Annotated in this window: 61 protein-coding genes (2 of these 61 cut by a window edge); 9 read left to right on the forward strand and 52 right to left on the reverse strand. The window is 62.9% G+C overall.

Annotated features, from left to right (window positions below; all coding sequences use genetic code 11):
• The 33 genes from WS92_RS29975 to WS92_RS30130 form a co-directional block, all read right to left on the reverse strand.
• A protein-coding gene (locus tag WS92_RS29975) for a conjugal transfer protein TraH (protein ID WP_059928664.1) crosses the window boundary here: on the reverse strand, window positions 1-180 show its beginning. The gene continues 1290 nt to the left of window position 1, outside the view; only the first 180 of its 1470 coding nucleotides appear in the window; its start codon is at window positions 178-180; its stop codon lies off the left edge, out of view.
• Complete coding sequence (locus WS92_RS29980) at window positions 173-1273, reverse strand: phage Gp37/Gp68 family protein (protein WP_082743482.1); 1101 nt, start codon at window positions 1271-1273, stop codon at window positions 173-175. The genes WS92_RS29975 and WS92_RS29980 overlap by 8 nt, the downstream gene beginning before the upstream one ends.
• Window positions 1270-1623, reverse strand: coding sequence for a hypothetical protein (locus tag WS92_RS29985; protein ID WP_059928669.1), 354 nt, complete (start codon window positions 1621-1623; stop codon window positions 1270-1272). Before WS92_RS29985 ends, WS92_RS29980 begins: the two co-directional genes overlap by 4 nt.
• A 2-nt stretch (window positions 1624-1625) precedes the next feature.
• Entirely contained in the window at window positions 1626-2084 is a 459-nt protein-coding gene (locus WS92_RS29990) for a Lar family restriction alleviation protein (RefSeq protein WP_059928672.1), read from the reverse strand.
• Window positions 2085-2169: 85 nt separating this feature from the next.
• Window positions 2170-3213, reverse strand: coding sequence for a hypothetical protein (locus WS92_RS36915; protein WP_231755856.1), 1044 nt, complete (start codon window positions 3211-3213; stop codon window positions 2170-2172).
• A complete protein-coding gene (locus WS92_RS37045) occupies window positions 3210-4004 on the reverse strand; it encodes a DNA methyltransferase (protein ID WP_059928675.1) in 795 nt (264 codons plus the stop codon). Before WS92_RS37045 ends, WS92_RS36915 begins: the two co-directional genes overlap by 4 nt.
• 11 nt (window positions 4005-4015) lie before the next feature.
• Window positions 4016-4867 (reverse strand): conjugal transfer protein TraF, encoded by an 852-nt coding sequence (locus WS92_RS30000; protein WP_059928678.1) that lies wholly within the window; start codon window positions 4865-4867, stop codon window positions 4016-4018.
• Between the two features lie 3 nt (window positions 4868-4870).
• The gene (locus tag WS92_RS30005) at window positions 4871-5260 is read right to left on the reverse strand and encodes a hypothetical protein (protein ID WP_231755857.1); all 390 of its coding nucleotides are present in this window, start codon (window positions 5258-5260) and stop codon (window positions 4871-4873) included.
• The gene (locus WS92_RS30010; RefSeq protein ID WP_231755858.1) at window positions 5257-5565 is read right to left on the reverse strand and encodes a hypothetical protein; all 309 of its coding nucleotides are present in this window, start codon (window positions 5563-5565) and stop codon (window positions 5257-5259) included. Before WS92_RS30010 ends, WS92_RS30005 begins: the two co-directional genes overlap by 4 nt.
• Complete coding sequence (locus tag WS92_RS36180) at window positions 5562-5954, reverse strand: hypothetical protein (protein WP_197420740.1); 393 nt, start codon at window positions 5952-5954, stop codon at window positions 5562-5564. The genes WS92_RS30010 and WS92_RS36180 overlap by 4 nt, the downstream gene beginning before the upstream one ends.
• A complete protein-coding gene (locus WS92_RS30015) occupies window positions 5944-6369 on the reverse strand; it encodes a hypothetical protein (protein WP_059928684.1) in 426 nt (141 codons plus the stop codon). The genes WS92_RS36180 and WS92_RS30015 overlap by 11 nt, the downstream gene beginning before the upstream one ends.
• A 2-nt stretch (window positions 6370-6371) precedes the next feature.
• Window positions 6372-7649, reverse strand: a complete 1278-nt coding sequence (locus WS92_RS30020; protein ID WP_231755859.1) for a conjugal transfer protein TraN — start codon at window positions 7647-7649, stop codon at window positions 6372-6374.
• Window positions 7650-7656: 7 nt separating this feature from the next.
• Entirely contained in the window at window positions 7657-8763 is a 1107-nt protein-coding gene (locus tag WS92_RS30025; RefSeq protein ID WP_231755860.1) for a hypothetical protein, read from the reverse strand.
• A 2-nt stretch (window positions 8764-8765) separates the two neighbouring features.
• Window positions 8766-9482: a type-F conjugative transfer system pilin assembly protein TrbC gene (trbC, locus tag WS92_RS30030; RefSeq protein ID WP_059928694.1), complete on the reverse strand. Its 717-nt coding sequence runs from the start codon at window positions 9480-9482 to the stop codon at window positions 8766-8768.
• Window positions 9479-10447, reverse strand: coding sequence for a conjugal transfer pilus assembly protein TraU (traU, locus tag WS92_RS30035; RefSeq protein ID WP_085954777.1), 969 nt, complete (start codon window positions 10445-10447; stop codon window positions 9479-9481). Before traU ends, trbC begins: the two co-directional genes overlap by 4 nt.
• Window positions 10448-10512: 65 nt before the next feature.
• A complete protein-coding gene (gene traW / locus WS92_RS30040; protein WP_059928697.1) occupies window positions 10513-11169 on the reverse strand; it encodes a type-F conjugative transfer system protein TraW in 657 nt (218 codons plus the stop codon).
• The gene (locus tag WS92_RS30045; protein ID WP_231755861.1) at window positions 11156-11689 is read right to left on the reverse strand and encodes a S26 family signal peptidase; all 534 of its coding nucleotides are present in this window, start codon (window positions 11687-11689) and stop codon (window positions 11156-11158) included. Before WS92_RS30045 ends, traW begins: the two co-directional genes overlap by 14 nt.
• Before the next feature lie 2 nt (window positions 11690-11691).
• Window positions 11692-11895 (reverse strand): hypothetical protein, encoded by a 204-nt coding sequence (locus tag WS92_RS30050; RefSeq protein WP_059928703.1) that lies wholly within the window; start codon window positions 11893-11895, stop codon window positions 11692-11694.
• Window positions 11888-12646, reverse strand: a complete 759-nt coding sequence (locus tag WS92_RS30055; protein ID WP_099975899.1) for a FadR/GntR family transcriptional regulator — start codon at window positions 12644-12646, stop codon at window positions 11888-11890. Before WS92_RS30055 ends, WS92_RS30050 begins: the two co-directional genes overlap by 8 nt.
• A 9-nt stretch (window positions 12647-12655) precedes the next feature.
• Window positions 12656-13210: a phospholipase D family nuclease gene (locus WS92_RS30060; RefSeq protein WP_059928707.1), complete on the reverse strand. Its 555-nt coding sequence runs from the start codon at window positions 13208-13210 to the stop codon at window positions 12656-12658.
• Window positions 13211-13251: 41 nt separating this feature from the next.
• Window positions 13252-13995, reverse strand: coding sequence for a hypothetical protein (locus tag WS92_RS30065; RefSeq protein ID WP_059928710.1), 744 nt, complete (start codon window positions 13993-13995; stop codon window positions 13252-13254).
• On the reverse strand, window positions 13992-14513 hold the full coding sequence (locus WS92_RS30070; RefSeq protein WP_059928713.1) for a hypothetical protein: 522 nt from the start codon (window positions 14511-14513) through the stop codon (window positions 13992-13994). Before WS92_RS30070 ends, WS92_RS30065 begins: the two co-directional genes overlap by 4 nt.
• The gene (traC, locus tag WS92_RS30075) at window positions 14510-17113 is read right to left on the reverse strand and encodes a type IV secretion system protein TraC (protein WP_082743483.1); all 2604 of its coding nucleotides are present in this window, start codon (window positions 17111-17113) and stop codon (window positions 14510-14512) included. Before traC ends, WS92_RS30070 begins: the two co-directional genes overlap by 4 nt.
• Window positions 17114-17126: 13 nt before the next feature.
• On the reverse strand, window positions 17127-17774 hold the full coding sequence (gene traV, locus WS92_RS30080) for a type IV conjugative transfer system lipoprotein TraV (protein ID WP_059928716.1): 648 nt from the start codon (window positions 17772-17774) through the stop codon (window positions 17127-17129).
• Entirely contained in the window at window positions 17771-18568 is a 798-nt protein-coding gene (locus tag WS92_RS30085) for a DsbC family protein (protein WP_231755862.1), read from the reverse strand. The genes traV and WS92_RS30085 overlap by 4 nt, the downstream gene beginning before the upstream one ends.
• Window positions 18561-19961 (reverse strand): TraB/VirB10 family protein, encoded by a 1401-nt coding sequence (locus WS92_RS30090; protein ID WP_059928722.1) that lies wholly within the window; start codon window positions 19959-19961, stop codon window positions 18561-18563. The genes WS92_RS30085 and WS92_RS30090 overlap by 8 nt, the downstream gene beginning before the upstream one ends.
• Window positions 19954-20682: a TraK domain-containing protein gene (locus WS92_RS30095; protein ID WP_082743484.1), complete on the reverse strand. Its 729-nt coding sequence runs from the start codon at window positions 20680-20682 to the stop codon at window positions 19954-19956. Before WS92_RS30095 ends, WS92_RS30090 begins: the two co-directional genes overlap by 8 nt.
• The gene (locus WS92_RS30100) at window positions 20621-21211 is read right to left on the reverse strand and encodes a TraE/TraK family type IV conjugative transfer system protein (RefSeq protein ID WP_059928725.1); all 591 of its coding nucleotides are present in this window, start codon (window positions 21209-21211) and stop codon (window positions 20621-20623) included. Before WS92_RS30100 ends, WS92_RS30095 begins: the two co-directional genes overlap by 62 nt.
• A gap of 3 nt (window positions 21212-21214) precedes the next feature.
• Complete coding sequence (gene traL, locus WS92_RS30105) at window positions 21215-21508, reverse strand: type IV conjugative transfer system protein TraL (RefSeq protein ID WP_043283253.1); 294 nt, start codon at window positions 21506-21508, stop codon at window positions 21215-21217.
• 10 nt (window positions 21509-21518) lie between these two features.
• Entirely contained in the window at window positions 21519-21878 is a 360-nt protein-coding gene (locus WS92_RS30110) for a hypothetical protein (RefSeq protein WP_059928728.1), read from the reverse strand.
• Window positions 21879-22240: 362 nt separating this feature from the next.
• Complete coding sequence (locus WS92_RS30115; RefSeq protein WP_059928826.1) at window positions 22241-22723, reverse strand: lytic transglycosylase domain-containing protein; 483 nt, start codon at window positions 22721-22723, stop codon at window positions 22241-22243.
• Window positions 22724-23845: 1122 nt separating this feature from the next.
• Window positions 23846-24871 carry an extracellular solute-binding protein gene (locus WS92_RS30125; protein ID WP_059928734.1) on the reverse strand — a complete coding sequence of 342 codons (1026 nt, stop codon included), beginning with the start codon at window positions 24869-24871 and terminating at the stop codon, window positions 23846-23848.
• Window positions 24868-26634 carry an ABC transporter permease subunit gene (locus tag WS92_RS30130; protein WP_231755863.1) on the reverse strand — a complete coding sequence of 589 codons (1767 nt, stop codon included), beginning with the start codon at window positions 26632-26634 and terminating at the stop codon, window positions 24868-24870. Before WS92_RS30130 ends, WS92_RS30125 begins: the two co-directional genes overlap by 4 nt.
• Window positions 26635-26889: 255 nt before the next feature.
• Between WS92_RS30130 and WS92_RS30135 the strand changes: the two genes are divergently transcribed.
• The 3 genes from WS92_RS30135 (at window position 26890) to WS92_RS30140 (ending at window position 29544) form a co-directional block, all read left to right on the forward strand.
• Window positions 26890-27318: a GNAT family N-acetyltransferase gene (locus WS92_RS30135; protein WP_059928741.1), complete on the forward strand. Its 429-nt coding sequence runs from the start codon at window positions 26890-26892 to the stop codon at window positions 27316-27318.
• A gap of 2 nt (window positions 27319-27320) precedes the next feature.
• Window positions 27321-28328: an AraC family transcriptional regulator gene (locus WS92_RS33965; protein WP_082743485.1), complete on the forward strand. Its 1008-nt coding sequence runs from the start codon at window positions 27321-27323 to the stop codon at window positions 28326-28328.
• A 379-nt stretch (window positions 28329-28707) separates the two neighbouring features.
• Window positions 28708-29544, forward strand: a complete 837-nt coding sequence (locus WS92_RS30140) for a hypothetical protein (protein WP_059928744.1) — start codon at window positions 28708-28710, stop codon at window positions 29542-29544.
• 545 nt (window positions 29545-30089) lie between these two features.
• Here the strand turns inward: WS92_RS30140 and mobF are convergent.
• Genes mobF through WS92_RS30160 form a run of 4 tightly spaced genes read right to left on the reverse strand, consistent with a single transcriptional unit; the run spans window position 30090 to window position 35724 of the window.
• Complete coding sequence (gene mobF / locus WS92_RS30145; protein ID WP_059928747.1) at window positions 30090-32915, reverse strand: MobF family relaxase; 2826 nt, start codon at window positions 32913-32915, stop codon at window positions 30090-30092.
• Between the two features lie 11 nt (window positions 32916-32926).
• Entirely contained in the window at window positions 32927-33388 is a 462-nt protein-coding gene (locus tag WS92_RS30150; protein WP_082743486.1) for a protein-disulfide reductase DsbD N-terminal domain-containing protein, read from the reverse strand.
• 18 nt (window positions 33389-33406) lie between these two features.
• Window positions 33407-35314, reverse strand: coding sequence for a type IV secretion system DNA-binding domain-containing protein (locus WS92_RS30155; RefSeq protein ID WP_059928751.1), 1908 nt, complete (start codon window positions 35312-35314; stop codon window positions 33407-33409).
• The gene (locus tag WS92_RS30160) at window positions 35311-35724 is read right to left on the reverse strand and encodes a hypothetical protein (RefSeq protein WP_059928754.1); all 414 of its coding nucleotides are present in this window, start codon (window positions 35722-35724) and stop codon (window positions 35311-35313) included. Before WS92_RS30160 ends, WS92_RS30155 begins: the two co-directional genes overlap by 4 nt.
• 1580 nt (window positions 35725-37304) lie before the next feature.
• Between WS92_RS30160 and WS92_RS30165 the strand changes: the two genes are divergently transcribed.
• Window positions 37305-37607, forward strand: coding sequence for a hypothetical protein (locus tag WS92_RS30165; protein ID WP_059928758.1), 303 nt, complete (start codon window positions 37305-37307; stop codon window positions 37605-37607).
• Between the two features lie 349 nt (window positions 37608-37956).
• Here the strand turns inward: WS92_RS30165 and WS92_RS37050 are convergent, their stop codons facing one another.
• From WS92_RS37050 to WS92_RS30220, 14 genes are all read right to left on the reverse strand, one after another.
• The gene (locus WS92_RS37050) at window positions 37957-38091 is read right to left on the reverse strand and encodes a hypothetical protein (RefSeq protein WP_269435016.1); all 135 of its coding nucleotides are present in this window, start codon (window positions 38089-38091) and stop codon (window positions 37957-37959) included.
• A gap of 10 nt (window positions 38092-38101) precedes the next feature.
• The gene (locus WS92_RS36030) at window positions 38102-38281 is read right to left on the reverse strand and encodes a hypothetical protein (protein WP_059928762.1); all 180 of its coding nucleotides are present in this window, start codon (window positions 38279-38281) and stop codon (window positions 38102-38104) included.
• A gap of 10 nt (window positions 38282-38291) precedes the next feature.
• On the reverse strand, window positions 38292-38531 hold the full coding sequence (locus WS92_RS30175; protein ID WP_059928765.1) for a DUF3717 domain-containing protein: 240 nt from the start codon (window positions 38529-38531) through the stop codon (window positions 38292-38294).
• A 57-nt stretch (window positions 38532-38588) separates the two neighbouring features.
• Window positions 38589-39428: a hypothetical protein gene (locus WS92_RS30180; protein ID WP_059928767.1), complete on the reverse strand. Its 840-nt coding sequence runs from the start codon at window positions 39426-39428 to the stop codon at window positions 38589-38591.
• A gap of 62 nt (window positions 39429-39490) precedes the next feature.
• Window positions 39491-39838, reverse strand: coding sequence for a hypothetical protein (locus tag WS92_RS30185; protein WP_059928770.1), 348 nt, complete (start codon window positions 39836-39838; stop codon window positions 39491-39493).
• 11 nt (window positions 39839-39849) lie between these two features.
• The gene (locus WS92_RS36925; protein ID WP_231755864.1) at window positions 39850-40143 is read right to left on the reverse strand and encodes a hypothetical protein; all 294 of its coding nucleotides are present in this window, start codon (window positions 40141-40143) and stop codon (window positions 39850-39852) included.
• A 698-nt stretch (window positions 40144-40841) separates the two neighbouring features.
• Window positions 40842-42956 carry a ParB/RepB/Spo0J family partition protein gene (locus tag WS92_RS30190; protein WP_231755865.1) on the reverse strand — a complete coding sequence of 705 codons (2115 nt, stop codon included), beginning with the start codon at window positions 42954-42956 and terminating at the stop codon, window positions 40842-40844.
• 630 nt (window positions 42957-43586) lie between these two features.
• Complete coding sequence (locus WS92_RS30195; protein WP_059928777.1) at window positions 43587-43781, reverse strand: DUF6900 domain-containing protein; 195 nt, start codon at window positions 43779-43781, stop codon at window positions 43587-43589.
• 54 nt (window positions 43782-43835) lie between these two features.
• Window positions 43836-44003 (reverse strand): hypothetical protein, encoded by a 168-nt coding sequence (locus tag WS92_RS36035; protein ID WP_171845264.1) that lies wholly within the window; start codon window positions 44001-44003, stop codon window positions 43836-43838.
• A 52-nt stretch (window positions 44004-44055) separates the two neighbouring features.
• A complete protein-coding gene (locus WS92_RS30200; RefSeq protein ID WP_059928780.1) occupies window positions 44056-44565 on the reverse strand; it encodes a hypothetical protein in 510 nt (169 codons plus the stop codon).
• 32 nt (window positions 44566-44597) lie between these two features.
• Window positions 44598-45239, reverse strand: coding sequence for a DNA methyltransferase (locus tag WS92_RS30205; RefSeq protein ID WP_059928783.1), 642 nt, complete (start codon window positions 45237-45239; stop codon window positions 44598-44600).
• A 463-nt stretch (window positions 45240-45702) separates the two neighbouring features.
• Entirely contained in the window at window positions 45703-46164 is a 462-nt protein-coding gene (locus WS92_RS30210; protein WP_242425368.1) for a hypothetical protein, read from the reverse strand.
• A 96-nt stretch (window positions 46165-46260) separates the two neighbouring features.
• A complete protein-coding gene (locus WS92_RS30215; protein WP_059928788.1) occupies window positions 46261-46926 on the reverse strand; it encodes an LPD29 domain-containing protein in 666 nt (221 codons plus the stop codon).
• Window positions 46927-46999: 73 nt separating this feature from the next.
• A complete protein-coding gene (locus WS92_RS30220) occupies window positions 47000-47827 on the reverse strand; it encodes a DUF932 domain-containing protein (RefSeq protein ID WP_059928791.1) in 828 nt (275 codons plus the stop codon).
• A gap of 755 nt (window positions 47828-48582) precedes the next feature.
• On the opposite strand from WS92_RS30220, the gene WS92_RS30225 reads away from it, so the two are divergent.
• On the forward strand, window positions 48583-48957 hold the full coding sequence (locus tag WS92_RS30225) for a hypothetical protein (protein ID WP_059928830.1): 375 nt from the start codon (window positions 48583-48585) through the stop codon (window positions 48955-48957).
• Between the two features lie 534 nt (window positions 48958-49491).
• Here the strand turns inward: WS92_RS30225 and WS92_RS36040 are convergent.
• A complete protein-coding gene (locus tag WS92_RS36040; RefSeq protein WP_171845265.1) occupies window positions 49492-49662 on the reverse strand; it encodes a hypothetical protein in 171 nt (56 codons plus the stop codon).
• Here WS92_RS36040 and WS92_RS35425 point away from each other — a divergent pair.
• From WS92_RS35425 to WS92_RS35430, 4 genes are all read left to right on the forward strand, one after another.
• Window positions 49651-49929 carry a hypothetical protein gene (locus WS92_RS35425; protein ID WP_141668132.1) on the forward strand — a complete coding sequence of 93 codons (279 nt, stop codon included), beginning with the start codon at window positions 49651-49653 and terminating at the stop codon, window positions 49927-49929. The two genes, WS92_RS36040 and WS92_RS35425, sit on opposite strands and share 12 nt — an antisense overlap.
• A 516-nt stretch (window positions 49930-50445) precedes the next feature.
• Window positions 50446-53232 carry a type VI secretion system Vgr family protein gene (gene tssI / locus WS92_RS30235; RefSeq protein ID WP_059928796.1) on the forward strand — a complete coding sequence of 929 codons (2787 nt, stop codon included), beginning with the start codon at window positions 50446-50448 and terminating at the stop codon, window positions 53230-53232.
• 34 nt (window positions 53233-53266) lie between these two features.
• On the forward strand, window positions 53267-55201 hold the full coding sequence (locus tag WS92_RS36045) for an esterase/lipase family protein (protein ID WP_059928799.1): 1935 nt from the start codon (window positions 53267-53269) through the stop codon (window positions 55199-55201).
• On the forward strand, window positions 55195-55712 hold the 5' end (the start) of the coding sequence (locus tag WS92_RS35430) for a T6SS immunity protein Tli4 family protein (protein WP_309294831.1). 523 nt of this gene lie beyond the right edge of the window; the window shows 518 of its 1041 coding nt (coding positions 1-518); it begins with the start codon at window positions 55195-55197; its stop codon lies beyond the right edge, outside the window. Before WS92_RS36045 ends, WS92_RS35430 begins: the two co-directional genes overlap by 7 nt.

Genomic DNA, 55712 nt, shown 5'->3' on the forward strand with positions numbered 1-55712 from the left:
CCCCGGGCCCGTGACGTTGCCCATCGCATTGACGCTGTTGAACAGGTCCTGCATCGACATGGCGGCCGACGGCTGCGTATAGACGAGGCAGGCGAGGGAGAGCGCGGCGATGACGGCCTGCAGGCAGCGCTGCGCGCCACGGGAGAGGCGATACGCCTTGACCGGGAGCACCTTAGACATGGCGGTCTCCAACGATAGGAATGACGCGTCGCGCCGGGAGATCCCGGGGAGCCGCAACGCTGTCGACGGTGCTCAAGCGCGGCGCCGAGTCCGGGAACGCGTGGTGGACGACGCCGTCGAGCGTGCGTCCGGCGAGCTTCTTGCCGACACTCAGCATGTGAGCGTCGCCGTTGGCAAACGCTGCGGGGTCGTTCCCGTCGTGGACACGGCCGGACAGTTGAATCCACGCGCCGGACCGAGCGACCTCGATCTGCTCGTTGGTGGCGTCGGTCCCCGGCATCCACTGTCCCCATTGCTTGAAGAGGAACGGCACATCGGCCCCATGACATTGATCGCGAAGGCGACGGACCCAAACGGGGTGTGTGATGCGGGCACTGCGCCCGCTTTCGCCGCCGGCGATCACCCAGTCGATCGTGCTCGGGAAGTCCGAATGATTCGTGAACCCGCCTTTCGGGGCATCGAGCGCGGCCGATCGCGCGCCGATGACGTACGGCGCCTCGTTCCAGTAGCCGCCGCGCAGCACGTCGACGCGATGCCCGTCGAGCCCGGGCCACCGCACCGATTCGAGGTCGACCGGGCCGAGCATCGGTTCGATCGACAGGAACCGGATACGAGCCGGCGTGGTGAGCAGCTTCGGGATATCGCGGTCCGCCTCGTCCTGGTTGACCACCGTCGCGCCAAGCCACACGTTGCCGGGCGTGCCGCCCGGAAACATTTCCGCCAGCATCGTGCCGGCGTTGCCGATGCGCTTGGTCAGCAGCAGCCACGTCAGTGCGGGCGTGGCGAGGATCAACTGGCCGAACGCCGGGCGCGCGCCAGCCGGCGCCGCGTTGTCGAACGGATCGCACACACTCGGGAAGACCTTGACGGGTCGGCCGGAGGCGCGCGCCCGCTCGTTCCACCGTAGCGGCTTGTCCCAATGCCGAGGGCAATACGGGCGTCGCGGCGCGCCGGGTCCCCAGTTCTTCCCCCGGCGCAACCACCGGTTCATCGACTCGGCGTAGCAGTGGTCACACCCCGGGCCGACCTTCTGGCAACCTTCCCAGGGCGACCAGGTATGGTCGGTCCACTCGATCTCGCTGTTCTCGCTCATCGCCGCACCATCATGCAGAGGTGCGCGCGACGCCGGATCTCGGCGACGTAATCGTTCAAGTCACCGCTCATCACGAAGTACGTGCGCCGTGCGGCCGGCACGCCGACATACTTCTCGTCGGAAGCGGCGGGGCGCGGCTCGGTACCGGCGATACACACGTTGCACGATCTCGAGTTCGACACGTGAATCGGTGAAAGCTGACCGGCCGCGAGCATCTCGTCGAGCAGCGGTCGAATGCGGTCCGCCTTCAGGTTGAACTGGCTGGCAAGCACATACGGTGCATAGGCAACGCCCGGGTGCATCACCGCGAGCAGTTCGTTGGCCGTGGGGACGGGTCTGAAGCGCGCCATGATCAGATCTCCTTGAACGTGATGGGCTCCATATAGACATGGAGTGCCGCTGGTAAAACGCCGTTATCCGCGCCGCGCTGGTGAAGCATCATTGCGAAGTTGGCGACGTCGACCGGATCCCCCTTGCCGACGTGCTCGACGAGGTATCGCGCGAGCGTGCTGATGTCGCAGCTCGCCGGGTCATTCCATCCGGCTCGGCCCTCGCTCCGCTTCTTGGCTAGCTTCCGTTTCATCCGGGCGGCAAAGATATCGACGGCGACATCGTCCGGATGCAGCGACCCGGCGCGTCGGTTCCAGGCGGCCGCCGCAGTGGTGAGATCGTTGAAGGTGAGTGCCATCCGATAGCCGGGACACGCGAGATCGACGCAGCTTCCGCCGAATTTACCCTCGGACACCCGCATCACGGCATCACGGTCGCAAAACGGGCAGGGGATCAGCTGATATTGGTTAGGCGAGTTCATTGGACGGCTCCTGAAAGGACCGCGTCTGCAGCGACGCGCTCGAAATGGAAGACGACCGGTGCACCGGTTTCTCGAACGAGTCCGCTCATGAGCCCTCCTCGTTGCGTGAGCGCAGTGCCTGCTCAATGAGCCGATGGGCGACCGCTTGCAAGGTCTCACCGGTGCGATCACATTCATTGGCAAGCTGATCTGCCACGGCGGGAGCCAGGTGCAGATCAATCCTTGCGCCCCCTGCGCTCGACAGCCGGTCGCGAAAGCGACGAGTGCGTTCGGTGGGAGTCAGTGCCGGCGCCCGTTTCCGAGAACGAGACTCAGGTATGCTTTTCTCGTCGAGAGTCGTCTTATTCATTGGATTTATCTCCTGGAGCCACCGATGAGCAGCCGGTATCTTTGCCAGAATCCGAATTGCAGCCGCCCACTTGATCCGAGCATCAAGAACCCATGCCCAGGCTGCGGACGCGAAGATCCGCTCGGTAACAAAAGACGTGCTGGTCGAAAGAAATTCGTGATGACGTTTATCGTCTTCTTGGCAATGATCTGGTTCATCACGCACGGGGGCATCGCTACCATGGCCGATTTGACTCGCGACATGCTGAGTCAGCCACGCTAGGTCACGTGCGAGCCTTCCGCGCAGATAGAAACGGCTATCGAGCGACAGGTAAATGCACTGGCCCAGTTCCGGATGCGTTTGCCCCCCGACTCGCCAACGGTAAATGAGCCTTTCTCGCGAGTAGGCACAGTCGATGTGTTCTGAAAGGGCAAGCGCAAATGTGGCCGGTCCCTCGAAATACACGTAGGGGTTGCCGTTGTAAGTCAATACACCGGGTCCACGGTGACCGTGACACGACGCAATCGTGCGGACGCCATCGACTTGATTGAGTGCCTGTACCAGCGGCCAGATACCGCGCTCCACAACGTCAAGCGAGAGCGCGCTGGGCGACACGCAGCCGGTCTCGCGGCGCGGTCCCCATGGCCGAAGAAGGCGATCAAAGATATGTCGACTCACGTGACGGCTCCCACTTGAATGGACGGAGTGCCAGTGATCGGATAGCGCCGTTCGGCAGTACGCGCACCGCCCACCGAACATCTGACGGACCTGTTCGCGCTGCGCTTTGGTCAGGCGGCTCATCGACTCGCTCCTGCGCCGCCGGCATCGGCCGCGACGCGCTCGAAGTAGAAGATGATCGGCGCCGGCGTCTCAGTAAGAAGGCCGAATCGACGCGCATGGCGGTAGGTGGGATAGCTGCGATTCAAGACGTCAAGCGTGCGACTCAGCTTTGCGCGCCATGCCTCAAGCGGCATGGCGTGCTTGTCGATGTTGCAGGGCGCGCAGGCCGGCATGAAGTTCTCGAGCACGTCGTGTTCGGGTCGCGTTGGCGGTCCAGACTTGAACCGGTAGGCCCACGCCCCGCCAGATAGACACCAGACGATGTCCTGCCTGAGATACCAGCCGGCGTCCTGCAGCGCGAAGGCGAGGCGCCACGGCTGGCCGACGAGATCCTTCGGCTTCAGCACTTCGACACGGACGTCGGAGCGCGGGACGGGCGCGTCGTCGCGACGGCGTCCAGCTGTGATCCCCCGCAGCTTCGGGCCACCTCCAACGTGCCCGTTGCCGGCGAGCGTGGAGGTCACCGACGGCGCACCACCGCCGCGCGAGCCTGCATAGCTGTCGCCCATGTTCACCCATGCCGTGCCGTCGTCCGCGAGCAGTTGGCGGGCGAGGTCGAACACCTCGACGAGCGTGTCAATGAACTCGCACAATGTCGATTCCCGTCCGATTTGCCCGTCGACACCGTAATCGCGCAGCCCCCAGTAAGGTGGACTCGTCACGATCGTCTGCACCTTCACGCCGTCGGCGATCATGACGCGCATCAGTTCGCGACAGTTGCCGAAATGGCAGTGATCGATCCAGTCTCTCATCGCGTCCCCCGTCAGAAGTTATCGCCGGCCTTCGTGCCGGTCAGCACGAAGATCCGGTTCACGATCTCGGACAGCGACATCGCGCCGAACCCGATCGGCGCGTGATCGCCCGTCTGCTTCGAGCCAATGAAGAGCGCCGGCACCCGCTCGACGCCCCAGGCGGCGGCTTTCGATCGGCCGTCAGCGGGATGTGGAAACTCGTCGATGCCGCGCCCGTCGACAGTGACGCCCAGCACGTCGATGCCGTACTTGTCCGCGAGCATGCGCATCACCGGCGCCATCGCGTGGCAATACGGGCAGTCCGACCGGAAGAAAAAGATCAAGCCATGGTCCTTGGCCAGCGCCCGCAGCTGCGATTCCTCATCGGCGTCGCGCTTCGCGTCGTAGACCTTGATCGCCGAGTTGTTGGCCGGCCGCGTCAGCGTGTAGTCGAGCGCGGGATCCTGCCAAACCACCCGTCGCCAGTTGTCCGCGAACACAGCGCCTTTCTCCTGCGTCATCTGCCAGAGCTGCAGGTAATCGCGGATGTGATCGGGCGTCGGCTCCATCGTCGCGACGTCGAGCCGGCGCGAGAGCTCCTTGCGCATCTGCTCGGCCGTCTTGATGTCGGGGATCTCGATGCGCTCGCTCGGCGCGGGCTGCGGTTCCGACGCAGGCGGCGCCTCGGCCTGCTCGGGCGCCGGCTTCCTGAGGTCGCAATACCAATTGAAGCGCGGAGCGTACGCGTTGTTGTCCGCACCGTCGCCGGCGTCGCACTGCCAGATCGACGGGTAGTCGAGCGGATTGGTTTGCGCCGGCGCCGCCAGCGCGATGAGCGGCGCAACAACAAGCGGCGCGACAGCGGCACGAGGTTGGATGCGCATCGCTCACTCCGAGTCGCCGGGCGGGCTGCCGTCGGCGCAAATGTTCATCTCGGTGGTCAGCACCGCCGTATCCGGCCCGTTCGGCGTGCGCGCCCCCGCCTGAGACCAGACGAGCTTGAGCCGCTTGCACTCGGGATTGCGGAGCGCGCGCACGGTGCTGACATCGACGGTTAGCAATCCAGACGCATTGAACTGGCGCCGGAACTGCTCGGCGATCGGTCCTGCTACGATGCCGTGCGCATGGCCGGTGTGGATCGCATCCGCTATGAGCAGCAGTGGCGTGTCGACGACCTGTCCGTCGACCTGCGCGCGCGTCGGCGCGGCGGCCACGCAAGCAAGCAGGGCAAGCGCGGGGAGCACGTGAGCGGCAGCACAGTGGCGGGGCATGCTCATGCAGGTTCTCCAGCCGCCACCGCTGACGGTTCAGCATCGCACCACGCCGGGTTCAGGCGTGCTGCCTCCCGATCCGTGACCGCCGCAATCGCATCGGCGATATCGGCGGCGCCGAAGTAGTGTGCGGTGACCGCCAGCGACGTGCCGTGCCGGATCACTGCAGCACACGCCTGCGCTGCCGTCGCGTCCCCGGACGCAACGCGAGCGGCCTGCGAGGCAGCAACCCGGTGCACATGCCGGATCAACATCATCAGCGCGAGCTGGGCGTCAGGGTGCGGGGCGAATGAAGCAGAGAAGTGGTTCACGATGAACTCCCGTTATGGAAACGTCCGGCACGGTCGTCAGTGGCGGCCGCGTCGGACACGGATGCCTCGATGCGCCGAGCGGCGTCCAGGCCTCCCGGTTGTCGCGTCGTCGAAGACGAGCTCGTGCCGGGAACGAAATCCAGATGGCTGTCGGGATCAGACTGGTCGAGCCCCCCGGAGGGCACGCGCCCAGTGCGATCACTGGCGTCCCAGGCGCTGGCGCGCTCCGGGCAGGCGCTGCACACGCCAAGACCTGCGCCGCAGTCCACCCGCTCCCAGAAACACGGGCTTTCGTGCGCGTCGTCCCAGCACGCATGGAAATCGTCACAACCGCAGCTGATGCAGACGGCGATGTCGCGTGGGAGGGTGATCCGAGTTTTAGTGGTCATCGCGCACCTCCGTGGCAGGGCCAGGCGTCGCCGAGACCGCCCGTTCCAGGCGGGCCTTGAGGTGGGTCAGCGTGCGCACGACAGGCGCCTTGTCGACGCGTTTGCCCGGCGCGCGCGCCGCGATCAGGTCCAGTTGCAGGTCGATCGTCCGGATCGCGGCCCGCACCGTATCCGGCAGGGTGTCGCGCTCAAGCGGCGACTTGAGCTGTTGCGCCGCCACGCAGCGCGCCTGCTCGGCGGCGCACGCTTCGAGCGCCACCGTCAGCGGATCGAGCGTCGCGCGCGCGACCGCGGCGAGCGCGAATCTCGCGCCGTTGGTCCACGCCTCGATATCCCCGCCGGGGGCCGCGGGGGCGGCCGGCGCGGTGAACTCGTGGAGCTGCTCGAATGCGAACGAATGGGTGCTGTCGTCCATCTTCAGTCTCCGTTTCCGTAGTAGCCGCTCACCTTGCCGTTCACGGTCTTCTGAACGTTTCCGGTGATGGCGCCTTGATCGGGGTTCTTCGGCGCGATGGAAGCAATGAATTCCGAAAAATCGATCGTGGAGAAATCAAGCTGCGAGATCTGGCTCTGGTTGAATCCGCCGCACTGGTCCATCGGCATGCCGAGTTGCGCCCGGCCCTGACGGTTGATCAGCTTGGCGAGGATCGAGTTGAAGCAGCAGTGGTCCTGTTTTCGCTCGAGGCACACGCCGAGCACTTTCTTGCTGCAGTAAGTGGCGACGTGCACGCACAGGTTCTGGCCGCGCTTGAGCGACAGGGTCTGCTCGGCCGTGTCGCAACGCAGCCACATCTGCACGAGCTGGATGGCGATCGACAGCGCAAACGACGAGGGATCGAACCCGACGAACGTGAACCCGGACGAAAACGAGAAACTGAAGGTGAAGCCGTACGCACCGAACGTGGGCGTGAAGCCGCTGCCGGTAAAGATCGACGTGACGCTGTTCGCCGCGCCGACGCCCTTGCTCATCAGCGTGCTATCGACGGTCTGGTAGAGGCCGTCGTACAAATACTTGGAGCCGGTTGCGATCGCCTTGCCGGCGCCGACCGCCAGCATTGCGTAGTTGATGAAGGCCTGGCCGCCGTCATTCGACTGACAGCAGTTCGACAGCGTGGCGCCGCCGACGCCCTTGATGCTGCAGGATTCCTTGTAGCCCTTGAAGATCTCGACCGAGTTCGGGTTGACACCGTAGACGCCGGCTTCGCGGACCGCTTCGAGGTACGCGACGGATTTGCCGAAATCCTTGTCCTGCGGCGAGCTCGTATCGAAGCAGCCCACCCCGTTCTGGCAGAACGTGCCTTTGTCGCAGACCGTCTGGTTGACGACCTGGTCCGGCGACGTCTTGCATAGGAATGTGTTCTCCTGCGTCAGGCACGTCCCATCATCGGCGCGGGCGATGCACTGGGTGCCAATCTGGCCGCAGCCCCGATCCCGCAGCGGCTGGCAGTCGCTTGCGGCGCTAACCGAGCGGCATTGGTACGTCGCGGTGTAGCGCCAGCACGCGCGCGTGACGTCGACGCCCGAGACGTTCTTCGTCGACGGGCCGTCGACGCAAACCTCGCTGAGCTTCTGGCACGACGGATCGGCTATTGCGGCTGGCGTGTGCATGAACAGCCCCAGCACCGCCGCGACGGCCCACGCGGCGCGTGCGACGCCATGTCGGGCGCGGAGAAGGAGAGGGTTCGGTGTGGTCATGACGGGCCTAGTGCGCACGGGACTCGAGATACAGGCACTGGTCATCCCAGTGGTCCGTGATTGACGTGACGCCGATCACGCCAGTCGCGATTCCTTCGTTTGACGACAAAACGTCGTTACGGAACGCGCAGTTGCCATCCGTGTCGCAGTCGTACTGGCGCTCGGCCCATTCCCAGTAGATGTGATACGAGCAGGACGTGGATCCCGGCTGACATCCGAGAGAATCCCTCAGGATGTACACGGGCACGTCACGGATGCGGTACTCCCAGTCTGGGTGCGTCATCACGAGCAGGTAGCCGGTCCGGTTCCCTGCGGTCGTAACCCACTGGTCCGCCGGGATCGTGGCGACGTCCTTCGGGATCTTCACCAAGGCATTTCGGACCTGGCCGCCGCGGATACCGAATGCGTCGGCTGTCATCTCGATATACGATCTGGATTGGGCCGCCATATCGCATTTCGCGAAGATCTTCACGTGGTCCACCGCGTTGCGCGGAAGGTCCAGCGCCTGCATCAGCTCGTTCTGCTGGCAGCTCATCTGGACGTCGACGGACAGCACCTTCGAGCACGACTGGTTGTCGACGGTCATGCTGTCGGTGCACGTCTCGGTGACGGTCTTGCCGGGAATCGTGGTCTGCTCGACGTGGCATTGCTGCGCGGAACTCCCGGCCGCCGCGCCCGGATTCTTGATCAGGTCGCGCGAGCCGGTCATGATCGGGTCCTTGTTCTTGTCGATCTTGAATTTCGTCCGCTCGGTGGGATTGCGCGTCATGAAGTTGACCGCGTCGCAATCCTGCTGATCGAACGCTGAGCCGGCGCGATACCCCTGACAGTTGATCTGCTTTTGCGATCCGGCGGCGCCGACCGCACCCCGACCGTTTCCGAACTGGCTGGATTCGGGCGCGTTGGTGTTGTAGTACGGCAGGTTCTGCTGACCGGTCGTCGTGCTCACGGCGCCGGCGGCGGCGTCCTTGCCCCCACGGGCGAAGTCCTTGCCGGCCTGGAACGCCGCGTCCGGCGTCGACTGCGCGAACGCCGCCGACACCGCGAGACCCACGAGGAAAGCTGCAGCGCGCGACAACCGTGTTCGATATCCGACGAATGGCGAGCGGCGCATGATCAGTGCTCCCCCAGGCTCACGAGCATCCGGGTCGCGAGCGATTGATAGGCCGGCGATCGCCGGGCAATCTCGCGAAGGGAGTACGGCAACGTCACATCCCCCGAGATGCCGGCAAAGTTCTCCGGCAGCGCACAACCTTCGGCGTCGAGATCGAGCACGTGGTCGGCCTTGACGAGCACGACCGTCGGCACCGTACTGACGCGGTACTGCTTGAAGGCGTTCGGATTGATCTGCACGGCCGACGTGTCGACGCCCAACGCCTGAATGGCGGCGGCCGTCGCCTTGAACGAGCGATCCTTGAACCCGCGCAGCACCACGACCCCGCCGACGCGTGCCGTGTCGCGGATCAACCGCTTGAGCGACTCGGCCGGCATCGACAGACTGGCGAACGCGAGCAGCTCCTCCTGCTTGCGTTGCCCGGCGCGCGCCTCGTAACGCCGTGCAATGGTCAATGGATCGACGTGCGAAGGCGCCGGGGTCGCGATATTCGGGAATGCGTTCGGCGCCGGTTGCACGTCGCCGAACATCTGCTTGCGTTCGCGCTCGATGCGCGCTTGCTCGGCGCGGATACGCTCGTCCGCCGGCATCCGATCTTTCGCGCTCACGGTCGGGAACGGTGAATCGGCGATGATGCCGCGCTGCGTCCCGGTTTGCGCCAGCGCGGACGACGACATCGCCGCCAATACCGCCCACACTGCGATCGAATTCCTGATCATGGGAGCACCCCCAGGCAGCAGTTCTTCTTGCGGAAGACCATGTACGAGAAGTCCTCGCCCTTGTACGGGTAGCTTTTGCCGGCGCCCCAGATCGCCGTGGTGCGGCCGTAGGGCTGGCAGCAGCGGCCGTTGATCTTGGTCGTCTCCGGGATCGGATAGAGCATCTGGTACTTGTATTGGGACTTGTCCATGACCGGCTGGATCGTCGGCCCGCACAACGCGTCGCCGCCGCTGGTGCCCCACATCAGCCCTTCGCGATGCAACTTGGCGGTCATGCGCTGAACCAGCAGCGAGCTCGCCTGAACGTGAGAGATGTGGGCCTGCACGTGGCCGTTGAACGGGTAGATGGACCCATTGCAGCCGGCGCACCAGAACAGCGCGTTGCTGCCGAACCCGGCGCTCGAGAGCACGCAGTCGCCCGCGCATGCGGCCTGCGCGATCGGGTTGCCGAACAGGAAGGTCTCCGGGTTCAGCAGCATCGTGAGCTCGTCGTCGTTCCAGGTCGGATCGATCTCGGTGAGATAGGCGACGTCGAAGCTGCCGGTTTCGAGGCACGAGAAATCGAGCAGCACCTCGAGCCAGAAGAGGATCGGGTCGAGATACCAGTGGACCTGGTAGCGGGATTGCTTCGTCAGATCCTGCTGCTGGCGGATCTCGCCCTCGGGTGCGCGAATGCCGGGGTCGATCTTCACGCCACCGAGCGACACGAAGCAGTACGGCACGCGCGTGACGTCGACGCGCCGCACCGGCTCCCAGAAACCGATCTTCAGGCCAACCACCGGGCCGCAGGTGCACAGCAATCCGCTCGGGTTCGACGTGTCCTCCTGGCCCGCCGTGATGATCGGCGTGCCGCCGAGCGAGATCGGGAACACGCAGCTCCAGCAGATGTCGGTGATCGGGTTCGCAAACTTGCCGTTGCAGTTCAGGCTCTGCGCGTGCGTGGCGAGCGAGCAAGACCCGAGCATCAGCAACAGCGCGACGCGGCGCAGCACGGCGAGCAGGGTGGTGCACGATGGCGTGGCGTGTCGCATCAGTTCAGCTCCCGTGCCGGCACAACGGAAAGCGACAGCGCCTTGCCTTGCTGCCGGACGAGCGCCGGCACCTCGGAGATACCGAAGCGGTGCGACAGCGTGCCGTTCTGATCGAAGTAGACCTGTGTCTTGAATTGCTTGGTCAGGTCGAGCCAGGACCCCGCAATCAGCACCGGTTTGACCCGCGCGTTCGAGCGCGCGAGCAGCCGGACCACCGCCGCCGCTTGCTCCGGATCGCGACCGTCGAAGAACACGAGCGTCTCGGTGAAGGGAATGATGTCAAGCGGATTCACGCTGGTCCCCGCCGGAATCACGATGCGGCCGTCGTCCGTGCGTACCGGTTCGGCATACGTGACGCTGGGATCGATCAGTTGCTCGCTGCGAGCGGTCGCCGTTCGGATGCCATCGACGGGCGCGGGATTGCGCACGCTGTTCAGTGATCGGCGCACGGCTTCCTGTTGGAGCCGGGCGAACTCGCCCGTCTGGGCCTTCTTGCGCAGCTGCGCAAGGATCTGATCGACCGCGCTCGGCTCAGCGATCGGGTAGGTCGGACCGACCGTCCCGAGCATGCCGGCGCATGCGCTGTCGGCCGTAGCGGCGGCCAGCACGAGCGCGAGCGCACATTGCAAGGCAGTGAGCCGTTCAGAAGATTTCATAGGCCCTCCCCTGAATGGCCGAGCGCGGGACATTACCGGTCAGCGCGTAGCGGGAATCGAGGCTGTCCGGGTGCGGGGTTGAGACGAAGTACGAATCAGGCTGGATCACGCCGGGCCGAGCGGGCGCGAGCGGGACGCCCGCGCGAGTGCGCGGCTTGGCGACGCCGATCCGGGTGTCGTTCACGTAATAGACGCCGTTATGCACGGTCACGACGTCGCCGGCGACGCCCATCACGCGCTTGATGAACACGACGCCCTGCGGGTAGGTCGCGCCCCCATGCCAATAGAACGCCACCAGGTCGCCGCGATTGACCGGTGCGCCGATGTGCGTCACGTAGAGCGTGCCCGGCAAGCTCTGCGTGAGGTTGATCGAGAAATCGAACCACGGCGTCAGCGCCCAGCAGACGAATGCACCGAGCGCGAGCCATTGGCACGAACCGATGATCACGAAGCGCACGATCCGGTATCGCAGCGTCCGGCGTGCGATGCGTGCGTCGAGAGAGGGGGCAGATAGCGACATGATCACTCCCAGAGCCGGGATCTGTGACCGGCCCAGATAGCGCCCGCACCGAAGACCAGGCACCCGAGCGCGCCGGTCAGCCCGATCTTCACGAGCGCGCACGCCGCGATGCCGATGGCGAGCACGCCGACGATCGTCCAGCCGATCGACAGGAGATTTCGTCCGCGGACCGGCGGTGCCTTTGGGGTATCGAGTCCGTCAGGCATGCCGATTCGCTCCGTTGCAATAGTCGACGGCCACCAGCTCGCGCATGGCGTCGTGCGCGGCCGACGCGTCGCGATCGCGCCACGCGGCTTCCAGAACGGCCAGGCGCGTCAGTTCGATGGTGGACACATCGAACGCCAGATCCGGGTCAGTTCCGCCGTGCGCCCACCATTCGACCGCGAGGGCGCCCAACTGACAGAACAGGGAGTTTTTGCAGGCCGAGAAGACCGCGAGGTACAGGTTCGAGCACGCCGCGCGAAACGTCCGGCCGTCGCGCGCGGCGCACCGGGTGGCGCACGTGGCGAGGATGCGCTCCATCGCGGCATCGTCCGCGTGGACCGCGACGTCGGCCGCGGCCGACGGGCCGATCAGGGTGGCGATCGCCGCGAGTTCGTCGAGGAGCGCGGCGCGATCCGGCTTCGATTGGGCGCGCCAGTGCAGAACGTTCGGGTTCACGACGCGCCATTTGCGACGTTCGGTGATGTACGTGCCGCGCCGCGGCGAGGCGGTGAGCATGCCATGGGCGATCAGCTGTACGACCGCCTCGCGGACCACGACCCGGCTGACGTCGAGGCGCTGCGCCAACACATCCTGGGGCGGCAGCGGCGCGGCATGTTCTCCGGACGTGATGATGAAGTCGAGCAGCTGATTCAAGGCCGCCTCGGACGGTGTGACCGCACCCGCACCTGCCGGATGCAATCCGTCCGCATGACGATCGTTGTGCATTGGCAAAGCGTCGATGGCCGTTTCCATGGATGGACCTCAATAGGGGAGGACGTAGTCGCTACCCTGCGACCAGCGCGATTGCCAGTGCTGGAGGTAGCTGCGCGCGACGGCGGGGCACTGCGAGATCAGGACCGCGTTCTCGCTATTGCGCCGCGCCGCGCTGCTGTAGTTGAATGAGCCGGTCTCGATCTGCGCACCGTCGATCACGATGTATTTGTCGTGGTGGATGGGGTAGATAGAAACCGTGCGCGATGGAATGCCCGCCTGCGTCAGGAGATTCAACGCAGCGACGCTCGCTTTGCCCCGGTTCGCTTTCTCGTCGACGACGACCGCGACATTGACGCCGCGCTGTTTCGCGGCCATCAACGCACGAACGACCGACGGTGACGTGAACGAATACGCGGCAAGGCGAATCGACTGGCGTGCTCCGCTGATTGCGGAAACGACCAGTTCCTCCGCGGATCCGTCCGGCGAGTACGCGACCTGGACCGGGCAGGTTTCTGCTGCCTTGACGGGGTGTGCGAGCAGCGCGGCGCTCGACAACACAGCGCAGGCGAACAGGCGGGCGGGCGAGCCCACTGTTGCGCGCATTGCGCGAGCTCGAGCGAACATCAGTCGGAGCGCAAGTCTCATCATTGCGGGTCCTTTTTCGGTTCTTGGTGTTCGTCGCGACCGGCATCGACAGGCGACTCGTTCCGGCTGGCTGCGGCCGGCGCAGCGACGACCGGCGTGACCGTGAGGTCGATCGTGTACATCCCGTCATCGGTCGGCATGAGCGCACGCAACGCCCCGAGATCTCGCTTCGGTCGACTCGACTCGAACGTGAATTTGAGCATCGGGATATCACCGACCGATTCGTCGCTGGTCGAATCGATCAAGGGCTGCGCGATCGGGTTGGCATGCGCAGCGCTCTCCGGTGCGACCGCGCTACGTGTTCCGGCATTGAGTGGGGGATGGGTTGGTGTGAGCGCGGCCGCAAAGCCAAAGCCGACCGCGAACATGACGATTCCGACGGCAATCGACAGGGTCCACGCGTGTGTCGGTTCGCCGCGCTCAGCGAGCTCAGCGTGATCCGCTGTTTCCTGCGTGTAATCGGCGCGGCGAATCCGGACATTCAGGTAGCTCCCCAGGCGCTCGAGCAGCGTGTCGCGCACTTCGTCAGATACGTTCTCGTGAACCATCGAGAGCAACGTGGCGAGCTCCTCGCGCTGATAGCTGTGAAACGCTGCTTCCAATCCGACGCGCGCTCGCATCGCGTCCAGGTCGTGCATGTACGCCTTATCGCGCGTCAGCAGGTTCCGGATCTGCCGGGAAAACACCTGGCGCTCGACCGGCCGAAGCAGGCAATCCTCGGGATACTCGACAATGACGTTCATCGCGGGGCTCCTGATGTCGCCGCCGGAAGCTTGAGCTTGTCCCGCAGCTGGTCGGTGTAATCGGTGATTGCGTCGCTGTTGAGCACCGCGGCCTTGTTGACCAGGATGCACTTGCACGTCGCGCCGAGCTCGATGACTGCCGCCGACAGGTCGCGCGCGAACTGGGCCGACGCAGCGGTGGCGGTCGACACGTCGGGGACGGAGGCTGCTGCCTGCACGCTGCGGCGGTCGAGGTAGCGCTGTTGCCCGAGCACGACGAGTTGCTGCAGATCCACGGTTGCGACGGGCTTGGGCAGATGGGCGAGGCGCACGTAAAGCACCGGCGCGAGCGCGAGCAGCGTCACGATCGACGAGATGAGAAGGGGGGCGACGTAGCCGGCGATGTCGCTCTTGGCTCGCCCAGCGGCCTCGGCATCGGGACGGCTGGTGCCGGTGTCGCCAAGCGCCGGCGCGGCGACGGCTGCGGGCTCGTCGCTCGGCTGCTCGACCTTCGTCGCGAGGGTCGGTTCTTCTTTCATGCCCGACCTCCGCGGCGTTCCAGCATGATCGCAAGCGCCTGAGCGTGCGTATGACCGTGCTCGAGCAGACGGTCACGCTCCTCGACATCCTCGCCGGTGGACGACGCCATCATCAACGCGAGCGGATCGGGGGCGTGCCGCAGCAGTTGTTCCCCCTCCGGGGAAATCAACACCATCTCCGAGAAGTGACCGTCGATCTTGGTCAGCGAGCGGATCATCTGTTCAACGGCCGGTGAGAACGAGATGGTCCCCTCTGCCTTCATCTTGTTGAACGACTGCAAGTCCTGACGCAGCACGATCTTCCAATCGGAGTTGGTCCACGCTGCCTTGGACGCGTCGTTCTTGAACGCGTCGTAGATCGACTGTGTGCCGAGGCCGAATATTCCCTTGTACTTCCGAGCCCGGCGATATCCTTCCTCGATGAAAATCGCGGTCTCCGGATCACTGCCGAGCAGCTGCCAGGCCTCGTCCACCAGGGCGAGTTTGGGGAGGTTGCGAGGCGACATGTACATGTCGTACGTGATGCGGTTCGTCGCAGCGAACAAGACGACGCGGCGCAGCTCGGGCGCGTCCTTCAGCTCCTCGAGTTCGAGCGCGGTGAGGTCGTTGTCGAAGTTGATGTTGGCCTTGCCGTTAAAGAACCGCCCGAACGCACCGCCTTTGCAGAAGGGCCGCAGTTGATGCGACAGCTCGAACGCGATCCGCTCGACTTCGCCCTTCTCGTTCTTGATCTTGTCCTTCAGGTATTCGGCGATCCGCGTCGGATTCGATTCGGGACCGTAGTCGGCCCAGACCGCGGTGATCGCGTCTTCAATGAACGAATACTGGAGCGGCGACAACGAACTGTCGGGCGACGCCATGCGTCCGATCATCGGCTTGAGCAGGCGCAGCTCCTGTTCAAACGTGTTCTCGCTGTCTGCCGCCACCCACGTGAATGGATTGATGCAGATGTCCGAGTTCAGCTTGAATTCGATGAAGGAGCCGCCCATCAGCGCAACAGCGTTCTCGTAGCCGCGACCGACATCGATAATCGAGCAGCGCGCGCCGAGGCTGCGGTAGGCGTTGACCACCTCCACCAGGAACGCCGTCTTCCCGGCACCCGAGACGCCTGTGGCGAACAGGTTGTAGTTGCCCTGCTTGTTGGCGTAGAAATCAATTGGCGTGATGGTGCCGCGGCGGCCATACAGCAAGAGGACCGGTCGCCCGAGACCGCTCCACTCTGCGAGGACCGGTGCCATGTCGATGGCGTTCACGGTCGTTTTCGTCGACATCAAGCGGTTGCGCTTCAAATCCCGGTACGCGCCCTTGGTGAGCGTCATCGGCAAGCTCGCGTAGAACGCGCCGAGATGGAGCATGCGCAACGGGGTAATCCGAAACCGCACCTTGTCCCAGATGTTGATGGCCATCTGACTGGCCCGGTTGATGCGCTCCTTCGGAGCGAACAGCAACAGCGTGTGATAGATCTCGCACAGTTGGCCACCCGCAGCGATCTGGTGCTGCACCATCCGCCAGTCGCGATTTTGCGTGGCCAGATTGACCTGGAACTTGGCCATCTTCGATTCAGCATTCTGCTGGGCGCGCGCGGCCTTCAGCTGTACCCGGTTGTCGGTGGCGATCCGCTCGAGCGTCTGGACGCCACCGCAAATCAGGAACGGACACGGATACTGGAGCTCCGGATCGGTGAACGATCCGATGATGTTGCTCATCTCCCAGAGACGCTTTTCCGCCGGGTAGCGCTGGATGCCAAAGGCGCGGACCGCGACGCGCGTGTCACGCTCGACGTCGTCGGCCGGCGGAACACCGAAGACGATCTCCGTGGTCCGCACGCGCGCGCGATGCCCGACGGCCGTGATCTGTTCCTTGATCGGCCGTGTCGGGTCATAGCGCAGATCCGGAAGGGGGGCGTCGTTGAACAGATATTCCGGGTTGAAGATCGGGAACAGGAAGGCGATCAGGGCATCGGCGTCCATGCTTCTCGCCGGCAGATTGCCGGTGCGCAGGGAGGACAGCAGCGTGGCCTGCAGGTCGTGCATCTGCTCGACGAGGATGGGATCGTCGTGCGTGCCGGATCGGGTGACGGACAGCACCAGGCGGAAGCGCCGAACCGCGAACGGCATGTCATCGAAAAGCGACTCGCCCATACGACTGCGGATGAACTGGGTGCGTTGCTTGGCAAGATCGAGAAAGAGGGGGTCGACCTTGCCGGCTTCGACTGCCTCGAACCGCAAATCCTCGTAGCGATCGAGTACGTCGTCGACGCGCGAGCTCCCGAACAAGCACCACTGCACGCCGGTTCCCGAGGGAATCGGCGTGAAGAGGGTGCTCAGCCGACTGACCATTTCGTCGTCGGCGCCGGTTTGGGGAACGACATCGAGGACGAACGCGACCGAGTTGTCGTTGTAGAAGAGCCCGGTCGTGTCGTCGTACTGGTCGTACTTCAGGATCTCGTGGAAGCCGCTCGCATCATCCTGCTGCGGCACGTTCAGCGTTTCGTCGATCGGATCGTGCTCTGGGGTCTCACCGAGCACGGACTGCCGCACCACGTCGCGGACCCTGGTCCTTGCCAGCTTGAGCCAGTCACCGGTGTCGGGCATCTTCATGGCGGGCTTCCCGTTATTGCGGCGAGCGAATGCCGGTCGCGAGGTTTTTCAGGAGATCGCCGGACATCGGCGCTTGCCTTACCGCCTGCTGGGCCGAGTCCATCGCATCGCGAGCCGATTTGAGAAGCTCGCCCTGTGCGGCCTGGACGGCACCGCCGGACCCGAGGGCGGCTGCTGCCGACGGCGGCTCGACCTTCGGCGAAGCGCTCGCGTCCGCCGCAACGGTGCCGCCGACCGTCGGCCGATACAGGTCGCGGATGCGCCGCTGGTTGTGTTCGACGAGCCAGCGACCGGTATCGGTGGTGAGGTAGATGTAGCTCTGGTCGTGGAGATCGCCGTCGGCGTCCTCCCACGGCGCGATCCACGCGCGAACGACATGCGGCGCGCTGCGGATCGGCGAGCCGCTGAAAAGCGGCCGAGCGAGCACCGCGCCCTGGGCCGGCGTCTTCGATGTCGGCGCACTGGCAGCGGCCAACTGGCTCGTGCGCGTGCCGCGGACGTTTCCAGCCTGCAGGTTCGCGAGCGAGCCCGTCATCGAATCGCAGACCACGCCATCCGGCGCCTTACAGGCGAACTTGCTTTCCGCGTCGAGGCCGGAGAAGCTGCACGCGGAGACGACCGCGACGATTGCCGAGACCATCAGGAACGAGCGGGCAATCATTGCGCCACTCCCTGCGCCGGCGCACTGGTCGCTGCGCTATCCTGATCGCCTGCGCTGGGCACGCGTTGTCCGGCATTCAACCAGGCCTCGAGCTGCGTCGCGGAGACCGCCCCCGGCAGCATCCGGCCATCTTCGGCAATCAGCGTCGGCGTACCCGTGACGCCGAGCCGTGAACCGAGAACCAGGTTGTCATTGATCGGGTGATGGCACGCCACCAGGGGCGGCAGCCGATTGCTCGTCATCCAGTCTCGCCATGCCATCGCGGGATCGGTCGCGCACTGGATGCGGATGGACTTGTTCGTCGCACCGGGGTGGATCGACTCGAGCGGGTAGAGAAATGTGTAGATGGTCACGTTGTCGACGCGCTGGAGTTCCTTCTCGATAGCACGGCAATACGGGCAATCGGGATCGGAAAAGATCGCGACGACACGCTTGCCGTTGCCGTGCACGGTCTTGATTGCGTGATCGAGAAACTGCGCCGGAAAACGGGTCTTGTAGCCCTGGGCCTGCGTCTGTTCGGTCAAATCGACCTGGTTCTGCATGTCGAAGAGATGGCCGAACAGAAAATACTGGCCGCTCGCGTCGGTGTACGCGATGTTCTGCCCCATCGTCACCTCGTAGAGCCCCGCGACCGGCGCCGGCTTGACGTCCCGGAACGGTGTGTTGGGATAGAGCGAGGCGAGGTGGGCCGCGACGGACTGGCTGTCGGCGGCGGTCGCCGCAAGCGTCGACGCGGCGAGGACGCCCACGGTCACGGCAGCAATCGCGCGTTTCAGGCGGATACGATTAGTCATCAGAGAATCTCCGGGAGCGATCGCCACTGCGACGGCTGCTGTCGCGTCGATCGAAGAGGGCGGCGGTGGAGGCGTCGACGAACGTGCCTTGCGTGATCGAGACTTCGATCGTGCGCGTCGCGTCGGTTTCGATCACCGGGTACAACTTGTCGGCTGCCTTGAGGTAGTACTGGGCGAGCATCTGACCGGCGGAACCGACGCCACCGCCGATCGCGGCGCGCCCGACCTGGCCGCTGTCGACGGTCTGCGAGATGCCGCCACCGCCGATCGAGGTGACCGTGGCCGATTGCTGGAACGCCTGGCCGATGCCGCCGAGGGTTCCCGAGAGGATTGCATTGGCGAGCAGTTGCCCCTGCTTCGTCACGAGCCTGCCGCGCACGCCTTCCTTGCCGTCCTCGCCGATCAGCTTGCCCTTGATGGGGATCTCGATGGACTTGCCCTCCAGAATGCAGGACAGCGTTTGCGTGCGCCCCATCATGCGCTCCGACGACAGGTCCCCCCAGGTGGCGGCGACCACGCGGCAATCGCGCAGATCAAGGCGCTTGCGGTTCGGGAGGTTGGCGGCCTCGAGGGCGTGCAGGTCCACCGACAGGGGATCGCTCTGCGCCTGGCCGCCGGTCGGCGCGTCGACGCCATTGAGCATGCCGACGCGGAAGAACGACCCGGCCGGCAGGATATTGACGAGGCCTTGCCCGCTGCTCGAGGTGGCAGAGCTATTTCCCTTCGTGGTGGCGTAGCGGCGCGCCTTCGGGTCGGTCGGAAAGCCGATGACTTCCTGTTTTCCGCCGCTGGAGCCTGCGGAACTCGAGCTGTCGGCGCCCGAGCCGGATCCGTCATCGGCGAACGAGATGATTTCGAGCTGACGTGGCGCTGCGTCACTACCGTCGATGCGCTGCGCGAGCGTGCCGCCGGGAGGCGCCAGGACTTGCTTTCCGCCCAAACCGCGCGGGGTGACCGGCAATGGCTTGTTCAGCGTCGTGGCTGCAGTCGCGCTCGACGCCGGCGTCGCTGCAGTCGCCGCCGCGCTGGATGCCGCGGCCGCAAGGGATGCCGCCACAGCGGCAGATGCCTGCTGGGCAGCGGCGGCGGACGCCATCTTGTCGATCGCCGCCTGTTGCTCTTCAAGACGGGCCTGCTGCCGTTGAACACGTTGCTCCAGATCGGCCATCGTGGAGGCCGACTTCGCACGCCACGCGTCGCGATCGTCGATCGTTCCAGGCTGCTGTATTGCCTGCGTGATCGGCTTGAGTTTCGGCGGAGGCGCGGTGTCGTCGGTCAACATCAGGCCGACGCCCGTGATCGCGACGATGACGACGATCGCGCCGATCAAAACCAGGCGCTGCCGGCGCTTGGTTTGATCGTTCGACGCGACGACCGGCTTGGTATCACTCATGATCGGTGCGCCCCCTCACGACATAGACGGCCGTCGAGTCGCCGGGCGCCAGCGTTTGCTGATCGACCACGATCGCGAGCACGCCTTTGCGATACAGCTCCTGCTCGGCAATCACCATGTCGCCGGTGGACACGTTGGTCAGCCGGTATTGCTCGCCGACCAGGTCGTCCTCGGTATAGCGCAGCTCGAGCGTCAGCTGCGCCTCCTGCCAGAGCGGCACCATCTGGTTGACGGGCGTCACGGCCGCGCTCGATTGCGCGTCCTGGTCATCGTGCGCCGCGACCATCTCCTCGAGCAGGCTCTTGATGGCGGACTGATACGACGACGTCCGCGTCGAGATCGCTTGAGTGCGGCGGACCTCGCCACCACCGGGCACGGGCACGACAATGTTGGCGCTCGGCATGCGCCGCGGCTGCAGCAGCAACTGGTAGGTGTCGTTGTGGTCGTCGACCACGAAGAGCGACTCGGTGCCCTGCGCGGCGTCCGGGTCGGCGAACGTGAAATAGAGCACACCGTTGGCCAGATCCTTGACGTACGTGAGCGCGCCTTTCTGCTTCGGGATGATCTGCGTGATCTTTCGGCCGTCGATGGCGAGCCGGTTCTGCTCGGTCGCCGAGACGTTGTATTCCGACAGGGCGGCGCCCGTTCCCGCAAAAGTATTACTGGCTGCGGCCAGCAGCAGCGCGAGTGCTGTCCAGCACTTCCTCGGCTTTGCGAACATAGGTCCGTCCTGAAAAGGAGATGGGAAGCTCAACGACATAGGTGTGAGGCAGCGTCGAGACGGGCTGATCCCCGATGTAGGTCTTGAGGGTACCCTTCCAGATGACGCGCTTGGCCTCCACGAAGATCTGTTGCGATTGCGGTGACCAGATCGTCGTGATCTTTTCGCGTTTGATGCGGATCGCCGCCGCATCAAGCTGCGTCTTGAAAACCGGGTACTGATCGGGCTCTACCAGCTTGAGGAGGATGCTGTTGTTGTAGTCGACGGTCTCCGGCGTCGACGTCAATATGAGGCTGAGCACGTAGCCCGACATGTCGCTCAAATAGTCCTGATCGGCCTGGCCCGCGCCGATCTGGTAAGGGCGTTTGACTTCAGGCGGTACGATCCGAGTGGTGTCGTGAAGCACCGTCCAGCCGACCAGCAACGCCAGCAGGACATTGGCGATCGCCTGCCCCGAGATGATCTTTCGGTGGAACCGGATCGTGTCGGTCAGCTTGTCGCGTTCGTTCTTGGCGATGTCTGGACGCATGGCTCAGCCCTTGAATTCGCGAAGATGGGTCGGTGGCAGGTCGGATGGCGTCGGCATGCCAGCGATCCACGCGATCAGGTGCGCGGCGATGCCGGGATGAAGGTCCGATTTGAAGAAGTGGGAATACGCCCACGCGAGGCCGATACCAAGGAGGAAGCCGACGATCGGATAGCCGGTGCCGAGACCCGACATGATCCCGAACATGGCGATGCATGCGACGTCCCAGTCCCAGAACAACAGCTTGGGTGGGTCGTCGAGGGACAGGGGCACGGCGTGGGACAGATCGTCGGCTGACATGGGCCCTCCCTTAGATGGTTGCCGTGAAGCTGGAGTTGATGATCCCGACGATGATGCCGACCAGCATGCCGAGGGCAACGCCGCCGAGAATCCACTGGTAATCCTTGCGGACCGCGGCGACGAGCATGCCGATCGCGACGCAAATGAGGGCAGACACCTTGCCGAGGTTGCCCTTCACCCAGCCCTCGAACTTGGTGGACGCATCCTGGAACTCGGTACCGTCGGCCGCGATGGTGTGCGAGATGAAAGACAACAGGCCGATCAACAGGCAGACGAGCAACAACGCCTTGGCCCATTGCCGCAGCTGTTCGAAGCGTTCATCCTCGAGCGTGGCTGCGCTGGCCGTGGGGGAATGGTTCAACGTCGACATAGGATTTCCTCAATGAAGGTGACGTCACGGGGTGGAACGAGCAGCCGGCGTACACGTCACCACGGGCTTGCGGTGAGGTGTCTGCCGGTGTCGGCGCACGCGCTTCGCGGGGGAGCGGGCACGCGCGGGCGACTCGGTATCGGCCGGGAGGGGCGTCGAGACAGAACGTGGTGCGACAGAGACGGCGAGATGCTTGAGCGTCCGTTGCGGGCATTCCGGTCCGTCACACAAGACAAAGTCACCGTCAGGTCGCATGCCAAATTGCGCGACGTCCGACAGTCGAGCGACTGGGTTGGATGACGCAAGCGCCTGGGCATGCGCGGCGCCGATGACGAGCGATAGCGCAATGACGACCAGCCGGATCATTTCTGTTGCTCCCTGGCCGCATCATGCTGATAGGCGGCGTAATAGCGCTGCACGCTTCTCACGTATCGCAGTTGCGCGGCTACGTTGCTGGAGGCCGGACCAGTGTTGTAGCAGCCGACTGCCTTCCACGTCGGGCCGAACTGTTTGATGCAATTCGCGAGCACCCAGGCGCCAACCTTCTCGCTTGTGCAGGCGTCGAGTAGGTCTTCTCTCCGAATCCCGGCGCGCGTGAGGGTTGGCAGATGGACCGTATTGATCTGCATGACGCCGATTGCACGGTTTCCGTCGGGCAGGACCGGGCCTTTGGCGCCGCTCCAGCCGCGGGATTCGTGCCAGCCGATCGCCTTCAGCAGGATCGGGTCGACGTTGTACAAAGCGGCCGCCTCATTCCAACAGGCCGCATGCCCGATTGATGCATGTCCGAACACCAATAATATTAGTAGTACGAACCTACCAATCGGACGTGAGCTGATATTCATGCGTATCATCGGGTCAGTTGGTGTTAGTACAAGCGCCGGTCAACGGCGACTTGCATGGAATAAAAAGCGCTGCGCACACATCCTGTAATGGACATGTCCGCAGCAAAGCCACCAGCCTCGAGTGAGGGCCGACAAAGGAAAATGCTGGTGGTGAGAGAGGAAAGAAAAGAGAAAAGCGGCCCTCGACGGAATCATGGTTGCCGAGGGCCGAAAGCCCGTCTGGTCTATCCGAGGCACGCGGCTAGATGTAAACGCGTGACCAGACGGGACTCCGGGGGAGTTCGTGACGTGTTGTACGATGAGCCAAACCGTGGGGGGGCGATGTTCGACGCAAGACAACCGAGATACGGCACACAGCGTCGATCGAAGGCGCGACCTTGAGAGGCCTCGCCAGGAGATTTCCCCGAGTATGTTGCGCGCGAAGCAAATGGCAACAATCGACAAGATAAATAGCGAAAATCCAGCGGTCGACGCCACTGGGAATCGCAAATATGGTCGTATAATAGGACCAGCCACGGGCACTCTCGCTCAGAACTGTACCTTGGTTAGGTCGTATCGGATGTTGGCGCATCCGGTACGGCCGCTTCTACCGCTCGCGGCAATCGACAGCGTTGGCGCGCTCCCGATGCAGCTTAATTAACTACCTTCTTACGTCACCGCCCTTTTTGTCCCACTCGAGCTCAAATGCGGTGAGCTTGAGGTCGTTGCGTTCGAGGTAGCTGACCATACGATCAAGACTCGCCCACGCTCGTGGGTGATCTCGAGTCGTGAAAAGCGTGTGCAGCCCGTCTTTCCACGTAAGCTCAACCACGAGGATGTAGCCCTCAAGAGCTCTCTCGACACGAGCGTTCTTGATCGCCCCGGCCCGGGCGTACTCTCGAAACTCGGACTCCGTAATTCGACTCAAATTCATCTCCAAGATCGACAAGCCTGTCATCTTAGAGGGATACATATCGCTACGGCGATCTTTATCTAAATTAGTGTCGAATTTTCGCTTCCGGGTTGTCACATTGTCATATATTGAAGTTTCAAAATATAGTATTTTGCTACAGCGGTCTCGTCAACTTGTTTTTCATACTGAACCGTCCCGGGCCTGGGTTCGCAAGGTCATGGGTCCTGGAACTACTCCTTCAGCTTCGCCCAGACCTTGCTACGCAACGCTAAGGCCGCCGGCGAACAAGGTTTGTAGGGGCGCAACCGCCCCCTTAGCGATGCCGGGGTAACGATGGCCGGGTTCGAAAGGATGTCCGGATCCATAAACTGCTCAGCGCCCGAGATCTCGTTGTCGTACTTCTGTGCATTCGAGACGACCGCGATATTTTCCGGCTTCATCATCCAGTTCACGAATGTGTATGCCGCGTCAACGTTCTTCGCCTTGGCCGGGATCAGCAAGCTATCCATAAATAGGCGGACACCCTCCTTCGGGTATGAGAATCGGACGGATGGGAGCATCTTTTGCGCTCGAACCGTCGCACCATTCCAATTCTGCTGAACAACGACTTGCCGAGAAGCAATTCGATCAATTGTCCCGTCGTTGCTGTACACCTTCACGTAAGGCTTCTGTTTGAGCAACACGTCGAGCACACGCTTCGCATCCGCGGGCTTCTCCGTACATTCATCCTGACCAAGATACCAACTGGCCGCCATGTAGAGCTCCTCCTGAACATCGAGATCGGCAATCTGCCCGCGAAGCTTCTCGCTCGGTTCGAAAAAGGACCGCCATGTATCTGGAAGAGTGCCACCGGCTACGCGGGCACTGTCATATGAGACCCCAGTCAGCACGATGGTGTACGGCATCGCGTAATCCCGGTTCGGATCGAATGGTGGATGCAGATACTCTGGCTTGATATTCGACGAGTTCGGCAGCCGGGTCTTGTCGAGCTTCAGGAGCAGTCCTCCCTTTGCCAGGATTGGCACGTAATAGTCGCCGGCGACGACCACATCGTAGTTTCCGGCCCCCGCCTGCAGCTTGGTGAGCAACGTCGCGTCGCTGTCGTACGTATCCAGCGTGGCTTTGATTCCCGTTTCCTTCTGGAACTTCGCCAGGAGAGACGTCGGAAAGTAGTCCGGCCAGTTTGCGAAATGCACTTCCGCGGCCTGGCCGTGTAGCGCGATCGAGCATGCGGCGGCGAGCAACAGCTTTTTCATCCAAGATTCCCTGAAAGTTGAACCGCGGTCGCGGTCGGAAGCGCGGCGGGCAGTACAGCGTCCCTGTCGCGTGACCGACCTCTTTTGTTGACGAATGCACTGAGAACCACAAGTACGACGGACGTTACAATCACGATAGTGGATATCGCACTGACCTTCGGCGTCAGCCCGACTTTCAATGCGCCGTAGATGTATGTCGGCAGCGTGATGAGGCCGGCGCCGCCCAGAAAATACGACGTAACAAAATCATCGAGCGATGTCACAAAACTCAGAATTGCGCCGGTCAGCACACCTGGCCAGATCAGTGGCAACGTGACACTCCAGAAAGTTCTCCATGGTGTTGCCGATAGGGTTGCGGCCGCGTCGAGCAGATCGCGATCGATTTTCATCACCGCCGCGCGAATCGGAATGTACGCGACGGGAAGGCAGAAAACGACGTGCGAAAAAACCAGCGTGGCAAAGTCTAGTTCGATCATCATTCCGGAAAAAGCCAACAGGGTCGCCACGGCGAGCACGATTTCCGGCACTACGAGCGGCAACTTCATTGCCTCCTCAAAGACTGTCAGGGCGCGACCACGCGTCGATCCGATCGTGACCGCGGCGGCGACGGACAACACGCTCACGATGCAGACGGTTGCGCTTGCCAACGTCAACGAAGTCCACGCGGCGCGCAATAGATTGGGGTCGTCCATGATGTCGCGGTAACCCTTAACGCCCCATCCGCTCAAAATAAGCGCCGACGGCCCGTCGATGAAACTCGTGATGAACAGCGCAGCGATGGGGAAATACAGAAACGCAACTGTAGGCACTGCAATCCATTCGACGCCCGGAAATGGCACACGTGCGTCTCGACCGATACCACCTTGATTTACGTCGAGCGGCGTGCGCCGCGCGAACCAAGTAACCGCGACGACGATGCAGAGCAAGGCAATTGAAAGCGATGCACCCATCGGCCAATTGCGATCCGAGGTGAAGGCGAGCTGGACTACGTTTCCGATCATCATAGACTTTGCGCCGCCTAACAGATCAGGGATCACATAAGAGCCGAGCGCCGGCACGAAGATCAACGCAACGCCAGCGCGAATACCCGTCGCGCATGCCGGAATCAGGATGCGCGTTAGTGCCTGCCACGGCGTCGCGCCAAGGGTGGATGCTGCCTCGGCAACTTCGAAATCGAATTCCCGAAAACTGACGTAGAGCGGCAAAACCATAAACGGGAAAAAGATCGAAACCAGGCCGATCATGGTTGCGATATCGGTATACAGCAGCCCCAATCCCGTCACCTGACCAAGCAGGCGGTTCGCTGCCTGGTTCACAATGCCGCCGTCCGCCAGCAAAATGACCCAACCGTAGGCCCGTACCACGAGACTTACGACGAAGGGTGCTGAAACGAGTAGAAGGAAGAGCGACCTGCGGCTGGCCGCCTGCGTTGCGATGTACAGCGCCGTCGGAAACCCGAGAAGAAAGCAAATGACGGTAGTAGCTGTCGCGAAGAGAAGGGACCTCGTGAAGACAAGAAGATACGCAGATCGATACGTCAGATTTCCGTCGAAATCCCTGTCCAAGATCAAGTTGAAATATCCAGCGAAGGAGTGCTTTGTCCACGCAACGCCACCAAAATCGAGCGGTTCGCAAAATGAAACATAAAGCACAATAAGTAACGGAATTAAAATGCCGACGGCAAGCACAATAGCCGCCGGCCAGCATCCGAAATGCAGGGTTGTTTTTGCTTGCGGAGTGTCCCAAATACGCAGAATGCTCATGGCCCCGGTTCCAAAATTGTGCGCTGGTATTGCGCCGTGGACAGACCAGAGCTTACCGAGATTCTGCGGCACCGCAATAGCGTTAGTGCACAGTTTGCGCCAAAATGGACACTCTTCGCGCCAGCACAATTTTAGCGCAAAGGCGATATCGTATTATTCACCGACGAGCACAGGTCTCGCTCGTTGACAACCGTCATTAATAAATGGATCACGACATTGAAAAAAGATAGTGCTTCTCACTTTGCCTATAGGTCCATGGTAGAAAGCGATCTCGGAAATTTCTACGAAGTACGATTTTCGGTCCGGGAGAACCGTATTTATCCACATCAAGTCCATTTGCTGGACCGGAGCCTGCTCGTCGCTCAAATAGACCAGGGAGGCGGGTGGATCTGCACGGATTCGTCGACTGGGGTGGCAGCTGGCGTGTGCCTGCCAATATTGGGCGACGTGCCGATGATCGGTGCGCTGTTTGTCCGCCCGACCTATCATGGACGTGGCATCGGTGGCGAGTTGTTGAACAGATCCCTCGATTGGCTGAAATCGAAGGGCGTTGAAGAAGTCACACTCGTCACCGATCCGGGATCCAACGCTGACCACTTCTATCAACGTCGAGGCTGGATACGCGGCGACTTCGATGCCTACGGCGTTCAAGTCGTGTTCAGGAAACGACTCGAGGGTCGATAAGAATGGCCCAACGAACCTCCGGCGTCGATCTCGCAAGCCGGCGTCCCGCCCCATTGCACACCATCATCATTGCAGTTCGCGTGCTCGAGCGCGCGGGGTACTCAGTTTCGGATCTCCTGCAGGGGTCGGGAATAACGACAACGGATCTCTCTCGGCCCGCGTTAGTCGTATCTCATGCGCAGGAGCTGATTGTCTTTGCAAATGCCCTTCGGGTAACAGGCGACGAGTCGATTGGCGTCACGATCGGCCAATCGATCCCGGTCACCGCATATGGTGTCCGCGGACATGCGATGCTTGTCAGTCCGACGCTAGGAGCTGCACTTCGACTCGGTTACACATTTCCACGACTGGCGATTTCGTACTTTGATACTGAGTTAGGCGAAGACGAGGACGACGCAGTAGTCACGATCAGTGGGTACAAATACCGATCGGACCTCAGAGCCCTTAACACGGGGATGGCCGCCGCGGCTTTCAAGCGCGAGATAGAGGACCTGCTGGGCTATCAACCTGCGTACAAGCGGATTACGTTAGATTTCGCAAGACCGCAAAACGCCCGTAGGTATCGCGAATTGTTCGGTTGCGATGTAGAGTTTGAGGCGGCTAAAACAGCTATCATCTTTCCCAGAAAGGAGCTTGAAACTCGCCTTAGATACCGGCATGAAATAGAGTTCGAACTCGCAAAGCACCTATGCGCGCAACGTGAGCGAGAATTTGAAGCGTGGAAACCAGAGCAACTGGTCACGATGGCGCTGCAACTGTTACATGAGAGCTACGGCGGAGTGCATTCCACGGAATTGGCTGAAAGGCTTGGGATATCCCACCGCGGGATGCAGCGCGAGTTCGAGCGGTCGGGCGTGACATTTCGCGGGCTCCGCGACGAAGTTCGAAAGGCTCGCGCGGCAGAATTGCTGCAAGCAGGTCCGGGTTCCGCCAAGACATTGGCTCGTGATCTCGGATATGGCTCAAGTTTCGCGCTTAAACGCGCGCAAGCGCGCTGGGGTCGCCCGTGATCAATAAGGCGCTGGCTACAGCTTGATACAAGTCATGAGCTTGCGTGTCGGCAAGAACGTTGAAGGCCGAGACCGGAGCGTCACCAGACGTTGCCGTCGTTGGCAAGCTTCGGTGCATCAAATTGTATAGGCCGAGACCTGACCGGTCAGTCAACGTCAGATTAGGTCTCAGACAATACGATCGCTCGTCGCCAATGGCGGTGTTCGACCCTCATCTGCCGTTCGGGCCGACGCCGCCTCAACGGCCGCTTACAAGGTGCAGCGGTCGTTCAACACTGCATACCACTGGGCCGCCAGAGTGGTTGGATCATGCGAAGGCCGGAACCTACGGAATCCCGTTCTGGTATTCTCGGCGATGCATCGAATAATGGGCCGACATATGGGATACAAATTTAAAAGCGGGGCGCTTACGGCGTATCTCTCGCATAAGGCTTCGGCGCGGTTACCCGAGTATTTCGCTCCAGTGGCACTGGAGTTGAGTGAACAAGTCCGAGGTTACGACTTCACTGAAACAGCGCAAGACGGTCAAATCAACGTGAGGATGTTCGAACACAACCTCGAAGAAACGCAAAGCTTTGTCGATTGGTCTGTCCAGATATGGAATCAAACTTGGCGTTCCGTTCATCGGTCCCGTAAGATTTCCACGGATGAGTTTCTTGCGAACATCGTGCTCCGAGACGGAGATGCGCCTCTTGAATCGCTTCTAGTCATGTTTGAAAGTTGGCACGAAGATGGGGAGTTGGACGATGGTCCTTACCTCTCCCTGACGAAGTATTCATTTCAGGAGGTTTCGGAAGAACCATTTGCAACGATAGGGAATCTATGTGCCGCTACTGGTCTGGCGGTCTTAGATCAGTTGATCGTACACTTCAAGTCGAAGAACAAGGAACGCGCGCTGTACGAGCTGGGACTGGCATGGCAGTTCGCGTCGATTGCGCGTTGGAGCAACCATATGGAAATGGCTTTCTACTTCCAGACGGAGTCGAGCCGTGAGAGGATGGCGCGCGCTGCAAGAGCACGGCATAAGAAATCCCCGATCCAGATGGTGAAGAATGAGGTGTACGAACTGTGGCAAATGTGGGAGCGATCTCCATCAAAGTATCCAACTGCGGCCGCTTTCGCGCGCGATATGTGCGACAAATGGCCTGACCTGCTCCATAGCGAGGTCGTTGTTGCTCGCTGGGTACGTGACTGGCGGAAAAACAAGGCGGGATAGCACCCTGCATGCAGGCTGCGCACCGAGCGAGCAACATGCGCATGGTGCATGCACCGGGCTTTCGCAACGCGACTCAAAGGCCGACACTGACGATAAGATTAGTGCCATGAGGTCGCAGGATGACAAAAAGCCGGAAATCTTTGCCTCTGAAGAGGAGTGCAGTCCAAGAGTATACGCACCAAGTGCCTTTGGTAGAGTTAATGCGCTTGTTCGCAACAGAGTCGTTGGCCGTAAGGCTAAGCGTTCTATTATGCGCGCTGGGCGGAGAAATCATCTTAAGCGCGTTGATTTGTTTAATGCGTCTAAGCCTCGTCGCGATGCTTTTATTGACGACGAGTGAAGGCATAAAACATGGTATCTTGGCGTTACTCTAGTTGCCCTGGTTATTCAATCTCGGCTTCAATACGAAGCGATCGTGAGGCTCGGCTGTTTGAGCGGAGCAGTCGTTCGAACGACCGCGTGTCGGTGATGGCGAACGACCGCACTTGGCCGAACTGAGTCAGCGATCTGACACTGCCTGTTTTACCTAGTCCAACCTTTTACATCTAAATCTCCCGTTCCTTCCTTTGAACATCATCAGATCTGTCGTGCTCGTTCTGTGCCCCGATTGAGGTGGTCTTGTCCTGCTGCTGCGTGATGGCCTGCCTGGTCAGGCCGACGTCGTTCGTAACGATCGCGATGTCGTGTGACGCGCGCGTCACGCCGACATAGTAGCTACGATCGCCGAATACTTTGGCGAATCCCTCGAGCATCTGCTCTGCCTGCTTGGGCTTCTCCGGGTCGATGTCGGGCATGTTGATCACGAAGATCACCTGTGCTTTGGACGCGCCTTGCGCTGCGTGGATCGTCGACGTATAGGCGTGGTCCCAGTGCTGACTGGTGTTGAGATTGACATGGTGGTGGGAGGTAGCAGCCTTGTCCGAAACCTCCAGCACCGCAAGCCCGCCCTGCAGCCCGATGACTTTCGCCGTTTCACCATTCTTGAACGTGTCGTCGTTTCGGGTGAGCCGAATCACGTCACCAACCGCGAGTTGACGCTGCTCCATATCGTAGACCTCGACCTTATTGTGTTTCGCGGGCTCCCAGTCGAGTCTGGTGCCGTCGCGTTTCTCTATCGTCACCACACCCAGTTCGTGATCCACGCCCAAGACCCGCGCATAATCGCCCTTGCTAGCGTCGATTTGCTGATAGTCGCGATTGAAGCGCACAACGTCGCCCGGCGTGTAGTACTGCGCTTCCTTGATCATCGCGCGAGTCCACCCCTTTGAGACAAGGATTTCTAGGGCGGACTCGCGCCCCTTGAGTTCCCTTCGTGCCCACATCTCCGCGCGTATGTCGTCGTTGAGCGAGACACGATCCTTGTTCAGCGGGGTGATGACGATACTGGCGGCCCGCTCCTCCGGAGACATGGCAAAGTAACGGCTTTTCGCATCGCCGAGCACGTCTTCGGTCTCGGTCACCTTGCCCTGGCGTGCAAGATAGTCGAATGACTGGAGATTGCGCTTCAGCTCGATATCGGTCAGCCGCTCGCCCGCCTTGAGTAGGTTACGGCCGGTGATGATGTCGACGGCCTTCTGCATGTGCGGCGTCTTTTGACGGTTGATTTCCGTCATGTGCGCGGTTGCGATCCCATGGTCCTGGGCCAGTTCGAACGGCTTGCCGGCTTCGACACCCTGCAGTTGCAGCTTGTCGCCCAAATAGACCACCTTCGCGTTCGCCTTCTCGGCCAGGTTGTGGATCTGCGCCAGCTGGCGCTGCGCTAGAAACGACGACTCGTCGACGACCCACAGTTCCGGCCTTCGCACGAAATCCGGCGCGAACTGCTTGGCGAACTCGATGTCCTTCTGCAGCTGCCGCTCTTTGATCTGGAACATCGCGACAGTATCGGCGGCGATTCCGGTCTCCTTGACCATGATCTTGGAAGCGGCGCCGGTCGGCGCCATTCCGCGCACGACATAGCCTTCCGAGACCGCGATGTCGTTCAGGGTGCGCAACATGGTCGTTTTGCCGGTGCCGGCGAGGCCCTGGACCGCGACGAAGCGGTCCGGCGACGTCAAGGCCAGAACGATCGCGTCTTTCTGCCCCGTAGCGTACGGGAACGGCTGTTCCTTCTCGGACGCGGCGATCCGCTGCGTGACCGTCGCGGCATCCAGCACGATCGGTGCGCGGTCCTTTTGCTGGCGAACGAAGTCGATCGCCCAGCGCTCGCTCTGGAACATCTTGCGCGTGGTGTATTTGTCATCGGGAAGGGCGATCAGATCGCCTTTCTTCTCGAGATCGTCGAACGCGCTCAGGACCTCCCGGGCACCAACCCGCCCGGTCCCGTGTTCGATGGCGATCTTGACGAGATCGATCTTGTCGACCGACACCTCGCGCTCGATCAGGTGCGCCGCGGCGAACGACATCGCGTCGCGCCCTGTGAGACGTTGCGGGATGTCGATTCCTTCCTCCTTACGCTTTGCTGCAGCCGCACGCAATCCGTCCAGATCGATGCCGTGCTCCTCGGCGCGGGCGTTCCAATCGTCGAGCAATTCCTGGTGATCGACATCCTTCTTTCGGTCGCGCGTCGCCAGCGCGGCACGCTCTTTTTCGGCGGCGCTCGCCGCATCGAGCGTCGTGTTTTGCTTTTCGAGCACCTCCTTCATTGCCGCACGCCGCTGACTGAAATGCTCGATCTGCTCGCGGGAGACGCCTTGGATTTCGAAGTTGCCATTCTTATCCGGGTTCGTGAGACGGTACCCGAGCTGCTGCAGGCCACCAGCGAGCTCGGCGTTGTAGATGGCGCCGGCCAATTTCTGGATCTGGTAGATCTCGCGGTTGTCGATCGACCGCCATTGACCGTCCTCCCGTTGCGTCGCATTGATCAGCACCGCGTGCGTGTGGGTCTGGGGATCCAGATCGCGACTCGTGTTGTGCCGAAACATGGCGACGATCATGTTGCCGGTGTACTCGAGCGACGTAACCCCGTTCTTGGTCGCACGGGTCCGGATCACCTGCTCCTCGATGTAGGTGAGCGCAACCTCGGCGGCCCGCTCATGCGCCGCGCGCACGCCCTTGTCGCCGGCAACCTCGGCAAGCAACGAGACGCTCTTGGGCGCCGAGAATGTCAGGTCGATTCCCGGCTGATGCTCCTGCCTCCGCTCGCCGGTCTTTTCGTCGATCACCCATTTTCCGAGCTGCTGATCGCGCACGCGCCCCTCGAGCAGGTTCATGAACTGCGCTGGCGTGACCTTTCCCGACAGGCCGAGTATGGTGGCGCCCTTGCCGAACCAGGCCGAATGCTCGGCGTTCTCGTCCTGGGTGTAGTAGTTGTCTTTCGCGAAATAGGTCTGAGCCTGCGCGGCGTTGCTGACGTTGTGCAAACTCAACATGGCACATTCCCCTAATACCCGAGCACTGGGTCGTACTGCCGGCTGAGATGGATCCGCCGTTCGAGCGGAGGGAAGCACACACCGACGTCGGCGCATCCCTGGATCGTGACGACGAGATCGACCGGGCGCCCTTCGGTCATGATGACGTCGACACGGGTTTCGCGATCGTAGGTCTCGACGGTCTTGCCGAGCGTCGCGTCGAAATGCATCGTGCCGGGAGGTTTCACGACGTTGTAGATCAGGCGCGTCGGGGTTGGCGTCGTCACGCTGATCTTGTCGCGATAGAGCCGGTAGCCGGGAGCGATCCGAAATACGATGCTCAGGTAGCCTTTGGCGACCTGGAGATAGTGCATCCGGAAAGCCATTTCCGGCGAGAGCAGGTGGTCGGGGCCCGCTGCGGTTTGAGCGATCCCGATGCCCGGAGCGGCGAGGGCAGGGAGGGCAAGTGCTGCGAGAAAGAGGCGTCGGTTCATCGGCTGGTCTCCGCGATTTCAGATTCGAGTGAATTGCCACGCACTGCGTCCGGTCGACACCACTTCGCCGGTGTCCGGGTCGATGTATTGCACCGGTTCGGCGAGGATCTCAGGCTTGGTCGTCCAGTCCTCGGGGGTCGCCGGCGAGCCAGATGACGGCTCCGGTGGCGTTGGCCCGTCCGCAGGCGATGCGCCGCCACCGGCGAAAAGCTCGCCGAACGGGCGCCGCTTGACGAAGGCCGGCACAACCTTGGGCGACGGAACGTACTCGTAGGAAACGCGCGCTGTCGGATAGTTGCCCGGCACGACGAGATAGCCGGTCATGTCGGGGAGGCGGCGAATCTCCGACGACAGCACGAGGTCGCGCAATTGCCGGCGCTTGGCGATGCTCACACCGTCACGCTGAGAGTTGAGACCGAAACTGACGGATTCGTCCTTTTCCTCGATCTCGCCTTCGCCAATCAGCTCCGCGAGCTTTCTCGCCGCTTCGCCATCGGTGACGCGTAACAACAGCTTCGTCTGGCAGCCGGAGATGATGGTGGTCGCCAGGTGAATGCCGTAAATCTCGTAGATCTGAGAGAAGTCCTGGACGCCGAGTACCATGCACATACCGTATTTCCGCGTGCCGGTCAGGGCCTGCTTGAGGATATCGAGCTTCTGGAGGGTCGGCAGCTCATCCAGCGAAAACCAGAGACGTTCCTGATGAATTGGATCGAGCCCAAGCACCGCCTTGATCGCGATGTCGACCCAAAGCGAAAGGATGGGCTTGATCGCCTCGCGCATTTCCTCGCGCGTCGAGATGAACATCCACGAGTCGCTTTCCTGCTGGATCCAGCGACGAATCGAGAAATGCGGACCGTCGTCGCGAAGGTATCGGAACGATGACAACTGGTTCTGGACTGTCATCTTCAACGACATGCCGGTCCGCTCGGTAATCGGATCGACATACGATGCGCCCGCTGTGTTTCGCAGCAACTGGTAGATGCCATCGAGGTTGTTGAGCGCGACAGAAGAATACAGATTCTTGTTCGTCATCCGGTTCTCCCGCTGGAGCACCTGGACAACGTCACGAAACACCTCGCGTCCGGCCATTGCCCAGAATGGGTCCGCTTCGGTCGGATTGGGAATCAGGCCGGAGGCCATATTGTCGAAGTGATACTCTTCCTCGATCTCCTGCCAGATATTCCAGTTCGGCGCGCGGTCGTCGAACGGATTCATGATGATATCGACACCTGGTCGATAGAATGCAGCGGTGAACTCGCCCGACGGGTCATAGACGATCATGCGCTTGCCGCGCGCGCGGACCTGCTTCATCAGCGCGAAAAACTGCTGCGACTTGCCGGTACCCTGCGCACCGGTGATGATGGTATGAAGCGTCTCCGATTTTTTCCGCATCGGCACGCCGGCGAGCTGGTAGGGACTGGCGTCGTCGGCCTTCTCGAGCAACCGTTTGAGCTCCGGTCCGGTTGCGAGCGTTGCACCCCGCATCTGCGTATCCTTCATCGCGGCCCGACCGAACTCATACCAGTAGGTGCCGATCAGCATCGCGACGATGATCGCCACGGTGCACGCGAGGATCAGGAATTTCCGCACGATGGACCCAGCGCGCCCCCATACCGGATCCGTCAAGACGACGACCTGGTCGACCGACAACGGGAGCACGACGCCGTCGCGGTTGTAATTCATCGGCGCAGCGGTCATGTACAACGTGCTGCGAATATGCGCGAGGACGTTGTCCGCGAGATCTGGCCAAAACCCGTGCGGTGCAAACAACCATAAATAGAGCGCACCGACGACGAGGCCGGCCGCGAGGCTCGCCAGGATGATATTGCGCACTGCCACCAAAATGAGGGCGAGGCGGTGCATCCATATTTCGGAACCGATGCTGAAATGGTGGCCGACGCCTGCCTTGCTATCCGCCTTCATCGCGCGCCCCTGAGCAGCTCGGCCGCCAACCGTTCCGCCGCATCCTTGGCCCGAATCGTTGCGGACATGTCGTTGCGCGTGACGATCTCGTCGAGCAGAAACTGGCAGTGAAAGATCGCGCGAGCCAGATCTTGGGACAACACGCTGGCGGAACCAGCCGCGGTAGGTTTGGCAAGCGCATTGGCCGCATCGACGACGCTCTGCGCGCGTGCCGTGCACGCGTCAACTGACTTGATCAGCGACTCGATCGATTCGGTGAAGGCGCCGCGCTCCGCGAGCCGTCGTGCATATTCGGAAAATGAGATGCCCCGGGCCTGCGCTTGCTTCTTGTAAAACCGGACGGTTTCGGGAGCGTCCCGGAAACTGACGCGACCGGTTTCGACACCAGATGCTTTTCTTCGTGAAGGCATGGGATGTACCCGGAATGAAAAGAGCGCGTGCACGAAAAGTCGGGCAAAAACCTCGACTCACGTGCGGAACATCGCTCGATTACAGCCCTCACGACAGCATTTTGTGATGCGACGTTACCACGGCCCTTGGCGAGTCGCAAGAAAACCTTTGAATTCAAAGTGATGTCCGTGATTTGTCATACACGGGGCATTCCGGTGTCTGACATCGCATCCCAATGCCGACATGCTTTTCCGGGTGATTTCGAATTCTCCGCTCGAACTGAGTATCGCTTTGTCACACGCGAGAGAGCCATAGCAGGCTTGCGAATGAGCTGCCTTTTCGCCACTGGGTGTCAGACAAATATCGCGCGCCTGTCTGACGACGCAGCGCAATATTGTCATGGCTTCCATCGTTTCACCCAATTCATTCGGCATCCGAATCATGTGCTTTTTCTGCGATTTTGTCTGACCCGCAATAGCCGGCCACGTGCGAGTGTGGCGCCGCTGCGATCCCATCCTGTCGGCGCTAAATCGCGTAGGTGTCTGACACGCCGAACCGTCGCGCCGCAAGGCGCGACACACCGCAACAACGTTGCATGGTGTGTGACGAGCTTGGAAGGGGGCGGGGATTCCCCCGCCCCCTGTAGAGCTCGTAGCGTTCATCACTTCAGGCCTTTCCGGAGCAGCGCAGATTTCACCCGAGAAGTGCGCCGTCTCCCGCTCAAGGGAGCGACGCATACGGGTGGAACTGCGAGGAGCCGGATCGTAGCGAGGCGGGTGGATTTTCGGCGTCCGGCCTCGGAACGAAGTGGAGCAGATCAGTGCAACCTGCGCAGGAACGCAGCGAGCGGAAGCAGCACGGAAATTGCAAATTCGGCGCGGCGGTGGAAGTTGGAGAAAGGTGAGCAGTAGGTGAGGCGCAGGTGGACTGATGAGCATTGTCCACACATCCACGGTGCCGGACGAACGGCCGTGATTGAGCGGGATCACGGAGCCGTTCGCCGCGCGGAGTTGTCCACGCGTGGGCAACTCCGGGGTGGGCGCGGGGCGCGGTGGATTTGTGGTCAATGCGGCGTCGGGATAAATTTGGGCGACCGTGGACGATCGGCGTATCCGCTCGACGATGGTGTCGGGCGGAGGATCGAACATTTGCGGAATGCGTGCATTCCGCAAACTGGAGTGATGTTCGCGCGGGCCGGATTTTTACTTGGCGGGAGCGAGTGAAAATCCGGCCCGCGCGACGCGGCTGGCCCGCAAGACGGATGGCGGGCCAGCATGGAAATTCGGACGCGCGGTGGCGCGGCCGAACTGGCTGAATTTCGCGCGATCCACATATCCACGGTGCCGACCGGACGGCCGTGATCCGCACTGATCACGTGGCCGGGCGCCGCGCGCCGTTGTCCACACGTGAGTGTGGGCAACGGCGGGGTGAGCGCGGGGCGCGGTGGGTATGTGGATCGCGCGGGGTATCGAGTGCGGCAGACGGTTGCCGCGCTCGATCGGTGTTGCCCGCCAGCGGGCAACTGGACAGTGTTCGCGTGCGGCGCGCGAGCGGTAAAATGCGCGGCGAGGGCCGATACCGCGAAACGGAGTGACCTGAGATGAGTGAGCTATCGGAAAAACCGGCGCGCAAGCCGCGATCGCTGGATGAGGAGATCGCGAAGGCGGCCGCGAGGCTGAAGCGGTTGCAGGACGAGCAACGCGAACAGATCCGTAAGGATCGTGAGCGGAATCAGAAGGCGGTGCTCGAGCTGCTACGGTCGGAAGGACTGGACGAGATCCCGGCCGCGCGATGGAAAGAGAAGATCGACGCGATCAAGCGCGCGTTGGGTGTCAAGCCGCAGGAGCAAGAGGTGAGCAAGCCGCTGGCACAAGGCGAACCGGCAGACGCACCGGTGGTGTAAGTGTTGGGGGCAGTCTGGCGAAGCGCGGGTTTTGCGCTGAGCGAGACTGCCCCGTTTCATTTGCGCGCCGCGCAAACTGGACAACGTATCGGTCGCGGGCGGCCGGGTGATTGCGGCGCAGCCGCGAGCACCCGACCGCCCGCGACGCCACCGCGATCCGCAAGCGCCCGCATGCCGCCTACGGTCGTAGGGCGGCCGAAGGGGACGTACGTCTGCGTGAGTCCGTACGTCGTCAGACTTCGGTGCCACCGATCCAGAACGCCCCGAGATATGCGTCGGCGCCACCGGCGGCCGAGACGCATGCGCGCACGCGCGGCTCATTCAGTTGCGCGATGAGGCTGTTCAGCGTCTACGCTCCGTCCGGTGGGATTTCCGCGAGCGTCCGGCCGCACAGGTCACGCACGAATAGCGGCTGCTCGATGTCGGCGGTCGGTACACCGGTGACGTCAAAAGCCTTCACGCTCGAGCTGGTCAGGTAGATCACAGGATCCTGCCTATCGGCTCGAATAGCCGAGCCAGTCGAGCACCTCTTTGCCCTCGTATTCTTCGCGGTCGCCGACTTCCACGAGAAACGCGGCAAATCCGCCTTCGGCGTCGTGCTTCGCGATTTCGGCCTCGGCTTCCGCGCGGGTCACGATCCAGTCGCACGCTTCGTGATACGTATATGCCGGCATGGTGGCGTCCTCAGGTGAGTTGCACATGCGCGTCCTGCAGCGCGGCGGCCTGGACAGTCGTCAGGATGCTGGCGTCGATCGCCGCGTCTTTACGATAGATCATCAGCGCGTAGACATCCGCCAGCGCGCGCGCCTCGGCACACAACGTGGGGCACGCGTTCGGTGTCTCCGGTGTGGGACGGCGTTCACGCCAGACGTTGATCGCGGCCTCGATTTGCTCGATGCGAACCATTGCGGTGACGGCAATCATGACGCTCTCCAGAGAGCGCGCCGTGACTGGCGCGCGCGGTCGAAATCCCGATATGGGTCAGGCGTTCTGCAGTGTCAGGTCGGCGCGGATCCTGTCGAATTCGTGCTGCAGCATGTCGCGGGTGATGGTGTCAGGCGGCAATCCGGCACCACCATCGCTCCACGCCTGCATCAGGACCGGCTGACCTTCGAATTGTTCTGGCATGTCGCGCGGGATTCCCGGCATCGCGCCGACCCGGTTGGCGAGCGTGCAGGCATCTTCGGCGCACTGTTCGACACGCGCCGACACCTCGCCGTTCGCTGCCGCCAGCGCGCTGCGCACCTCGCCCCATGCGCTGCATGCCGCAAGGATCAGCGTACGACGCGAGATATGATCGGCGTCGGCAACCCTGAGATACGCACGAGTCGCGCGCATGTACGATTCCAGCCGCGCGACGAGCGCCTCACGCTCGACCAGTCGCGCGTTGTCCCGCACGGTGCGCGCGCGAGCGTTGACGCTGCTGGCATAGCCTGCAACGACATGCTGGATGCCGTCGTCCCACTTCAGCGCCGGGGCGAGATCGAACAGCGACCAAAGGTCGATGGCGTCTCCCGTGAACCAAAGCCCCGACTGCAGGCTGCCCAGCGAAAAGCCGAGGCGGTTGCAGACGTCCATTCCATGCTGATCGGCGGACAGTTCGCGAGCCTTCGCGATCAGGTCGTCAATCGTGCGCTTGATCTTCATCAGCGGCTCGACATAGAAGTACGCGCCCGCGAAAATCAGGGCGCTGCCGTGGTGTTGCCACACGTATTCGACTGCCGCCAGCATTTCGCTCGCGGACAGGGTGCCGCCAATCACTTGCCACTTGTTCGGGTGGTCGCTGTGGACCAGCTTGCCTGCGATCTGGGTGGGATTCATGACGTGCTCCAATCGGTGAAGAGGAGATTTCGCCGGTCAGTGGGACCGGCGACGAGGCTCGTTTAGAGAATGTCGTCGGGCATCTGATGTACGGACCGTGCTGCAGCAAATCCGTCCTGCCAGCTCGCGGCGAGACGCGGTTCGGCCGTGAAAAACTCCGGCATCGGTACGTTCGGGTAGGCGTCGAAGCCCATGTCGTACGCACCCGACGTCGCCTCGTCGAAAAGATCGTCCGCGTTGCGATCCCCTTCGATTTGCGCAAACGTGTCGAGAGCCCATGCGACACGAATCTCAAGCGCGTCCGGAAAGCTCGCGAGCGGACGGGAGTCATTCGCTGCTGGTCGGTCGACCGCGACGGGGCGCAGCATCGGCAGCAGGTAGGAGGTGGGGGCCGTCGTAGCTCTGAACATGGCGGTTCTCCTTAAAGGGGCATCGGGGACCATGCGCCGGGGGCATGGCGGTACAGGGTCACGCGCTTGGCTTGGCCCGCTATCACGGTTTCGAGACGGACTGCACGGACGTCGTCGTCCTCACGACGCCAGCGGTGCATCACGCGGATGTCCGCATCGGCATTGCAGGCGAGCCAGTAAGCGGCAATCCGACGCAGCAGGCTTTGCCGAACCGGGACACCTGCCTTTTGGTGGGCCTCGGGGGGTGCGGGGGGAACGCCCGCGTTGTGGGTGTGGCTGGATTGGTCGGGGGTGTTTGCGCTCATGGTTCCGTCCTTTCGTGTCGGGTTGTGGATCTGCCTTTCGGAGCCGCCTCGACGCGCTTTTAGCGGGGCGGGACGGGGGTGCAAGGGAACCGTGGAATACCGCAGCCCGCGCAGTTGGCGGGCGAGGATATGCCGCGAAAGTCCCTTGCGCGCCTGGCACGCTCCGCTATGCGTCGAAAGGAGGCGGCGCCGAAAGGCAGGTCCACGCGCTTAACCCGGCGCGAAAGGATGGAGCGCAAACACGGCTGTCCCCGGCCGATCCGGCCACACGACGCGGGGCCGCTCGCGGCACTGCGTCCCTTCGTCCGGCGCAAGCCGGGCGCTGAGTGCGGCCGACAGGCCGGGCAAGCGGAGCAGCGCCGGCACGGCGCGGCGGCGTCAGGGATGGAAGCCCGAAGAGGCGAGACTCGCGCAGCGAGGCTCGACGCAGCGCGACAGCCCCGGCCCGGAGCGCAGCGGAGGGAGACGCCCAAGACAACGGACTACGGATCGACCACCAGGACACGTTGCAGGCCGACGCCCGCGTGCGGCGACATCGGTGAGCCTTTACGGGAGAGGATGCGCAGGTACGCGCCAACGCAAACGGAAGCGACCCGCATGAGCTATCGGCACGAACAAAGCCCGCTCCCACAAACTGGCGAGCGGGGCGCAGCGGAGCGTTTCAGCCGACTCAGCTACGGAGTCGGCACCTGCACGGTCTAATACGGTCGGTCGTCGTCAGCGTCGGCTTCACGATCAGCTGCACCATCGGCATCGCTGTCGCGGTCCTCGGCATCCCCGCCGTCGGCGTCGGTGGGATCCGCTTCCTGCCGCCGATCCCACAGTTCGACGCTTAACGCCTCCGGATTCGCGAAATGCTCCGGCAGCCAGCCACGCCCCGCCATCAGGCGTTCGGCCTCGGTCGCCGCATCCGCCTTCGTGAGCTTCGCCAGCCTCATCCCCTCGGCGGGTGACACGACCACGCTGACGATCTCCACGATCCGCTGCTTCGAGACGTGATCGAAGTACGACGCCTTCGTCGGTTGCCATACGTTCGCAAAGTTCAGGCCGAGAGCCGGAATCAGTGCGTTGATCGCGTGCGGCCGCTCGTTGGCGGACACGCCATCGACACTCGATGCGACGTATTGCGCGAGGATGAGCAGCAAGCGCTCGTCGGTCTGCTCGATCAGCCAGCGCAGCAGCGCGTCGCTGTCGTTCGGGATCACGCCAGCCCACATGCGACGCTGTGCGAGGTGCGCCGCACGGGCGAGGTCATCATCCAGTTCCGGCGCGTGCTTCGTGAGGTTATAGGACTGTTCGCGAAACGTCACGGCCAGCGCGCTTCCTTCGGTACTGTGGCCGTAGTCACCCGCCATCAGTCGGTGCACGAGCGCGGCCAGCGCGACGTGTGGCTGCTTCGCGAGCGCGGCGGCGACGGCTGCCGTGCGACGCGCATTCAGGCGTAGCGTCAGCTTTTCGGAATGCGGCCCCTTCGCGAGCTTCGCATCCGACGCGGCGACATGCGCGGCGTGACCGACCGACGAATCGCCGCCGCCGTTCCCGCTGTCTCTGTCGTCGTCGTCGTGAGCAGCGATGTTGGCCGGTTCCCGCGTGACGAGCCCGCGCTCGACCACCGGCTCGCCGTCAGAATCGAGCGTGACGATCGCCCCGGCGCGCGCCATATCGTCCGGATGATAGACGAGCAACGATTCTTCGATCTCATCCGAGCGCAGCGTCAGCGCGTCCTCTTCCGCGACCAACCGTTCGTAGGTCTCGTCGTCCGTGTCGTCGGCCTCCAGTTGCGTGGCGATCTCGGCAAGGCGCTGTTCGATCTCCACCAGTTCCTTCGCCGCCTCGTCGCAGGGTTCCGCACGACGCGCCATGAGGGAGGCGAATTGTGACCGTGTAACGTGATGGCATTCCGGCAACGCCTTCACCCACGCCCAGCCTTCGGCCAACACCGGCGCGCCGATGGCTTCCAGTTGTTCGGTCGCGATGCGCAGCATCAGCGCGTGGTCGCGATACCACGCGTCCTCGGTCGCGGAGAACAGATCGCGCCGCACGGCACCGCCCGCCGCTTCGAACGCCTCGACGCCGACGAATTTCGCAACGCGGTTGCTGACGAACGACTGTTCGTCGCGCACAAAGCGACGGCGGATCGTGTGGGCGTCGCGGTTGTACGGCTCGGCCTCGAACCACGCGGCCTCCTGCTCGTCGTGGCTGTCCGACAGCGCGAGCGCCTGCATCTGGTCCAGCTTGATCTCGCCCGCGCGAAACAGGTCGACCAGCTTCGGCGACACGCTCGCAAGCTTCAGGCGGCGTTGCACGGTTTTCGTGTGCACGCCGTACAGCCCGGCGATGTCCTCGATTGACCGTCCGGATTCGACCAGAATCCGGTACGCGTCGCAGGCGTCGGCCGGGTGCATCGGCTCGCGCATCTCGTTCTCGGTCGCCGACAGCAGCACGGCATCCTTGACCGGCACGACGAGGCAGCGTACCGGATAGTCGTCAGCGATGTAATCGTGTTCGAGCAGGTAGACGAGCGCGAGACGGCGGCGCTCTCCTGCCGCGACGCCGAACTTCTGCGCCTTCCTAGAACCGACCTTCATCGCATGAACGACGAGGTTTTGGAGCAACCCGCCGCTGTGCCAGATATTGAACGCAAGTTCCTTGATGCCGGTGGGCGGCACGCGCCGCACGTTGTAAGGGGACGCGACGAGCCGTTTGAGCGGAATGTCTCGCGTGTCGTCTGCCGTTCGGTGAGCCTCGGGGGGTGCGGGGGGAACGCCCGCGTCGTGGGCGAGGGCCGGGATCTCGGTGGTCACTGCGCTCATACAAGCCTCCTTTACGTCGGGGTGGAAAATGCTGCCATTCGGAGCCGCCTCGACGCATCGGGAGTGCGGGTGCGCAGGCGCTGCAAGGGCGCGCACAAGGCCGCAGCGCCGCGGCCGCAAGGCCCGGCGACCGGGCGCGGTGCGCGGCAACGCGAACCCTTGCAGCGACGGCGGACCGCACTATGCGTCGGGATGAGGCGGCCCGATGGCAGCTGATGCGCCGACGGCGGTGGCTGGAACGCGAGGACAGCGACCGGAGCCCGGACGTCGCCGGCGCCGGGCCGCACGCGCGGCCCGAGCGCGAACTCCGCGCACGTTCACGTGCGCGGCTGGCGGGGCGGCCAGCGCCGGGGCCGGGCGCCAGCGGCGGACGAGCCCCAGGAGCGGACAGCCTGTGATTCCGGCGCGCAAGGTGCCGTGCGCCGGCTGGACGAAAGGAACGGTGCGGATCGTTCGCCTTGAACTGGGGCGATGCATCCATGCCCACGCCGGCCGCTTGATGCCGGCGGCTGGGGCTTGCCCGGCGGCAGTGGAACATTCCGCCGTACAGGGACGGGCAACCGCGTTCCAGCGGCCACCCAGGCCCGCCGGGCCGGGCGGGTCGTGGAACATTCGGCCGGCGACCGCGCGTCAGTTCGTCGAAATCGCCAGCCAACGACCGTGCACGACGCCGGCCTCGAACGCCGCGATCAACGCGTCGCGGATGCTCCAGACCGAGCAATCGTGGAAATCGAGCGAATCGCGATGGCGCGTTTCCAGGGTGTCCAGCCCGAGATGCTCGAACGCAATGCGTTCGAGCAATGCTTCGAGTTCGTCCTTCGTCATGATGGGAGCCTCGTTGGTGGCAGGGCGCCGGCGACGCCGGCACCCGTGGATGGGTTATCTCCGTGCGCACTGGCCAGCCTGAAACGCTTCCAGCAAGGCATAACGAAGCGAAGCCGGCAGGATTTCGATCTCCGCTTCGGTGTCCCACACGTCCAGCATCTCGGGACCGAAGGCGTTCTCGACGATTGCGGCCAGAATCGCATCGATCAAATATCGGGGCATGCTGTTCTCCTGTCGTGCCGGCCGCAGCGAGCGGCCGGCCGGTTCGGTCGGGTCAGTGGAATTGCACGGCGCCGCTCAGACGCGCGAGCATGAAGGCCTGAAACCAGTTGCGGTAAAGCAGCGCAAAGGTGCCGTCCTCCGCGGCGTCAACCGCATGCATGAAGCGGCTGAAGTCGTCCGCGAGCTTGCGTGACAGTCGCGGCCCGATCGTGCCCACCGTGGCCGAGAAGTAGATCAGCTCGTAGAACGGGCCGGCGCCGGCGGCGATCGCGCCGTTCTCGTGCCACACGCCGCGGCGACCAGGCATTGCGATCGCCGGGTAGCCCGCGAGCTTCGCCAGCTGCTCGCGCCAGATGTGGAAGACCACGTAGCTGCCGGCGTGAAACTCGTAGGAGTTCATATACCGGTAGAACAGCCCCGTACTGATGCCGTCGGTGTGGTCAGGAAAATGCGGCACGCCGTAGAAACGCACGGCGAACGGGTCGAGCGGGTCGCCGTTGAGGTCGAAGCGCGGTTCGTCGATTTCGGTCAGGCCGCAATAGGCGGTAATCTTGAGTCCCATGATGGTGTCCAGTGTGAAATGTGAGGTAAGGGTCATGCGGCGGCCTGGGCCGGCGCCGTCAGGCGCGCCTTGGCGGCCGCAAAATACGTCGCGTCCAGTTCGATGCCGATATACCGGCGGCCGAGCTCGCGCGCGGCAACGCAGGTCGAACCGGATCCCGCGAACGGATCGAGCACGGTTTCGCCCGGCTGCGTGAAGGCGGCAATCAGTGTGCGCAGTGCGGGGACCGGTTTTTCGGTCGGATGGTGGCGATTGCCGCTGTACGGAAACGGCATGACGTCGGCGATCGGCTCGGCCGGCGCTGCGGGCCGGCCCTTGGCGAGCAAGTAGGCCGATTCGTGCTGGTACTTCACGAGGCCGGCCTTCGACGCGTAGGACTTCGTAAACACGAAGTGGCCGGCGACACGGAAGCCGGCGGCCTTCCAGGCGTCGAAAAACAGGTCGACCTTGTTCCAGCCGTAGAACGAAATGCACACCGCGTCGCGCTTCAGCACCCGGAACATTTCGGCGAACGCCGGCGCCAGCCAGTCGCCGTTGACGTCGTTGGCGATCGAGCGGGCGCACCGATCGCGGAAGTTCACGAGGTAGGGTGGGTCCGTCACAATGCAGTCGACGGATTCGGGGGCGAGTTGGGGCATGGCGACCAGGCAGTCGCCGTTGTACAAATAGCTCACGGTCAGCTCCTCAGAGTTGGGATGAAGGGCAGCCGGAGCACCGCCAGAACGATGTGGCTCGCATACCGTGCTACCCGGAGCTGGCGAGCGCCCGCCGGGGAATGGCGGGCAAGGGGAGCGTGGAATACCGCAGCGCGCCCCCGCGCGCAAGGATATGCCGCGAAAGCCCCTTGCAGGAGCGAGGCGCCGTGCGACGCTCGTCGCGCACGGGCGAAGCGGTCCGGCCGCCAGGACACGGCGGGCGAACGTGGGCTCCGGGTTCAAAGGTCGACGGCAATGAGATGCAGGTGGGTGTGGACGCTTCCGCGGGAGGTCGCGGACCGGAGGCGCTGCGCCCCGGTCATGAGCGCCGCGGCGACCGCCGACCGCGCGGCGCGATCGCGATTCCGTCAGCGCGGCCGCGAGAGCGGCCGCCGCGCGAAATTGCCCGAAATGAGCAGGGCTGGGACAGTCGGCGCCGGCTTCAGAACAGCGGCAGTTGCTTCGCCTCGAGGCGTTCGTCGCGGCGTTGCGCGTAGACATCCGTCGAGAGCAGCGCGATCGACACTGCTTCCGGGTCATCGGCGATCGCGCCGGCCGGATCGTCAGCACGGTGGGGCTCAATGCCGGCACCGATCCGCTCGAATTCCGCACGCGTTTTCGCCAAAAGCGCACGCGCGGCGTGTTCAGGCAGCGCGCACGCGACCGACGCGTAGCATCCGTCAAAGAACCGCGTCACCGCGTAGCGTTCGCCGCCACCGTGCATCGGCCGGTACACAGTCAACTCGACACATTCGGTGCCCCATCGACCGTTGCTCCAGCTCACCATGCCGCAGGACGTCAGGCCGCAATCGGCAGCGATCGCCGCGCCAGTCGCAACGAGCCTCGCGTGCGCGCGATCGACCGTGCGATGCAGGTTCGGCATGTTCAGGAAGAGCTGTTTCATTTTGCAGTCCGGATCGGGCGCGGGCAGCCGGACCATGGTGGCCGACCGCTCGCGAGAGGAGGAGAAGCGCATCGGCCGCTTGCGGCAGGCGCTCCGTCAGTGGACATCGCGCCGCACGAACAGGCGCGAAGCCGTGGCCGATCGGGGAAAGCCGTGAGTGTTGGTCATTTCGGCAAGCATCGTCTCGACGTCCACGTGGACGTTGGATCCCGATCGATAGCTGCCTGTCCGATGGACACCGATCACCTCGAGCAACTGCAGGTGACCGGAGCGATATTCGGCGACAGTCATCGTGGCGCGAACGTCCGGTGCCAGATAATCCGCGTAGCGCAAAGCGAGGCGCGCAAGCGCCTGCTCAACCGCGCGATCGCTAAACTGTCGCCTCAGCGCGATCCGATCTGCAGCGAGGCGGACCGTCTGCCACCCAGTCGAAGCCAGCATGAAGTGTTCTACACGCTCGACCCTGCCGCCGTCGGCCAGACGCGTGGCCTGCATCGGCATCACGAGTCGAGCCACCTGCCGGTCGCGCGGGCCGTCGGTCCAGCCGATCGTCAGCTGAGTGCTGTGCTCCTTCAGCGCGGCGGACACTACGAACGACGTTGCGGGGAAGGCTTCGCGCAACACCGTCTGCACCAGCTGCGTGGTTTCGACGAGCGTCAGCGTGTCTGCCAGCACGGCGGGATGGGTGGCTACGTCCGAACTGGCTCGCGTGCAGACGGGTTCGGAGATGTGAGTACGGCGATCTGCAATGTGGTGGAACATGATCGACCTCGAATGATAGTGAACGGGACGATGTCAGGCGAGGGCGCCGGCGGTGACCGCCGGCGCTTTCGGGTTAGCCCTTAAGCTTGCGCATCTCTTCCGCGAGCACCCACATAGCGCGATTCAGACGCAGGTCTTGATCGATACCGGTGACGCTGCGCGTCGACATCCGGCGACCGGCTTTCGTGCGGCCCTGCAGACCACCCTTGATCACGTTCTCCTGCACCCGCTGGAACGTGGTCCAGAGATCGGAGCGCTGGTCTTCGGAGCGGCGGGCACGGAGCAGCTGTTCCTCGGTGATCGGCGCGGGCGCGTCGGTCACGTCATAGCGAACCGCAAGCGCCGCGCGCGCGAAAGCCAACTGCTCCCCCTGATCGAGCTGCACGGCCTGCATCTTTTCCTTGCATTCGCGGATCAAGTCGAAACCGTCAAGTACCTCGTGTGCGCCGTTGACGACGTGGTTGACGACGTCGCCCTTGTGCGGCACGCGGATATCGTGCGTCTTGTCGCCGAACACGAGGCCGTTCTGGCAAACGAAGCGGAAGTAGCCTGCCAGCATCTGGTAGCTGCTCGACCCGTCGTGCGAATTCAGCAGGATGATTTCGGGCGTTTCGGCCGACGCCACCTGCGTCGCGTGACGCAGTCGAAGCATGTGCTTCGTGTGTTCGCGCTTCGCGTCGACGCGCACGCGGGTCTGGCAAACCATGAAGGGCTGAAACCCTTCGGCGCGCAACTTCGTCAGGAGCTCGATGGTCGGGATGTACGTGTAGCGGTCGGACCGAGAGTCGTGCTTGTCGGCCGCAAAGATCGACGGCGCGACGCGGCGGATTTGCTCGTCGTCCAGGGGCGTGTTCGAGCGAAGGATCGGGGCGTTGTAGCCAAACTTGGTTGCGAGTTGCATGGTTGTCTCCGTTGAAGATTCAGGTTCGATGCGAGTCGTTCGGGAATTCGCCGGTGTCCGTCAACACCAGACGACATGGTCGTAAGCGACAGTGCGTCGGTAGTAGTTCCGTCCATCCCACGGCGTGTACGTGTATTCCATGTACGCACATTGCAGGACTACTATCCAATGGTGCAGTCGATTCGTTTCCATCGTGACCTCCATCTGCGGTTGGGGTGCATTTCAGGCCGACCGGGACCCAAGATTCCGAGTCCCCACGTAGGGGTTGTGCCGGTGCTGCCTGGACTTCGGCAGAACTGCTGCCGCCAGTCCCCTGAGTTCGTCGTCCCGCGACTGAAGGAGCCTGCCGGCGGGCGCGTTCATGGGCAGTCGCAAAGCCGCATGCGGAGCGCAAGCCCGAAGGGCGAGCACCGAACGGGTGCCGCGGCCGGCGAAGCGCACCCTTGAACGCGCCCGCCGGTGGGCTACGGTCGCGTTTGGGACGGCGAGCTCAGGGGACTGGCGGTATGCGGAAAGTTGAGACAGCACCGGCTCGCCGCGCGGCGAGCGCCCTTTCTCGCGGCCTCGGCCGCGAGACTGGACAGGTATGTGCCGCGTGTCGCGGTCGTTTGCGACACGCGGTTGCGCTATGCTTTGGCGTGATCGTGTGAAATCAGAGACGAGTCGATGCTCATTCGAGAACAGGGAAACCTCATCAAGGTGCTGCGCGTCGAGCCTCCCAAGCAGCCCCGCCCCGGTTGCGCCGGCGCGAACACGTGCTCGGCACGTTTCGCGCCGATGAACCGATACCGCCTGCGCTACTCGACGAGTTGACCCGCGACGAGCGCAAGGCGCTCGCGCGCTGGCTCGCGGTCTACCGGGAAAGCCAGGCGCGCACGCAGGCTCGCCCAGTGCTCGCCGGCGCACCGGCGCAGCTCGAGTCGCTTGTCAGGGCACTTGAGGTGGCGACCGACACGCTGTCGGCCGCCGACGCGGACCAGTTATGGGCTCAGTTGCAGGCGATCGCGCGCACATTGAAGCGCGCGGGTCTTCCGCGGCCGCGTGCGGCACGCCGGCCGCCGGCGCCGCTGCCCGGGAAGCAGGATTTCTTCGGCGAATACGACGAGCTCGAGCGGGCGGCCGAGCAATGAGCGCATTCCACGCGAGAACTCGCACCATGCATCCACACCGAATCGTCGAAGACGCTGGCCGCGCACGGTTCCCGGCTCGCCGGGCCGATGATCAGATCACGCGTTTGCCAGGATGGCGACGTTGGATCGCGCGGATTTTCCGTGGCTTCACGAAGATGCCAAGGTCCATTGAGGACCTGGTGAGAGATCATCATGTCGAGTCGACACAGACCGTCTCCACGACGCCCCGATCCTGCGCGCGCGCCGCGGCACGGATCTACGTCGTCGGCTTCGATCGCTATTGCGACGAAGTAAGGGCGACCAGTGCCGAAGCGGCACGACGGCAAAAGATCTATGCCGAGCACGAGCGTCGCCTCGAGCTCCGACGCCGACAACGCGAAGCCGAGCAACCGGGATCCGGGTTCAGTGTGGGGACGCTGGTTGCGGGCATCATCATCGGCATGATTATTTTTTTCACGGTGCCCAGAAAGGGAACGGCGATGGCCATATATTCGTTCCCTCTCGCCTTTACCCGTGGCGGCTACGGCCAGGCGATCAGCGCTTCGGCAAATCGAGGCGTCCCGACAGCACCGCTGCGGCGAGCTCAGCATCGCTTATATCCATGATTCGGTCGATCGTGCCCTGCGACAGTTCGTCAACCAGCGCAAGAATCTCGCCCTGCAGCGCTGACAGTTGGTCCGCGCGGGCCGTCAGATGCGCGAGCATTTCGCGCTGCTCCGGCGTCGTCGCTTCCGCCTGCCAGCGCTGAATCTGCTCGCGTTGAAACGACAAGAGATCCCGGTGCTCATCGAACACCTGGCGCGCGCGAGCGCCACGTCGTTCATGGCATGCGGACGGGACCTGCATTGCCCAAGTTTGTCGCACGTGATCTGCGCCTCCATCAACTGTGCGCCGAACAACTCGAACATGAGTGGCAAGAGGCGGATCGGCCGCCAGACGGGCGTTCGCGATTTGGTGGTTTTCGTGTGGTGACTCCCGCCGGTGGACGAATGCGCGTGACATTGCCGGCTAGGCTGGCCGGCGTCGACGATGGGCTCGATTGTATCGCGTGGCCGCGGCACGCCAAATCGTGTGCGGGACTGGATGTCCTACCCGCAAGCCACGCAGTCCTGAGCAATGCGCTTCCGTTCGCCGTGCGATAATCATGACTCTCTCAGGTTCTGGCGAAACCTCCCCGGTTTGCCGGAACGTTCGGGCCGACTTTTCCTGGTCGGCCTTTTTTTCGCCCGCGCAGTGATTCGATGCCGGCGGGCACCGGGTTGACCGTCGCTAACCGGACGATCCAGACAACCGGTTAGAATAGTCTGGTCATTGCGGAGTGCCCGTGTCGATAGCAGCCGAATCAAGGCGACGATCATCGACTTGCAGCGCGCGGTCGGAATTAGGACACAATATTTGACAATCGCTGAAGTTTCATATCATCGACGCTGCCTAAAATAGGCTGGCTGCATGTGCGGCAGAAAATTCCAGAAAAATATTGAGAGAAAAATGGTACTCAGACCACCTGCGCTCGGGGAGCTGACATATCGCGATCTGTACAACGCGATCCACCGGGGGCTCTTGCAGCGCAACCGCCTGCTGCGGTTGGACACGCCGCTCGGCCAGAACGCGCTGATTCCGTTGCGCGCACGCGGCTCGGCGCGGCTCGGCCGCGATTATCACTGGACCGTCGATGTCGCGTCGCTGCGCGGCGACACCGCACTGCTGGCGCTGATGCATCAACCGGTGACGTTGTGGCTGCAACAGCCGAGCGGCCCGTATGACGATGCGGTGTATCGCCCGGTCCACGGCTTCGTGCATAAGGTCGGCTACCTGGGCGGGGACGGTGGACTATCGACGTACCAGCTCGAATTCTCGTCGGCGCTGGTGTTCCTGGGCCGCACGCATAACGACGAAGGCTGGCTCGAAAAGACCGCGCAAGAAATCGTATCGGACCTCTTGAATCGCTATCCGCAGATGCAGGGCCGATTCCGCTTCAACCTCGACCGTGAGCCCGTGGTACGCTCGTGGTGCCGACAAAGCGAAACGGATCTGCACTTCTTCCACCGGCTGCTCGAGGACGAAGGCTGGTATTGCTACTGGGTGCATGAGCCAGTGCGCGATGGCGAGACGCCCAAGACCACGCTGGTCATCGTCGACCAGGTTGCAGCACTGCCCGACGCAAAGCCCGCCGACTTCGTTCGCGACGCAGGCGACGGCGAGGCGGTCAACGGTTTCACGCACTGGGCGGCGATGCAGACGATGCAGAGTCTGCGGTACGAGTCGAGCGCATTCGATTACAAACGCCCGAAGTCCCGCTTTGAAGCGGCGAGTACGCTCGCGTCAATCAGCTACGTGACGGACGACGGACGGCACCAGGCGCAGCAGCATCGCATTCCGAACGTGCCGATGACGGTCTATGAGCCGACCGCGTACGGCTATCCCGATTCCGACAGCGGCGCGGCCCGCGCGCGCCGGCGCGTGCAAGGCTGGGATGCGCGCGCCCGGCGCTACTTCGGGGTTGGCAGTCTGCGCTGGCTCAATGCGGGGGCGCGCTTCGTGCTGAACGACCATCCGCGCCATCCGGAGCGCGACGACGCCGACCGCACGTTCCTGGTGGTCGAGGCGCGCTGGTTCATCGAGAACAACGTGCCGATCGGCCAGCCGATGACTGAATTCCCGCTCAGCCTGCGCGCGACGCTGGCTGAGCAGCAGGCGGCACACGGCGCACGCTTCGCGACGCCGGGCCACGCCGAGGACGGCACGGCCGGCTTCTTCGTGCTCGAGGTCGAAGCGCAGGATGCGCGAGTCGAGTTTCGCAGCCCGTTCGAGCACGCGAAGCCGGCGATGTCGATCGAGCACGCGCTCGTCGTCACGCAAGACGGCATCGAGGCCTGGTCGAACGAGCGGAATCAGGTCCGCGTCCATTTCGCATGGGACCGAAAAAACCCGGACGGCGCATTCAACGCGTCGCCGCTACTGTCGTCGATGCAGTCCGACACCGGCAACGGTTACGGGGCGGTGCACGTGCCGCGTGCGGGCGAATGGGTGCTCGTCGGTTACTGGAACAATGACTGTGACAAGCCCTTCATTCTGGGGCGGGCCAGCGGCGGCACGACGCCGGCGCCGTGGCATACGAACGTGCTGCTGTCGGGCTTCCAGTCGCAGGGCTTCGGCAACACCGGCGCGTACAACGCGTTCGTGCATGACGACGCGACGAACCAGGGCGGCACGCGGCTTATCAGCTACACGGGCAAGAGCTATGCCGCGCTCACCCAGGGCTACCTGATCCAGCAGGACGGCAACACGCGCGGCCGGTATCTCGGCCAGGGGTTCGTGCTGCATGCCGACGAATACGGTGCCGTGCGGGCGAGCAAGGGCCTGTCGATCAGCACGCACCCGAAAGCCTACGACGACGAGCAACTCAGTGTCGACGAGGCCCGCACGCAGTTGCAGAAGGCCGGGATGCTGGTGGAATCGCTATCGAGCGCCAGTACGACCGCGCAGGCCGAATCGCTGCAGGCGGGTCAGGACGCGCTTAAGGATCTGACGACGGCCGCGCAGCATACCGTGTCGGGACAAACCTCGGGCGGAGTGACTGCCGGCGGCGGCACGGGCAACGCCAACGGGTTCGCGAAGCCGGTGATCGTGGTCGCGACGCCCGCGGACTTTGCCGCGGTGGCGGATCGCTCGGCGCATGTGGTGGCCGAAGCAGAAGCCAACGTGATCAGCGGCGGGAACACGCACCTGGCGAGTGGCAAGTCGCTGATCGCGGCGGCTGCGGAGAAAATTAGCCTGTTCGTGCAGAAGGCCGGCATGAAGCTGTTCGCCGCGAAGGGGCCGATCGAAGTGTCGGCGCACACCGACGAGATCAAGCTTAACTCGGGCAAGGATACGTCGCTGTTCAGCAAGAAGCGGATCGTGATCGAGGCAACCGACGAACTGATTTTGAAGTGCGGCGGCTCGTATCTGCGCCTGACCAAAGCGGGTATCGAAGACGGCACGCGCGGCGCGCGCACGATCAAGTCGGCATCGTTCAGCCGGCAGGGGCCCAGTTCGGTGGCCGAGCACATGAACAGCCTGCCGACGGCGAAATTCAACGACCCGTACGTGCTGCGCAATCGCGTCACCGGCGAGGCCCTGAAAAACCACCCGTACGAACTGATCCGCGGGGACGGCACGCGCCTGACCGGTGTGACGAACGAGCTCGGGCAAATTACCGAGCAGAAGAGCGAGGATATCGAGAAGCTGGCGGTGCGCGCGTTGCGACCGACGCCGAGCGGCCCCGCGGCTTGAATCCGAAAATCGATGCGGAAATTGAAGAACGAAAATGACCGATAACACGAATCAAGGCGGCGATTCGCCCTTCAGCGACGACGCCGAGCAAGAGGTCGTGCGGCAGATCGGGCGCACGGACAAGGACGGCGCGTCGGTCGGCCACTTCACGCTGACGCCGGCGAGCGACACGCGGAGCAAGGAACTGCTGTGCGACGTGCGGCCGATCATTCCGGTGATCTTCCTGCCGGGCGTGATGGGCTCGCCGCTGGTGAACACGGCAACCGGTGACGAGATGTTCTTTGCGCCGAACACGGACGGCTGGCTGGGGGACGCGGGCGCATTGCCGACCTTGCTTGGCATGTGGTTCAAAGGCGCGTCCTCGCGGGAAACGCAGTTCGATCCGACCATGGCCGCAGTGACCCCGTTCGGTCCGATCCGTGCCGGCAAACTCCAAAAGAGTGACACGGAAAACCAGTATGTCGACGAGGCGGAGGCGCGCCGACGCGGCTGGGGCTCGGTGTATCGGTCGAGCTATCAGCCGGTACTGGCGTGGCTGGAAGAGCAGTTAAACGACGTAATGCACCTAAACGAGGTGCAGGGGCAATGGGTCACGCCCGACCTCGACGGCAAGAAGTGGACACTCAAGCCCCTGCTGGATACCGAGCCGGCCGACTATGGGGCGACCGATGCCGGCGCGCAAGGCCGGGGGCAGAAGCTCACGGAAAAATCCGAGGCTTTCCAGCACTTCGTGAAATACCGGTACCGGGTGTATGCGATCGGCTACAACTGGCTGCAATCGAACGAGAAGTCGGCCAGGGACGTCATCGAGGGCCGGGATTTCGAGGACAAGAAAACCGGCAAGAAGATGCGCCTGATGGGTATCAAGGAGATCATCGCAGAGAACGACAGCGGCAAGGCGATCATCCTGACCCACTCGATGGGCGGCCTGGTCGCGCGCATGGCGATCGCGATGCACGGCGCGGCGGACTTGATGCACGGCGTGTTCCACAACGTGATGCCGGCGACCGGCGCGCCGATCGCAGCGAAGCGGTTCCGCACCGGCGGCGGCAGCGAGGGCGGGCTGAACGGCTTCATCAACGGCGCGCTGCTCGGCAGCAACGCGGACGAGTTCGTGGCGGTGGCCGCAAACGCGCCGGGCGCGCTCGAACTGTTGCCGATGCCGGATTATCACAACGGTGAACCGTGGTGGATCTTTGCGCGGCTCAACGGTGAGCCGGTGATGAAGTTGCCGAAAGAAGGTGACGTTTACAAAGAGATTTATACCAATTCAAAATGGTTTGGTTTGGTGCCGGAAGAATCGGCTTCGCTGCTCGATCCAGCAGGAATCGTCAAAGAGCGGCTGGACGATTTGGGGCGCGGGGATACAGTTTCTGAAAACTTCAACAAGACAATGAAGAATGTGGTAGACAATCAAAATAATATAAAATCAGTCTACCACGATAACACGTACGTAACCTATGGGGATGGCGCTTTAAAGCCAAGGGGAGCAGCTGCTTCGAGCGAGAGTCACAGCAAACCCACGATCGAGAAAGGCAAGAAACTCGACGATCTGTTGGCGTGGGGGACGGTAATCTGGAAAGGCATCGTGCCGCCGGACGTGACGGAGGAAGAACTGCGGGCCGCGCGGTTCATGCACGATTCGCATAGCGGCACGGTGCGCGTGCACCTGGACTCGCGCAACGTCACCATCGAATTCGAGGTGCAGAAGGTGGCGAAGCTGCCCTCGGGCAGCGACGCGCCCGACCCCGAGAAGAATGGCATCGTGCCCGGCGACGGCACGGTGCCGGTCTGGTCGGCCGAAGCCCCTGCGCGCGGCGCGAATGGTGGTGCGGCCCCAGGCGTACAAATGGTGTTTGACCAAGGAGGCTATGTGCACCAGGAAAGCTACAACCATCCGTGGGCGCGCTGGGCGCTACTCTACAGCATCGTACAAATTGCGCAGGATGCACCGGAGCCGAAATGCTGACGCGTATTGGCCGACTCCTGGTTTTAGTGGCGGGCGTGTGCGCCTGTTCGATAACGTTTTCCGGTGAACCGACCATGACGAATCCCTTGTTGTCCAAGCCGCGCCCGTGGTGCATCGGCCGCTTTGTGTTCGATCGACCCACAGCCAGCAAGATCACGAATCAGCAATACGCGTTTCGGGGAGAGAAACTAGAGACCCAGCACAATGTTCCGATTGCCACTTATCAGGCGAAAGTTGGTGAATTGGAAAGAAAGCTAAAAACAAGGAAAAGAGTCGATCCAGGGAATGGTAGCAAGCCGATTGACCATGTGTGGCTCGAAAAAGAGTTTTCGCCGACGAGCAACTCGAAGGTCTTCGCTTACGTAGATGCTTATACCGAGGGAGTTAAACTTCCCTTTGATTCTGAAGGGTATATCTACGATAACAACACCTTGCTCCATACAACTGGGTCATTTGGTTCAAGTGGTTTGGATAAGTTCGAGCCTGTTTACACCGATCTCTATCGTCGCAT

This window comes from Burkholderia sp. MSMB1588, from assembly GCF_001546925.1.
GTDB lineage: Bacteria > Pseudomonadota > Gammaproteobacteria > Burkholderiales > Burkholderiaceae > Burkholderia > Burkholderia humptydooensis.

Coding starts and splice junctions, on each gene's coding strand:
- mobF (WP_059928747.1), bottom strand. CDS start 32,915: ATGTTGAGTTTGCACAACGTCAGCAACGCCGCGCAGGCTCAGACCTAT.
- traV (WP_059928716.1), bottom strand. CDS start 17,774: ATGATTGCCCGCTCGTTCCTGATGGTCTCGGCAATCGTCGCGGTCGTC.
- WS92_RS30095 (WP_082743484.1), bottom strand. CDS start 20,682: ATGTTCGCAAAGCCGAGGAAGTGCTGGACAGCACTCGCGCTGCTGCTG.
- WS92_RS30025 (WP_231755860.1), bottom strand. CDS start 8,763: ATGCGCCGCTCGCCATTCGTCGGATATCGAACACGGTTGTCGCGCGCT.
- WS92_RS36030 (WP_059928762.1), bottom strand. CDS start 38,281: ATGCCGGCATATACGTATCACGAAGCGTGCGACTGGATCGTGACCCGC.
- WS92_RS30050 (WP_059928703.1), bottom strand. CDS start 11,895: ATGCCTGACGGACTCGATACCCCAAAGGCACCGCCGGTCCGCGGACGA.
- WS92_RS30165 (WP_059928758.1), top strand. CDS start 37,305: ATGAGTGAGCTATCGGAAAAACCGGCGCGCAAGCCGCGATCGCTGGAT.
- traU (WP_085954777.1), bottom strand. CDS start 10,447: ATGCTCGGGTCTTGCTCGCTCGCCACGCACGCGCAGAGCCTGAACTGC.
- WS92_RS30070 (WP_059928713.1), bottom strand. CDS start 14,513: ATGAAAGAAGAACCGACCCTCGCGACGAAGGTCGAGCAGCCGAGCGAC.
- WS92_RS30020 (WP_231755859.1), bottom strand. CDS start 7,649: ATGACCACACCGAACCCTCTCCTTCTCCGCGCCCGACATGGCGTCGCA.
- WS92_RS30055 (WP_099975899.1), bottom strand. CDS start 12,646: ATGGAAACGGCCATCGACGCTTTGCCAATGCACAACGATCGTCATGCG.
- WS92_RS37045 (WP_059928675.1), bottom strand. CDS start 4,004: ATGAGAGACTGGATCGATCACTGCCATTTCGGCAACTGTCGCGAACTG.
- WS92_RS30115 (WP_059928826.1), bottom strand. CDS start 22,723: ATGAATATCAGCTCACGTCCGATTGGTAGGTTCGTACTACTAATATTA.
- WS92_RS36915 (WP_231755856.1), bottom strand. CDS start 3,213: ATGAGCCGCCTGACCAAAGCGCAGCGCGAACAGGTCCGTCAGATGTTC.
- WS92_RS36040 (WP_171845265.1), bottom strand. CDS start 49,662: ATGCTCGCGCATCTGACGGCCCGCGCGGACCAACTGTCAGCGCTGCAG.
- WS92_RS36180 (WP_197420740.1), bottom strand. CDS start 5,954: ATGACCACTAAAACTCGGATCACCCTCCCACGCGACATCGCCGTCTGC.
- WS92_RS30180 (WP_059928767.1), bottom strand. CDS start 39,428: ATGAATCCCACCCAGATCGCAGGCAAGCTGGTCCACAGCGACCACCCG.
- WS92_RS30210 (WP_242425368.1), bottom strand. CDS start 46,164: ATGAAACAGCTCTTCCTGAACATGCCGAACCTGCATCGCACGGTCGAT.
- WS92_RS30215 (WP_059928788.1), bottom strand. CDS start 46,926: ATGTTCCACCACATTGCAGATCGCCGTACTCACATCTCCGAACCCGTC.
- WS92_RS30060 (WP_059928707.1), bottom strand. CDS start 13,210: ATGCGCGCAACAGTGGGCTCGCCCGCCCGCCTGTTCGCCTGCGCTGTG.
- WS92_RS30130 (WP_231755863.1), bottom strand. CDS start 26,634: ATGAGCATTCTGCGTATTTGGGACACTCCGCAAGCAAAAACAACCCTG.
- WS92_RS30085 (WP_231755862.1), bottom strand. CDS start 18,568: ATGACTAATCGTATCCGCCTGAAACGCGCGATTGCTGCCGTGACCGTG.
- WS92_RS30135 (WP_059928741.1), top strand. CDS start 26,890: ATGGTAGAAAGCGATCTCGGAAATTTCTACGAAGTACGATTTTCGGTC.
- WS92_RS30175 (WP_059928765.1), bottom strand. CDS start 38,531: ATGATTGCCGTCACCGCAATGGTTCGCATCGAGCAAATCGAGGCCGCG.
- WS92_RS30045 (WP_231755861.1), bottom strand. CDS start 11,689: ATGTCGCTATCTGCCCCCTCTCTCGACGCACGCATCGCACGCCGGACG.
- WS92_RS36045 (WP_059928799.1), top strand. CDS start 53,267: ATGACCGATAACACGAATCAAGGCGGCGATTCGCCCTTCAGCGACGAC.
- trbC (WP_059928694.1), bottom strand. CDS start 9,482: ATGATCAGGAATTCGATCGCAGTGTGGGCGGTATTGGCGGCGATGTCG.
- WS92_RS30065 (WP_059928710.1), bottom strand. CDS start 13,995: ATGAACGTCATTGTCGAGTATCCCGAGGATTGCCTGCTTCGGCCGGTC.
- WS92_RS30140 (WP_059928744.1), top strand. CDS start 28,708: ATGGGATACAAATTTAAAAGCGGGGCGCTTACGGCGTATCTCTCGCAT.
- traC (WP_082743483.1), bottom strand. CDS start 17,113: ATGAAGATGCCCGACACCGGTGACTGGCTCAAGCTGGCAAGGACCAGG.
- WS92_RS30190 (WP_231755865.1), bottom strand. CDS start 42,956: ATGAGCGCAGTGACCACCGAGATCCCGGCCCTCGCCCACGACGCGGGC.
- WS92_RS36925 (WP_231755864.1), bottom strand. CDS start 40,143: ATGAGCGCAAACACCCCCGACCAATCCAGCCACACCCACAACGCGGGC.
- WS92_RS29985 (WP_059928669.1), bottom strand. CDS start 1,623: ATGGCGCGCTTCAGACCCGTCCCCACGGCCAACGAACTGCTCGCGGTG.
- WS92_RS30015 (WP_059928684.1), bottom strand. CDS start 6,369: ATGGACGACAGCACCCATTCGTTCGCATTCGAGCAGCTCCACGAGTTC.
- WS92_RS30200 (WP_059928780.1), bottom strand. CDS start 44,565: ATGGGACTCAAGATTACCGCCTATTGCGGCCTGACCGAAATCGACGAA.
- WS92_RS30000 (WP_059928678.1), bottom strand. CDS start 4,867: ATGCGCATCCAACCTCGTGCCGCTGTCGCGCCGCTTGTTGTTGCGCCG.
- WS92_RS30090 (WP_059928722.1), bottom strand. CDS start 19,961: ATGAGTGATACCAAGCCGGTCGTCGCGTCGAACGATCAAACCAAGCGC.
- WS92_RS36035 (WP_171845264.1), bottom strand. CDS start 44,003: ATGCCCCGATATTTGATCGATGCGATTCTGGCCGCAATCGTCGAGAAC.
- WS92_RS30155 (WP_059928751.1), bottom strand. CDS start 35,314: ATGAAGGCGGATAGCAAGGCAGGCGTCGGCCACCATTTCAGCATCGGT.
- traW (WP_059928697.1), bottom strand. CDS start 11,169: ATGAAATCTTCTGAACGGCTCACTGCCTTGCAATGTGCGCTCGCGCTC.
- WS92_RS30125 (WP_059928734.1), bottom strand. CDS start 24,871: ATGAAAAAGCTGTTGCTCGCCGCCGCATGCTCGATCGCGCTACACGGC.
- WS92_RS30185 (WP_059928770.1), bottom strand. CDS start 39,838: ATGTTCAGAGCTACGACGGCCCCCACCTCCTACCTGCTGCCGATGCTG.
- WS92_RS30195 (WP_059928777.1), bottom strand. CDS start 43,781: ATGACGAAGGACGAACTCGAAGCATTGCTCGAACGCATTGCGTTCGAG.
- WS92_RS30110 (WP_059928728.1), bottom strand. CDS start 21,878: ATGTCGACGTTGAACCATTCCCCCACGGCCAGCGCAGCCACGCTCGAG.
- WS92_RS30150 (WP_082743486.1), bottom strand. CDS start 33,388: ATGAACCGACGCCTCTTTCTCGCAGCACTTGCCCTCCCTGCCCTCGCC.
- WS92_RS29990 (WP_059928672.1), bottom strand. CDS start 2,084: ATGAACTCGCCTAACCAATATCAGCTGATCCCCTGCCCGTTTTGCGAC.
- WS92_RS30220 (WP_059928791.1), bottom strand. CDS start 47,827: ATGCAACTCGCAACCAAGTTTGGCTACAACGCCCCGATCCTTCGCTCG.
- traL (WP_043283253.1), bottom strand. CDS start 21,508: ATGTCAGCCGACGATCTGTCCCACGCCGTGCCCCTGTCCCTCGACGAC.
- tssI (WP_059928796.1), top strand. CDS start 50,446: ATGGTACTCAGACCACCTGCGCTCGGGGAGCTGACATATCGCGATCTG.
- WS92_RS33965 (WP_082743485.1), top strand. CDS start 27,321: ATGGCCCAACGAACCTCCGGCGTCGATCTCGCAAGCCGGCGTCCCGCC.
- WS92_RS29980 (WP_082743482.1), bottom strand. CDS start 1,273: ATGAGCGAGAACAGCGAGATCGAGTGGACCGACCATACCTGGTCGCCC.
- WS92_RS35425 (WP_141668132.1), top strand. CDS start 49,651: ATGCGCGAGCATTTCGCGCTGCTCCGGCGTCGTCGCTTCCGCCTGCCA.
- WS92_RS30100 (WP_059928725.1), bottom strand. CDS start 21,211: ATGCGTCCAGACATCGCCAAGAACGAACGCGACAAGCTGACCGACACG.
- WS92_RS30160 (WP_059928754.1), bottom strand. CDS start 35,724: ATGCCTTCACGAAGAAAAGCATCTGGTGTCGAAACCGGTCGCGTCAGT.
- WS92_RS30005 (WP_231755857.1), bottom strand. CDS start 5,260: ATGAGCATGCCCCGCCACTGTGCTGCCGCTCACGTGCTCCCCGCGCTT.